The organism is Streptomyces recifensis, from assembly GCF_002154615.1.
Classification (GTDB): domain Bacteria; phylum Actinomycetota; class Actinomycetes; order Streptomycetales; family Streptomycetaceae; genus Streptomyces; species Streptomyces griseoluteus.
The window spans coordinates 1-45,434 of the sequence record NZ_MUNH01000020.1 but is presented as its reverse complement, the minus strand read 5'-3'; the positions used below and the strand labels follow the sequence as shown (position 1 = coordinate 45,434).

Genomic DNA, 45,434 nt, shown 5'->3' with positions numbered 1-45,434 from the left:
GCCGCCATGGCGGCCTGCAGACAGGCTGGTCTGACCGCACATGTGGCGGTCTCACATGAGTGGGACGCACATGTAGTGATCGGCATACGGTGAGGTGCGCCCGGAGGACTACGAGAAGTCGCGGGCCCGCGCGATGAGCACGGCCACGTCGTCGTGGTTGTCGGGCTCGTACAGCGTCTCCAGGAGCTCCTGGCAGACCTCTTCCAGCGGGCGCTCCGGGGCACCCTCCAGCAGCTCCAGCAGACGTTCCAGACGCTCGTCCAGCGAGTGACTGCGGGTCTCCACCAGACCGTCGGTGTACAGCACCAGCTCGTCGCCCGGCTCGAAGTCGACGGTCACGGTGGCGAACTCCACACCGCCCACTCCCAGCGGCACCCCTGTGGGCAGGTCCAGCAGCTCCGGCGCGCGGCCCGGCCGTATCCGCACCGGCGGCAGATGCCCGGCATTGGCGATCAGACACCGGTGCTGCCGGGGGTCGTGTACGGCGTACACACAGGTGGCGATGGAGTGCTCGGTCGCCGCGGTGGCCTTGTCCAGCTGCTCCAGCAGCAGTGACGGATCGAGGTCCAGGGACGCGAGCGTGGTGGTGGCGGTGCGCAGCAGGCCCATGGTGGCGGCGGCGCTGATGCCGCTGCCCATCACGTCGCCGACCACCAGCGCCGTCTTGTCGCCGTCCAGCGGTATGACGTCGAACCAGTCACCGCCGACCTCGCTGGTGGACCCCGCCGGCTGGTAGTGGGACGCCACCTCGAGGCCCGCCGTCACCGGCGGATGGCTCGGCAGCAGGCTGCGCTGGAGGGTCAGCGCGGTGCTGCGGGCGTTCTGGTACCAGCGGGCGTTGTCGATCTGCACGGCCGCCCGCGCCGCCAGCTCCCGCGCCAGCAGCACGTCGTCCTCGTCGAAGGGCTCAGGGTTGCGGGTCCGCTTCAGGTCCAGCGCGCCCAGGATCTCGCCGCGCGCGATCAGCGGCACCGCCAGGTACGAGTGCAGCCCCGCCCGGCTCAGCATGACGGCGGCCTCGGGGGAGCGGGCGATGCGCGGCAGGTCCTCGTCCTTCACCCGTGGCACGAGCACCGCCTCACCGGTGCGTACGCACTCGGTGACCAGCCGGTCGGGGCCGTACAAGGCGATGCCGCCGGGCCGGTCGGCCGCTCGGGTGGCGTCGCCGCTGTCGTCCGGGCGGACCGCGAGCGCGCGGATCACGGCGGCTTCGGCCGGCCCGAGGGTGGTGCCTCTGCCCTCCACCACCGCGTCCAGCAGGTCGACGGCGGCCACGTCGGCCAGCGCCGGCACGGCGACCTCGGCCAGCTCGCAGGCGGTGCGCTCCAGCTCCAGCGTCGTACCGATCCGGGCGGAGGCGTCCGCGATCAGGGCGAGCCGGCGCCGCGCGTTCTCCGCCTCCACCGCCGCCCGGTGCTGCTCGGTGATGTCGGTCAGGGACAGCGCGATTCCCAGCACATTGCCGAGCGAGTCGTCCAGGCGGTATAGGGACAGGGACCACGTGTGCTCGGCGTCCAGGTCGGCCGGGGTACGGCCCACCACGGTCCGGTCGATCACCGGGTCCCCGCTCGTCAGCACGTCCCGCAGCGCCTCCTCCACCACGTCGGGGTCCAGCAGCGGGAGCACCTCGCGCAGCATGCGGCCCTCGTGCGCCTCGGCCGGGACCCCGCTGAGCCGCTCCAGGGCGGGGTTCACCGAGACGAACCGCAGCCCGGTGTCCAGGACGGCCAGCCCGAGGGGGGACTGGTGCACCATCCGTTCGGACAGCGCCACGTCGTGCTCCAGGCGCCGTAGCGTCGACTGGTCGGCGGCCAGGCCCAGCGCGTACACGTCGCCGCGGTCGTCCAGCAGACGCATGTTGCGGAACTCGACCAGCCGGGTGGTGCCGTCCTTGCGGCGGACGGGGAAGCCGCCCGCCCAGCTCTGCCCGGTGCGCATCACGTCCTCGAACAGCTCACTGACCAGCCCGATGTGCCGTTCGTGCACCATCAGCCGGGCCGCGTACCGGCCGAGCGCCTCGTCGGCGGTGTAGCCGAACAACTCCTCGGCCTGCGGGCTCCACAGCACGATGCGACCCCTGCCGTCCAGCACCACGGAGGCCACGTTCAGCATGTCGAGCAGCCCGCCGGGCCGCACCGGGCCGCGCTCGGGCTCGCCGTTACCGGCCGCCTGAGTCTCGGCTGCACTCACGCCACGCACCGCCTTCGCCCGTCCGCATGGCACGCCGTCCCCCGTGCCGACTCCCCTTGTTGTACCGCGCTCACACCCGGCGTGCCGAGGGCTGTGGGCCCGCATACGTCCGCATCCACCATCCCTCACTTCCGCCTCGCGCGTACTCCCGTGCCCCTCCGGCCCCGTGGCGGGTGGGGCCGGCGGCACCCGCTGATGCGGCAGAGTTCACCGTCATCTTCCCTTCTTGGTCTGTACATGCCTACAGGGCCGGGCCAGACTGTCCGCCGACCGAGTGTCCCCACCCCCCTCACCGAGGAGTCGGCCCATGCCCGCGCCTGCCCGAAAGCGCCGCCACGCCTTATCCGCCGGACTGGTCACCCTGGCCACCGCCGCCGCCGTCTGCCTGGGCGCCGCAGCCCCCGCCTCGGCGGCGGACAGCTGGACCGAGACCGGTTCCGACCGCGCCGACCCGCTGACCGAGAGCCAGGGCCTGACCTCCGTGGAGGTCCCGGCGAACAGCCCCAACCGCTACACCGGCATCGGCACCATCCCGGTGGGCGTGTCCAGCCGGGGCTGGAACCATGTCGGTGACCCCGACGCCTCGTACGACGGCTACTACATCGAGCCCTACCAGCGGGACTCGGGCAACTCCAAGATGTACCGGGTGCAGGCGCCCGGCGGTGCCTGGTCGGAGTACGTGCACACGCTCGCCCCCGGCGAGGCCATGAACAACTCCTGGTCCGCCATCTCGCCCGACGGGCAGTGGATGCTCTCCGGCGAGTGGGGCACCATGAACCGCCTGCTTGTCTTCCCCACCCCCGGCATCAACCCCGCCACCTCGCCCTCGGCCGACCTGAAGCTGGCCTCCGAGGTCACCCTGGACCACCCGGTGCGCGACGTGCAGGGCTGCGACTTCTCCGGGCCCACGACGCTGCTCTGCTCCTCCGACGACCCGGAGGGCACGTTGTTCGGCATGACCAAGCCGCTCCTCCAGATCGACCTCTCGGCGGCTCCCAACGGCACCTCCAGCGTGTCCGGCCATGTCACCGCCCTGCGCCAGCTGCCGCTGCGCAGCTCCTGCTCGGGCAGCTTCGAGGCCGAGGGCATCGACTACGACCGGCGCAGCGGCATCCTGCGCGTGATCGTCGTCTCGCCGGGGTTCTGCGTGATCACGGACAGCAAGACGTACAAGTTCACCCGGAGCTGATCTAGCGTGACCGTTCCTTTCCGGGGGATGACCTGCGCCGGCCGGGGTACCCGAGCCGTGCGCACGGCCCAGGAAAGGAGCGGACATGACGAACACGGAGGCATCGCACCCGGAAACCGTCTCGGTGGAGATCAGCGGGTGTTCGCCGGACGACGCGCGCGTGGTCTTCGATGTGCTGAGCGCCTGCTTCGCGTCGGACCGTGACGCGGGCGAGACCCCGCAGGCACAGGACGAGGCACGCCCGACGGTGTGGCTCGGCACGTACGACATCGCGGACTCCCATACCGGGAACTGCCCGCCGGCCAAGCTCAGCTCGTCCGTCCAGGCGGATGTGCAGGGCGGGTACTGGGCGGTGAACCGGTTCCGGGAGGCGCTGGGCGAGATGTTCACGGTCGAGGAGACCGCCGCGGCCTCCGGCGACCAGGAGCGGGAACTCCACCTGCTGCTGGGCAGCCGCTGACCGACCCCCTCGTGCGAGGTGCCCCGGCCGACCCCCGTCGGCCGGGGCACTCTGCCGTGTGCCCTCCGTCCCACCCTTATGCAACTAGTTGCAAAAAGGTGAGCGGTTGCTCTACAACAAGAGGCGACCGCATCCCCACGGAGGGCCCGATGAGCCGTTACCCGCACCTGTTGTCCCCGCTCGACCTGGGATTCACCACCCTGCCCAACCGCGTCCTCATGGGCTCCATGCACGTGGGCCTGGAGGAGGCCGAGCACGGCTTCGAGCGGATGGCGGCCTTCTACGCGGCCCGCGCACGCGGCGGAGTGGGCCTCATCGTCACCGGCGGCATAGCCCCCAACGAGGAGGGGCGCCCCTGGGCGGGCGGCGCCAAGCTCACCACCGACGCCGAGGCGGAGGAACACCGCGTCGTCACCGACGCCGTCCACCGGGAGGGCGGCCGCATCGCCCTCCAGATCCTGCACTTCGGCCGCTACGCCTACCACGCGGACCTGGTCGCCCCGAGTCCGCTCCAGGCCCCGATCAGCCCCCACGTCCCCCGTGAGCTGACCGACGCCGACATCGAGCGGACCATCGAGGACTACGCCCGGACCGCCCGCCTGGCCCGGCGGGCCGGGTACGACGGCGTCGAGATCATGGGCTCCGAGGGCTATCTCATCAACGAGTTCATCGCCGCGGGCACCAACCACCGCACCGACCGCTGGGGCGGCTCGTACGAGAACCGGATGCGCTTCCCGGTCGAGATCGTGCGCCGGGTCCGCGAGGCCGTCGGTGAGGACTTCATCATCATCTACCGCCTGTCGATGCTGGACCTGGTCCCCGGCGGCTCCTCCCTGCCCGAGGTCGTCACCCTCGCCAAGGCCGTCGAGGCGGCCGGCGCCACCATCATCAACACCGGCATCGGCTGGCACGAGGCCCGTATCCCCACCATCGCCACCTCCGTGCCGCGCGGCGCCTACACCTGGGTCACCAAGAAGCTCATGGGTGAGGTGTCCGTACCGCTGGTCACCACCAACCGCATCAACACCCCGGAACTCGCCGAGGAGTTGCTCGCGGACGGCCGCGCCGACATGGTGTCGGTGGCCCGCCCGATGCTCGCCGACCCGGACTTCGTGGCCAAGGCCGCCGAGGGCCGGCCCGAGGCCATCAACACCTGCATCGGCTGCAACCAGGCGTGCCTGGACCACACCTTCGGCGGCAAGATCACCTCGTGCCTGGTCAACCCCCGCGCCTGTCACGAGACCGAGCTGGTGCTCACCCCGACCCGGCTGCGCAAGCGCGTCGCCGTCGTCGGCGCCGGACCGGCGGGTCTCGCGTGCGCGGTCTCCGCCGCCGAACGCGGCCACCAGGTCACCCTGTTCGACGCCGCGAGCGAGATCGGCGGCCAGCTCAACGTGGCCCGCAAGGTCCCCGGCAAGCAGGAGTTCGACGAAACCCTCCGTTACTTCCGCCACCAGCTCGACACCCACGGCGTCGACGTGCGCCTCGGCAGCTGGATCACCCCCGGCGATCTCGACGCGTACGACGAGGTCGTGGTCGCCACCGGTGTCACCCCGCGCACACCCGACATCCCGGGCATCGACCACCCACGCGTCGTCGGCTACCTCGACGTGCTGCGCGACGGCGCCCCCGTCGGCGACCGGGTCGCCGTGCTCGGCGCGGGCGGCATCGGCTTCGACGTGGCCGAGTTCCTCACCGACGCCGGCGACAAGGCGCACGAGGACCCCGAGACGTACTTCCGCACCTGGGGCGTCGACATGGACTACGCGGCCCCCGGCGGCCTCGCCGCGCCCAGCCGCCCCGCGTCCCCGCGCACCGTCCACCTGCTCCAGCGCAAGGCCACCAAGGTCGGCGCCGGACTCGGCAAGACCACCGGCTGGATCCACCGCACCGAGCTGAAGCACCGGGGCGTCACCATGGTCCCCGGCGTCCGCTACGACCGGATCGACGACGCCGGACTGCACATCACGGTCGGCGAGGAGAGCCACGTCCTGGAGGTCGACACCGTCGTCGTGTGCACCGGCCAGGAGCCGCGCCGCGACCTCTACGAGGAGCTGATCGCGGCCGGGGTCAGCGCCCATCTGATCGGCGGCGCCGACGTGGCGGCCGAACTCGACGCCAAGCGGGCCATCAAGCAGGGCACCGAGCTGGCGGCGGCGCTGTAGGGGGTGTCCCTAGGATGAGCCCATGTCACTCCCGCACGCCATCCTCACCGCCCTGCTGGAGAAGCCGTCCTCGGGTCTGGAACTGACCCGGCGGTTCGACAAGTCGATCGCCTACTTCTGGCCGTCGACCCACCAGCAGATCTACCGCGAGCTGGGGAAGCTGGAGGCCGAGGGGTTCATCCGCGCGCTGCCGTCCGCGCAGCCGGCCCGTGGGCAGAAGAAGAGTTACGAGGTGCTGCCCGCGGGCCGTGAGGAGCTGGCCCGCTGGACCGCCGCGCCCCAGGACCCCAAGCCGCTGCGGGACGCGATGCTGCTCCGCATGCGGGCCGCGGCCGTGGTCGGCACGACGGGCCTGGCGGCCGACATGCGGCGCCATCTGGAGCTGCACGAAGGTCAGCTGGCCGTCTATCAGGAGATCGAGAAGCGCGACTTCCCGCCCGGCCGGGACACCCCGCAGGACCGGCTCCGCCATCTGGTCCTGCGGGCCGGGATCGACCTGGAGACCTTCTGGGCCCAGTGGCTGGCCGAGGCGCTGAAGAACATCCCGGACTTCGAGCCGGACGGTCCGGAGAGCTGATCCCTCAGTGACGCCGGTACGCCTGGGGGCGGCGGCGCAGGAACCAGGCACCCGCGATGACCGCCGACCCCACCAGCGCCGAGCCCACCCCGAGGGTGAGCGTGCCGTGGTCACGGGTGGCTCCGCCGAGGCCACCGGCCACACCCCGCGAGGGTGCGGACGTGGCCGCGCGGGTCGGCGCCGGTGTGGTGGACGCCGACACGCTGACCACCTGGCTGCCCGCCGAGACGCCGTTGGAGCACTGCACCGTGACCGTGTAGGTCCCCGGTGCCACCGCCGACCAGGCGGCCGACTGACTGGTCGTCGTCCCCGACAGCGCCACCTGCCGTCCCTGGGCGAAGCTCGTCTGCTGGGCGCCCAGCAGCGAGGCCGTGCCCCAGCTGCCGTTGTTCAGGGCGCAGGCGCTGGTCACCACCGACACATTGGTGCCCGACGTGCTGACGGAGATTCCGGCCGCCGCGGCGGCCGGTCCGGCGAGCGCCATCGGCAGCGCGACGGCGGCCAGGGGAGCGGCGGAACGGGGGAGAAGTCGTATGCAGGGCATGGGTTCGCCTCCGGCGGCACGGCGGCGGTACGTCCCGTGCGCCGCCGGGGTCGGGAACATCCGTGCCACCCCAGAAGCAGCCAACGCGCCCGGGCGGGGCTCCGCATGCGCTGGGCGTCCGCCCAGGTGACGCGCTCCGCCGTCCGGGCGGTCAGCGGCCCGTGGTGACGGTCCGTTCCACGGAGAAGCCGCCCCAGGTGCCGTCCGGCAGCCGGGCCCGCAGCCGCACCCGGTGCACCCGACCGGCCTGCCGCCCCGCGTAGAGGCTGTGGTGCGCCCGGCCGGACGGCGGGGTGCCGCCCCACACCAGCGAGCTGTCCGTGTCCCCGTCCAGCCGGATCTGGTACTCGGTGATCACCCCGTCCACCGTCGGCGGGTCCCAGGCGAGATCCAGGTAGTACGACCCGGCTGTGTGGCGCGACACCACATCGAACCCGGTCGGGGAGGTGCCCCGGCGGTCGTCGGTGCCCGGTGTGGTGAGCCGGACCGGGGTGCTCGCGGGGGAGAGGTTGCCCGCCGCGTCCTGGGCCCGGACGGTGAACACGTAGCGGGTTCCGGGGCGCAGCCCGGTGACCACGGTCGCGGTCTGGGCCCCGCCCACGGCGTGGATCTTCACCCCGGCCTGCTGGATCGCGTACGACCGCACCCCCCGCTCGTCGCGTGCGGCCGCCCAGGACAACTGGACCGCCCGCCCGTCCACCACCTTGCCGGTGAGCCGCCCGGGGCGGCTCGGCGCCATATGGTCCTCGGCCACATAGGCAGGCGTCCGGGCCCGTACCTCGCGGCTGGGTGGTCCGAGGCGGCCGTCCGCGCTCCGGGCCCGCACGGTGAAGACGTACAGGGTGGACGGCTTGAGCCTGGTGACATCCACCATGTGCTGCGCGGCCGGGACTTCGCCGACTTTTGTGGGGCCGCGATAGACCTCGTAGGCATGGACGTCGGAGCCGGCCGCGTTCCACATCACATGGACGCTGGTGGCACTCCCCGCGTCTGCGGTGACGCCGGTCGGGGCGCCGGGAACCGGGCCCTCGCCGGACTCGCCGTCGGCCGTACCGCAGGCTGCGGCCAGCAGGAGAGCCGCGCAGAGCGGCGCCCAGCGGCCGGGGCGGAGGGGAACTCGTCGCACGGCGCTGCCTCCCGGAGGCCCGCATCACGGCAAAGGTCCGGACCAATATGGCGCTTACGGGGCCGTCCCGGCAAGGGGGCCGCGGTGGTGACGGTGGCCGGGCGTTACGTATGCTGTGGCTTCCCTGAGGCGTGAACTTCCCCTTTGCGGAGACGAGTTCATGCCCGTGGCGCGGACACGCTGTCGTCGCCGAAACCGCGCCGACGCGGGCGGCCGGGGGGCCGGACGTCGCCGATCCGCCCCCCGGACTCCCGTGAACTGCTCCGTCCGGCCGCAGAACGTGCCCTGTCCGGCCGCACGAAGCCGGCCTAACGGGTCTCTCGCCACCCGCCTGGGCGGTGGGTGACCGGAATGTCCCCCTGCGAGAGGTTCCCCCGCGTACGTGTTCCGTCGTTGGTGCCGGTCCCGGCCGGTGCCGCCCTGCTCGCCCCGACGTCGCCGCCCGCCGCTGCCGTGCCCCACGGGAGCCGGCACGACGCACCGAGTTGGCCGGGCGCGCACGGGCTGACGGCATGCGGGCCGGCCCCCGGTGGCGGGGACCGGCCCGGCGCTCACACCTTGCGGTAGGCGTACGCCTCGCTCGCGGCGGCCACCACCGCGTCCAGGTCGGCACCCGTCGCGGCCGTCACCACGGCGGCCACCGCGCCCTCCACGAACGGGGCGTCCACCAGGCGGGTGTCCGCCGGGAGTTCGTCGCCCTCCGCGAGCAGCGCCTTCACCGTGAGCACCGCGCTGCCCAGGTCGGTGAGAACCGCGACGCCAGCACCCTGGTCCACGGCGGCGGCCGCCGCGGATATCAGCTCCGCGCTGGTGCCGAAGCCGCCGCCCTCGGTGCCGCCCGCCGCGGCGACCGGTACCGCCGTGGCACCGCCCGCCAGGGACTTCGCCAGCCCGGCCACCGACTCGGCGACCTCGGCGCTGTGCGACACCAGCACGATCCCGACATGCCGCTCGTCACTCATCAGAGCCTCCTTCCGCCGCGGTCACGAGCGCGGCGATCAGCAGAGCGGACGAGGTGGCGCCGGGGTCCTGGTGGCCGATGCTGCGCTCCCCGAGATAGCTCGCCCGGCCCTTACGCGCCTGCATCGGGGTCGTCTCCACCGCACCGGACTCGGCGGCGCGGCGCGCCGTGTCGAACCCCTCGCCGAGCGCGTCCACGGCCGGGATCAGCGCGTCCAGCATCGTCTTGTCGCCCGGCGCCGCCCCGCCGAGCGCCTTCACCCCGTCCACTCCGGCCCGCAGCGCCTCCGCCAGCTGCGCCTCACTGACCTCGGGCGCGTCCCCGAGCACCTTCCCGGCCCGGCGCAGCAGCGTGCCGTACAGCGGGCCGGAGGCGCCGCCGACCGTGGAGATGAGCTGGCGCCCGGCGAGCGAGAGCACGGCACCCGGCGTGTCCGGCGCCTCCTTCTCCAGGGTGGCCAGCACGGCCGCGAAACCGCGCTGGAGATTGCTGCCGTGGTCCGCGTCGCCGATGGCCGAGTCGAGCGCGGTGAGCCGCTGCGCCTCCCGGTCGACGGACGCGGCGGTCGCCGTTATCCAACGGCGGAAGAAGTCGGCGTCGAGCACTGGATCTCCTTGGCTGGTAGGGATGTTGACCACTGACTCCGCCGTATCACATCCCCCAGCGCAGTGCCGGGGTCCGGACCGGCGCGTCCCACAGCCGCAGGAGCTCCTCGTCGACCTGGCACAGGGTGACGGAGGCGCCCGCCATGTCGAGGGAGGTGACGTAGTTGCCGACGAGCGTGCGGGCGACGGCCACGCCCCGCTCCGCGAGCACCCGCTGCACCTCGGCGTTGAAGCCGAACAGTTCCAGCAGTGGGGTGGCGCCCATGCCGTTGACCAGGACCAGCACCGGGCCGCGCGGGGTCATGTCGTCCAGGATGGCGTTCACCGTGAAGTCGGCGATCTCGCCGGAGGTCATCATCGGGCGTCGCTCGCGGCCCGGCTCACCGTGGATGCCGATGCCCAACTCCAGCTCGCCGGGCGGCAGATCGAAGGTGGGGGAGCCCTTGGCCGGGGTGGTGACGGCGCTCAGGGCCACCCCGAAGCTGCGCGAGCTGTCGTTGACCTGGCGGCCGATGGCCTCCACCCGCTCCAACGGCTGCCCCTCGGCCGCCGCCGCACCCGCGATCTTCTCCACGAACAGGGTCGCCCCGGTGCCGCGCCGGCCGGCGGTGTAGAGGCTGTCGGTGACCGCGACGTCGTCGTTGACCAGGACCCTGCCCACCTGGATGCCCTCGTCCTCGGCCAGCTCGGCGGCCATGTCGAAGTTGAGCACGTCGCCGGTGTAGTTCTTCACGACGAACAGCACCCCGGCCCCGCTGTCGACGGCCGCCGCGGCCCGCGCCATCTGGTCCGGCACCGGTGAGGTGAACACCTCGCCCGGACAGGCCGCCGCCAGCATCCCGGGCCCGACGAACCCGCCGTGCAGCGGCTCATGCCCCGATCCGCCCCCCGACACCAGCCCCACCTGCCCGGCCACCGGCGCGTCCCGCCGGACGATCACCCGGTTCTCCACATCCACGTTCAGATCCGGATACGCGGCCGCCATCCCCCGCAGCGCATCGGCCACCACGGTCTCGGGGACGTTGATCAGCATCTTCATCGGTGTCTCCTGGTGAGAGCTAGCAGACGGGCCTTTGAGCGGTGTTCGCGCTGGTCAGGATGGTTTGGGTGGCTTTTGATCTTGGCGGTCCCTGGCTGCCGGAGGCGGGCTCAGGCGGTCTGATGCCGGCTTTCGTGGCGGAGTGTCAGGTGTCGATGGGTGATCGGGGACGTCGAGACTGAAGTACTACTGTCGGAAGTATCGACCTTGCGGCTGCGAAGGTCACGTGGAGTGCGACAGGTGCTTGTACGCGCTCCGCGCGCCTCCGTCGCGCGCTGGGCGTGGTCAGCTCCAGCATTGCGGGGTGTCTGCTGCCCGCTCGACCCGTAGGGGCCCTGATGGGTGCGGGTCGCGCAGTGAGTGCGGCGATGCAGCAGAATCGCCGCGCGCCCAACGAAAGTCCGGATCATCCATTGGGGTGATTTTGACGGTGAGACGCAGGCAGACGGGCGCTTTGATGAAGAAACCCGGCATGGCTCGCTGTGCCATGAAACGCCGGGAGAACACGGATACGGCCCATCGCGATCCGCAGGCGACGATCTCGATGGCTTTGGCAGTGAGCAGAGGCAGATCGCGGAGTTCGGCTTCGCTGATGGGGATCACCGTGTCCTAGGGGAGCTGGTAGTCCTTACCGATCCCGGCCTGGCTGGAGGGGCCGGGTGATCAGGCCCGGGACGTGGCGGGACGTTGTATGGCGATCATGGCGGCGTCGTCGTTCAGGTGTCCACCGACGTAGTGCAGCAGGTCGCGGCGGAGGCGGCCGAGGAAGGCGTCGGGGTCGTCCTGGCTCCAGCCTGTGATGCGCTCGGCGAGTGGGTAGAAGGTACCGGTGGAGTCGCGGGCCTCGGTCACGCCGTCCGTGTACAGCAGCAGAAGGTCTCCCGGCTCGAACGGGAAGCTGTCGACGCCGTAGCGCGGACGCGACAGTTCGCCGAGGCCCAAGGGGGGTGCGGGACGGCTGGCGTCCATGGTCATCGGCCGACCGTCACGCGAGACGATCGGCGGCGGGTGTCCGCAGGAGATCATCTGGACCCGGCCGCCATGGTCGGGGATGTCCAGGATGGTGGCGGTGATGAAGGTTTCTCCGTAGCGGCTCGTCTCGCCCGGCTCCATCAGGTCCCAGCAGACGCTCCGGTCGAGATAGGCCACGAGTTCTCCCAGGCTGGCCTGGCGGTGGGCCGCACCACGGAACGCTCCGAGCAGCAGGGCTGCGTCATTGACCGCGGTCAGCCCCTTCCCTCGCACGTCGCCGACCATCAGCCGCGTACCGGAGGTAGTACGGACCGCCGCGAACAGATCCCCGCCGATCCGGGCCTCGGCCTCCGCGGCGAGATAGAGGGAGGCGGCCCGCAGCGGTCCGAGCCGCCGGGGCAGCGAAGGCAGGACCACTCGCTGGGCGGTCTCGGACACGTACCGCACCTGTTCCAGCTCTTTCGCCCGGCGTTCCCGCACCACGCAGAAGAGGACGAGGCAGATTCCCACCAGGATCAGGGCCATGATCTGTACCTGGTGGTTGGACGAGAGCAACGTATCGGAATCGCGCAGCAGCCCGATGACCGTCTGCGCGATCACCGCCAGTGCCGCCACCAGTCCCACCGTCCAGGGACCGCCGAACGACGCGGTGATCGCCGGGGCTGCGACGAGCAGCGGCCCCAGATGGATGTTGGGCGGCGCGAGAACGTCGATCACGGACACCGCGACGATCCACGCGACCGGAATGGCGACCAGCGCCCGGCTCGCACGCTCCGGCCGGCGAAGCCCTTCAGTCCGCTGCGCCATGACTCCTATGTACACCGCCCCTGCTCGGCTCGCACCGGCGGAGAGGGGCAGTGCGGTCGCCTGCCGCCGAGTCTGCACGGCAAGGAACTCCGACCACTCAAACTCGGATGGCATGCTTCCGATGACCGTCAGGCTTCGATGACAATGATCAACGTGCGATGGCACATGGCCCAAGCGGCCCGCCACGGGACGACCGCCGCTGCCCCACCACGCGCGCATCACCACCAAGTAGTCCGAGACGGTGGTGCGAGCGCTGGACCAGGCAGCCCAGACGGCCGGGCACGCCCAGCGTCCCGGCGGCCGCCGCGACCAGGACACCCGGGAGGGGACGGGCAAGCGCGGCGAGCGCTGTGACACACAGGACGGACGTGACGTCGACGACCGCCTCGCCAGGCCGAGGTGGACCAGAACCTCGTCGAGGTCGTCGCGGCGCCGGGAGAACACGCCGGGCTGCTGCGTGTACCGCACGGGAGTCATCGCCTCGAATGAACCTGACGGCGGCCGAACTCCTCGAGCTCGACATTGCTCCAGCGGCGGGCACGGCGGCCATGCTCGCGTCCGCGGCTCAGGCCCTGGGCGCCTCGCACTCGCCGACCAGGTGCTGAGCGCCTTCCGTACGGACACCGCCGGCCCCTTGGCGCCCTGGATCTGTCGAGCAACCGCGCGGCGCCGCGCGGTGAGTGGCGGCGACCCGCTGCGGTCTTTCCGTCCTGCGGTGGTGGCCCGATCGGTGCCGCCGGTGGTCACCGCGACCAGGGTGACGACGGACTCCGGCAGGGCGGTGCCGAAGGCGGCCAGGACTGTCCCGACCGTGTGATGACGGTGGGGCCGGGCGACGCATCGCGGTCGGACGCCGAGGGAGGGCCCCGCCCGACCCCGCCGCATTGCCGACGACCTGTCAGAACACCACAGCCGCGCCCTGCACACCAAGTTTTTTGCCTATTAGGAAAGTTTAATCACGAACTAGTCACTTTAGGTACCTGCGAGGCAACCACACAGGTCCTTCACCGGTCACCCACGCGCAAACACAGCAGAAACCCGTGAGGAGCACCATGAGCGAGCAGTACCCGCCCCAGCCCCAGCAGCCCGGCTACGGCGAGCCCCAGCAGCCCGGCAGCAACGGCCTGGCCACCACCGCACTCGTCCTCGGCATCATCGCCGTCGTAGTCAGCTTCATCCCTGTCCTCAACGTCGTCGTCTGGCCCCTCGCGATCCTTGGCATCGTCTTCGGCGCCATCGGCCTCTCCAAGGCGGGCAAGGTCCGCAAGGGCAAGGGCGCCGGCATCACCGGCCTCGTCGCGTCGGCCGTAGCGATCATCATGTTCTTCGCCATGAACGCCCTGTTCTTCTCCGCCGTCGACAAGGCCAGTAAGGAGCTGGACAAGTCGTACGACTCCACCGCCGTCGGCGACGGCAAGTCCAAGACCGGCGGCGCCAAGGAGTCCGAGGTCATGAAGGACTTCAAGGTCACCAAGTGCGACGTGGTCACCGGCGACCTCGGCATCAAGGAGATGGCCATCCACGTCGACTACGCCAACCACGGCGACCGCCGATACTCGTACTTCGTCGAGGGCGAGGTCCTGGCCGACGGCAAGAAGGTCAACGACTTCATGTCAACCGCCGAGAACCTCGCTCCGGGCCAGAAGTTCACTGACAAGAACGCTGGTGCGCTGGTGAACGCGGACGAGATCAAGGACGCCAAGAAGGTCGAGTGCAAGACCATCAAAGCGTCCCGAACCGACTTCTGATCGCTGACGTCACACGACGCCGACCACCATCCGCAGGCCTCGCCGCGCACGCCGCAGCGGCGGGGCTCGCCGCATCACGCAGACCATGGAGTCGCAGCGCGCACGGGCGCCGGCCGGACTGAAGCGGGGCGGAGACATGAGCGCAGGCCCGGCCGTCGGCCGGGCCGCGCGCCGGGAGCGGAGCGAGTCTCAATGACGGATTCGAGCCGCTTGCGTGGCAGGGGGGGATAGACACGCAGACAGAAACAGATCAGGCAGAGCTGAACCAGCAGCCCCGCGAACTTCTCCTCGACGAACCCACCGACCATCTCGACATCCAGGATCAGCTCACCTCCTGGAGCTGATCGCCGGCCTGCCGGTCACCACGGTGATCGCTCTGCACGATCTCAACCTCGCCGCGATGTACTGCGACCGACTCCTCGTCCTGCGCGACGGCCGCGCGGTAACGCAGGGGACCCCGGCCGAGGTTCTCAGCCCCGCCCTCATCGAGCAGGTCTACGGCGTCCGCGCCGAGGTGACCCACGACCCCGGCCACCCCGTCATCCGCTTCCTGCGCCCGGTCCTCCGCCGCAGCTCGCGCCGCAGGCGCCCGCCCGGTCTGGCTCGGCCGCGTCAACGACCTCGACGCCACCGAGGACATCGCCCTGGCGCTCGGGACCGGCGCCGTGCACCCGGGCACCGGGCTCGTCGCGAGTCACGAGGCGCCGGCGCACCGGAACACGAAGAACCAGATCCTGGTCGGACCTGCCGTCCACCGCGCCGTCACGGGGTGCTGAGCTCCGCCCACCAGGTGGCGCTGCCGTCCGGGCCACCGCGGGTGCCGTGGCCGGTCGACAGGGCCCGCACGATCGTCAGCCCCCGGCCGTGCTCGTCGGGCGCAGTCGAGTGGTCGGTGGGTTGGCGCGCAATGGGTCCGCCGTCGGTCACCTCGATGCCTAGGGTGCCGCCGGTCTCGGTACGACGCCGGACGAGTCTCAGAAAAGCCGGCGGGAGTGCGTGCAGGACTGCGTTGCTGATCAGTTCGGAGACCACCAGCAGGGTGTCGTCCGCGACCTCCTGGGGGAGGGCCCAGTCGGCCAGGGTGACGCGCGCGTGGCGGCGTATTCCGGCCAGCAGGCGCGGGCAGCCGGGCAGCGGAAGGATCTGCTCGTCTTCTTCGCCGCTCTGCGGGACCGGCGCCGGGTGAACCGTGAGAGAGGAGGGGATCATGATGCTCGAGGAGTGTCGAGGAAAGTCGGTCGAGTGACTGACTTCCCTCCAATGTACGGGTACGGTTGCCTGTCGTAAAGACCGATGGAATGATTTCGGTCAGACGACTGAGAAAGGAGGACCATGCCTTACGTCGAAGCGTCGGTCCGCCATCGGCAGCTCGTGGCCGCGGCCCGCACCGTGCTGGCCCGGGACGGAGTGGGCCGGACCTCGCTGCGGGCGGTCGCGAACGAGGCGGGTGTCCCTCTGGGGACGATGCAGTACGTCTTCCCCTCCAAGGAACTGCTTCTGCGCGCCGTGATCGAGGACGTGATCGAGGAGACCGCAGAGGTGTTCCGGGCCGCCGCCGATCTCGACGGCGGCCTGGAGCACGCCATCCGGCGCGGTGTCGAGGAGTTCTGGGTCCGGCTTGTCGAAGGCCACACCGAGCTGCAGGTCATGCAGTACGAGCTGACCACCCACGCCCTGCGCACCGCCGGCCTGGAGAGCCTCGCCCGCTGGCAGTACGAGCGGTACACCGCCGCCGTCGCCGACTGGTGCCAGCAGGCCGCCCAGAGGGCAGGGGAGACCTGCGCGGTTCCCTTCGCCCAGCTCGCCCGGCTCGTCGTGTCGAACCTCGACGGGCTGATCATGCAGTACGTGTGTGACCCGCATCCGGCCCGCTCGCGGCAGGATCTCGAAGCCGTCACGGAGATGCTCGTCGGACTCTCCGGGGTGCGCCGCGACGCCGACGTCGTCGCGGGCTGACCGGACGGGTCACCCGCACGGATCCACGGCGATGTGCCACATCGGCCCCCTTGGGTGGAGGCTGCCGCGTCGCTTCAGTCAACCGACCGACTTGGTGGGATCCTGTGATCGCACTCCTCGTCCTGCTGTCCCTGCTGTTCCTGTGGGCCACGGTCTCGGACCGGCTGGCCCGGTGGAGCGTGACAGCGCCCATCGCGTTCGCGGTGGCAGGCATTCTGCTGACCGGTGGCGACCGTCCGGTCCTCACGCTCGACATGGAGACGCACACCTTCCAGCGGGGTGTCGAACTCGTGCTGGCGGTCATGCTGTTCACCGACGCCACCGAGGCGCGGGACTACGAGCGGCTGGAGGGCTCAGTCGGCGAAGTCCGGCTGCTGACCCTGGCGCTTCCCGTCTCTCTCGCACTTGCCACCCTGGCCGGCGCCCTGCTGTTCCCCGGTACCGACTGGTGGCTGCTGGCCGTGGCCGCCCTGGTGGTCATGCCCATGGACCTCGCGCCGATCATGATGTTCCTGCGGGACGAGCGGGTGCCGCTGCGGGTACGGGCCGCCCTCAACATCGAGGGTGGATTCAACGACGGCCTGATCTCGCCGCTGTTCGTCTTCTGCGTGGCCAACCTCGTCACCGCACAAGGCCATTCCTTCGCTGACCTGGTTCTGGATGCCTTCAAGGGCGCCGGCTACGCGGTGATCGCGGGTACGGTCGTGGCTCTCCCCGCCATCTGGCTGGTACGCCGGGCCTTCTCGGCGGGCTGGGCAAAAGCGGCCGATCTGCGCCTGGCCGGCCTGGCCCTCCCTTTCGTCGCCTACGCGGCCTCCGTGCTCATCGGCGGCAACGGTTTCGTCGCGGCGTTCGTCACCGGTCTGTGGTACGCGCGCACCGCGCACACCCTCGGCAAGCACCACCTCGACCTGGTGCACGACGCCACCTACTTGATGTCCCTCGCCGTGTGGTTCACCTTCGGCAAGCTCATCGCCGAGGTGTTCGAGAACGGCATCGACCTCGCGACCATCGGCTACGCCCTTGTCGCCCTCACCGTCGCCCGGATGGTGCCCGTGGTGGCGTCGCTCAAGGGCACCCCCTTCACCTGGCCCGAGCGCTGGGCCATCGGCTGGCTCGGCTCCCGGGGCGTCACCTCGATCGTCTTCGCGGTGCTCGCGTACACCCAGTTGCCCAGTTCCGACGCCGCGTTCGTGATCAAGGTGATGGGCGTGACCGTATTGATGAGCATCTTCCTGCACGGCATCACGGTCGAGCCGGTCGCCCGCTGGTTCGAGCGCCGTCCTCAGTCCGTGGCGGCGGTCGAGACGGAGCATCCATAGGCCAGGCAGCCCGGAAGCGGCGGTACCAGCGGCCGTCGGCTCCGGCGCACTCCCGGTGACACGTCAGCCGAGCGCGTCGATGCCGGGCGCGAAGGTGATGAGCAGGGGCAGGAGCGGAGCGCATGCCGCCGTGGCGGCGGCGAGGGCGCGCGTGCCGGTCCGCCGATCCCCGGGTGGTGGGCTCGGCGTGATGCGTGTCCCAATCCGCCTGGCAGACGCGGCGAAGAGAAGGCGATGTCGAATCGTATTCTACTTTGGATGCGGATCAACCGCCGTCGTCAAGGACTGGGAGGCATCGCTTGCGTTCGGACCAGAACCGGCTCCACGGCAGGTGGGGGCGTCGAGCTGCCGTGTTCGGGCTGTGGTACCTGCGGGTGGTCGCCGCGGTCGACGTGCTCGGAGCGGTGTGGGTGTCCTTCGGGGACGACATCCGGCGGCACGACACGGCAGACCTCTTCACGCCGTACCTGATCACGCCCGGCTACGCCTCCGGGGCCTTCGCGATCTTCCTGGCGGTGACCCTGCGCCGGCGCAAGCGGGCGGCCTGGATTCTGAACCTCGCGCTGTCGGGGCTCCTCGCGGCCGTCTTCGTGGCGGCACTGGCGCTCGCCCCGGAATTCCGGGACCACCCGCAGAACTGGATCTCGCTGGGGCTGACCGCGTTGTTCTCGGGTGCCCTGCTGGCCGGGCGCCGCGAGTTCTACGCCAAGGGCGACCGGTCGAATCCCCGGCGCGCGGCCCTGACCGCGGCCGGTGGCCTCCTGGTCACCTCGGTCCTGGCCGCGCTCCTGGTCACGATCGCCGACGAGGCACCCGCGCGGTCCTCGACCTTCGCCGACCGCTGGAGCTACGGCCTGCTGCGGGCGGTCTCCATGGATCCGGCGCAGGACGAGTTTCCCGGCATCTCCACCCCCGCCTGGGCCGACGCGCTGATCAACCTGGCGAGCGCCGCGGTGTTCGTGGCCGTGCTGTGGGCGGCGTTCCGCTCGGTGCGCGCCACGGACCCGATCACCGCCGCCGACGAGGAACGCCTGCGTGAACTGCTCGCCCGGCACGGGAACGCCGACTCCCTCGGCTACTTCGCGCTGCGCCGGGACAAGAGCGTGGTCTTCTCGCCCAGCGGAAAGGCCGCGGTGACCTATCGGGTGGTCGGCGGGGTGTCGCTGGCCTCGGCCGATCCGCTGGGCGACCCCGAGGCGTGGCCGGGCGCGATCGAGCGCTGGCTGACCGAGGCCCGCGCACACGGCTGGACGCCCGCGGTCATGGGGGCCGGCGAGCGGGGCGGCACCGTGTACGCGCGGCACGGCCTGGACGCGCTGGAACTGGGAGACGAGGCGATCGTCGAGACCGCCGACTTCACCCTGGAAGGCCGTGCCATGCGCGGCGTCCGGCAGGCGTACCACCGGATCCGCCGGGTCGGCTACACCGTGCGGATACGGCGCCACGCCGAGATTCCCGCCGAGGAGATGGCCGAACTGGTGCGGCTGGCCGACGACTGGCGCGACGGCGACACCGAGCGGGGCTTCTCCATGGCGCTCGGTCGGCTCGGCGATCTCGCCGACGGCGACTGCCTGATGCTCGAATGCACCGACGTCGACGGCCGGTTGCGGGCGCTGCTCAGCTTCGTCCCCTGGGGCGGGAAAGGGCTGTCGCTGGACCTGATGCGGCGGGACCGGGAGGCCGACAACGGACTGATCGAGTTCATGGTGCTGGACCTGATCCAGCGCGCGGACGAGGCCCGGATCACCCAACTGTCGCTCAACTTCGCCATGTTCCGGTCCGTCTTCGAGCGCGGCGCCCGGCTCGGCGCGGGCCCGGTCCTGCGGCTGTGGCGCTCCCTGCTCGCCTTCTTCTCCCGCTGGTGGCAGATCGAGTCGCTCTACCGCGCCAACGCGAAGTACCGGCCCATCTGGGAGCCGCGCTACATGCTGTTCGAGAAGAGCACCGACGTGGTGCGCATCGGGCTGGCCGCCGCCCGTGCCGAGGGCTTTCTGGAAGCGCCGGGACTGCCGAAGTGGTTGCACCGCAAGCAGTTGGAGCGCCGGCGCTGATGCCGGCCCCCTCACCACCGGACGCTCCGGTGCCGGGGAACCGCGGACATCGCCCACGACGGTGACCGGGCCATGCCACACGGGTGCCGGTACCCCTATGCTCAGGCCGCGCGGGCGCCGTGATCAAGGTGCGCGCGTTGCCCGTGCATGAACCGGCAGCCCTTTTCGGGCTTCACATGAAGGTGTGCTGTGCCTAGATTTCTACGGCTTCGTTTCGCTCATCTGATATCCGCTCTCGTGATGTCAGTGGTATCGGTTGTGGCCTTCGGGGTGCCGAGTCAGGCCACGACTCCGTTGGCCAACAACGCCGTCTTCAACAACCCCAACGACGCGACGGACAAGTACGCGCTTGAGAACTACTTGATCGGTCTGATCAACGGGGCCCCGGCAGGGTCCACGATCCGGATCGCCATCTACGCGTTCAATTCGCAGGCGTACTACGACGCTCTGGTCGATGCCTACCGGCGCGGCGTGAACGTCAAGATCGTCGCGGACGACTACATGCCGACGTCGAACGTCCAGAAGACGACCGCCGACCTGGCCGCGGTTCTGGGGTCCGACCCGGCTGCGCTCTCGTACGTTCTGCTGTGTCACGGCGGCTGCATAGAGCACGACACGGCCGGCGACATCATCAACCACGACAAGTTCTATCTGTTCACGAGCACGTCGGGCAGCTCCGACGTGCTGGTGCAGTCGTCGGCGAACATGATCTCCGCGACCTCGGGTGTGAACGGTGGCATCAACGCCTGGAACAACGCGCTGACCGTGGTCGACCAGCCGGACATCTACCAGGCCTACGTCGACCGTTTCACGGCGATGAAGGCGGCTCAGATGTCGGGGAAGGCCTCGAGTGTCGACTACACGACGGCGACCGGTACCAACGCCGTCACCGGCACCAGCGCGAAGGCGTACTTCTTCCCGCAGCAGGACCCCACCGAGGATGTCGTCCTCGGCATTCTGGGCAACATCGACTGCTCCACCGGGGGCAGTGTGCATCTGGCCATGTACGACCTCAAGGACGTGGCTGTCGCCCAGAAGCTGAAGAGCCTGGACGACGCGGGTTGCACCGTGCACGTGGTCTACACCGATCAGGGCACGTCCGACGACAACGCGCTCAACGCCCTGAGCACCTGCGGCCCGCACAGCGGTGTGGCCGTGTACCGGTTCGCCAAGACGGCTCCGCCGGCCGCGATGCTGCACTCGAAGTACCTTCTGGTGGACGCCGGTTACCTGGGCACGGCGTCGCAGATCGTCTGGACGGGGAGTGTCAACTACACCACCCAGTCTTTGCACGCCAATGACGAGGCGCTGCTGAAGTACAGCGGTACGCCGGCGGTCTTCGACGCGTACCAGTCGAACTACACCACGCTGGAGACGCTCGGTTCGTTCAGCCGGGCCGGGACCTGCTGATCGCCTGACCCGTCGGACTGTCGCCTGTCCCTCGTCAGGGCCGGCCGAGTTCCTCGCTCGGCCGGTCAGTGACCGAGCCGCCCCGGCCCACGAGCGAGAACCGCGGCATGGTCGCGGTCGGGACCGTACGAGCCGGCCCCGGGCGGGCGCGGTTGCGCGTTCAGTCGCCATGTGCGGCGGATGGCCTCCGGAGCGGCGCGTTCCCGCGGGGGAGCGCGGGTGGAAGGCTTGGGGCATGGCTTTGCGAGTGTGGCGGGTGTTCCGGAGTTCCTGGCGGCCGGGTCACGCGCCCCCGCTGGTGGTGATCCCCCTGGGGTTGATCGTCGCGGTCTGCGTGGTGGACGTGCTGGCTCCGCCATACGTTCACCTCGGGCCTCTGCTGGTGGCGGCACCGGCGATCACGGTGGCGTTCGCGGGCGCGCGCGTGACGGCGCTGATGGGGACGCTCGCCGTGGCGGCGCAGGTGGTGATCGGTGTGCTGAGAGAGAATTTGTCCTCCGGCAACATCCAGGCTCAGATCACCGCTCTGGTCGTGGTCTCGGCCGTCTGTGTCGGCATCTGCGTGGTGCGGGACCGGAGGGAGCGCCAGCTGCACCAGGTGCGGTCCGTCGCGGAGGCAGCGCAGAGTGTGCTGCTGCGGCCCTTGCCTGCCCGCACCGGTCCGCTGCGGATTTCCGGGCTGTACATCCCCGCCGAGGAAGAAGCCGATCTGGGCGGAGATCTGTACGCGGCGGCGCGGACCGACCATCGCAGCACCCGGCTCCTCATCGGTGACGTGCGCGGCAGCGGCCTGGCCGCGATCAGCAACGCCGCCCTGTTGCTCGGCGCCTTCCGCGCGGCCGCCCACCGGCAGGCCACCCTGCCCCGCCTCGCCGTGCACCTGGACGCCGCGTTCCGCTGGGACGCCAGTCAGTGGCGGCCACCCTCGGAGGAGGACGCCGACGAGGACTTCGCCACCGCGATCCTGCTGGACATCCCCGACGACGAGCCGGTGGTCCACCTCATCAACTGCGGCCACCCCCCGCCGCTGCTCCTGCGCGGCTCTCACGCCACCCCCCTTGCGTCGGAGGCGAGCCATCTGCCGATCGGGCTCGGCGGTGCCTTCGGCATGGCTGCCTATGAGGTGCAGACGTTCCCCTTCGATGTCGGCGACCGGCTTCTCCTCTATACGGACGGCGTCATCGAAGCGCGCGACAGCGGCGGACTCTTCTACCCGTTCAACGAACGGGCGCCCGTATGGGCCGAGGACGACCCCGACGAACTCCTGCGTGCCCTCCACGACGACCTGCTGGCCCACGTCCACGGACACCTCGACGACGATGCGGCCGCGGTCGTCATCCGCCGCATGGCCCTCTGATCCCCGCACGGCGGCGCACCTGCGAACGGTTCGGCGCCGCCTCCGCGCTCGCCGCCCCGCATTGCCACCCGGACGGCTACCGACCGCCGTCGTGGAGCCGGCCTCCGCTCAAGCGGGTTCACTCACCCGCACTGACACATGCCGGCTGCGCTGTATTTTCACGCCGGGCGACGCTCCCGGCTTCGGTGAGGACGGGGAGGCGGCGCCGAACGACGTGGGTTCGGTGCACCAGGACCGCCTGGGTGCGAACAGCGCTTGCGCTCCCGTGAGATCGAGCAACCTGTCGACCGCAGGGCTGACGGCCTCGATGATCACGGCCTTGCCCTGACGCACGGCCCGGTGCCGGAGTTCCAGAAGCACGTTGAGGCCGGCGCAGTCACAGAAGCTGACCCCGCTCAGGTCCAGCTCGAGACGGTGGGGCGAGGCGGTCAGGGCGTCGACCAGGCGGGCTCGGATCCGGTCGCCCGAGACGAGGTCGAGTTCACCTCGCACGGTCACCCGGTTCCGGTTGCCGCTCGACGCGAACGACGCAGTCGCCTGACCGGGCGGCAGCGATCTCGCGGCACCATCTCTCTCGGAGCAGGAAAGGTACGCCGCGAAGGGGGACCCAACCTGGTCCGAGGGCTGTTGCATGGCTTACTCCAAGTGCGTCGGTGCGACCGCCCCAACGTTGCCCCATGGAAACAACATGCGTCAAGTGATGCACGAAAGCGCGTACGTGTTTTTGGAACCGTGCATAGGTGCTCGGTAGAATCGGGCCATGGATGGGGTACCTGAGTCACACAGCGGGTGGACGTTCCTGACGAACCACGCTCGCGTCCTTGCGGCCATCGCGGACAACCAGAGCGCACGGGTTCGCGACATCGCTCTCCGCTGCCGCCTCACCGAGCGCGCCGTGCAGAAAATCATCGCTGACCTGGAGCAGGCCGGCTACCTCTCACACACGCGCCAGGGCCGTGGCAACATCTACGAGATCGACCCCGCCAAGGTCCTGCGCCACCCGACCGAAGCCGGTCAGGGCCTGACGGTGGCCTCGCTCCTCTCCCTGCTCAACCTGCAGGACCAGTCTCATCGGCAACCGATGCGCAGCGAGCCCGTATGACGCAGGCCGGCGCGCGCCGCAGATCGTGATCACGCTGGGGTCGAGGTGGACGAGGTTCTGCCGTGGCTGAGGGAGCAGGTCCAGTCGTTCGCCCTCCCCGGAGCCCCGCCCCGGGCCGCAGGTCAGCCGTGGTCCTTCCGGCCTGCCTTGTCCTGGACGCCGCCGGGGGCACCGGCCGGCTTCCGCGCGCCGCCGGGACCGGCGTGGGCGGGAGCATCCTTGGGCGCCTTCCTGACGTGGCCCGGCGCGCGGTGCCGGGGGCTGTCGCCGCCCTTCTTCGCAGCGGGTGACGTCCGGCGCGCGGCGGCAGGGGCCGCGGCTTCGGTCACGGCTGTCTCGGCGGCCGTAGCCGCGTCGCCGGTCGTGGCCGCGGTGGTCGTGGAGCGTGACGGCGCGGACGCCGAACCAGACTCGGGCCGCCGCGTGTTCGGGTCCGCGGCGGTCCTCGGCGCCTTGGCGGAGTCGGAGGGCGGCTGGGCCAGTTCGGAGGTGGGGGAGCCGGAGCCGACGCGTTCGTCGCTGTGCGCGCCGGTGCCCAGGGTCACGGCGAGGGTGGCTCCCAGAGCCGCCGAAAGCGCGGTCAGGGCGGTGCCGACCGCGACGCGGCGCCCGTGTCCCGTCCTGCCGGTCTGCCGTGCCCGGGCCCGGCTGTGCGTCTCGTCGTCCGCCCGCGCGGAGAGGGTGACGGGGGCCACCGAGGACAGCGCGGCGTCCGGTACGGCGCACAGAGCGGACAGCGCCGAGGCGCAGCTCGGGGCGTCGGGGCGCGTCGCCTCGTCCAGGGCCGTCATGGCGTGCAGGAGACGGACCAGACCGGGCGGTAGCGAGTCCGGGACGACGGGCGCCCGGTGCACGCGTGCCACAGCAGCTTCCAGCGGGGTCCCCGCGTACTCCAGCTCCCCTTTCAGGCATTCCAGCAGGACCAGGCCGAGGGCGTAGATGTCGGCGGCCGGCCGGACCTCCCTGCCCATCACCTGCTCCGGGGCGAGATAGGCAGCGGTTCCTATGAGGACGTCGGAAGCGGTGTGACGAGTGGCGTTCACCAGCCGGGCGATGCCGAAGTCCGCCAGGTGAGGAGCGCCGGAGGCGTCCAGCAGGACGTTCGACGGCTTGATGTCGCGGTGCACGATGCCGGCGTCGTGCACATGGGTGAGCGCCCGCGCGAGGGCGGCGCCCAGCTCGGCTACGCGCCGGGGGGACAGCGGCCCGCTCGCGAGGCACTCGCGCAACGTCCGCCCTGTGACCAGCTCCATGACGAGGTAGGCGCGATCCTGGTGCCGGCCGGCGTCGTAGACGGTCACCAGACCGGGGTGCTGAAGCCGCGCCAGAAGGACGGCCTCCTCGGCGAACCGCCGTTCCAGCTCCGGGTCGGCTCCCGCCCGGAAGAACTTGACGGCGACCCGCCGTCCGAGGCGGACGTCGACGCCCTCGTAGACGTCGGCGGCGCCTCCCCGGCCGATACCGGCGCCCAGCCGGTAACGGCCGCCCACGATCTCGGCGGACACCCTCTGCGTCGGCGGGAAGTCTGTTCGGGGGCCGTTCATTCGTCTCTCCGTTACTGTCACCGCGAGCAAAGCCGACAATCGACGCTGTGTGGCGCGGGTACCCGCTCCTGCGGCAGGCACCCCGGCCACTTCGGTGGACCGACGGCCGCGCCCTCGTGGTGACGTCGCACCCCTCGGACGTCCGGACGGAACGGAGTCCGCGGGGTCGGGTGACTGGTAACCCGTGATCGGGGAACCGGAAGAGATGCCCTGCCCCACAAGGGGAGGGCCGGGTCTGCCGACGCCCGGCTCCCTCACCGGAAGAAGGACCACGATGGCGCACGAAGACGACGGCGGGCAGGCCGTGCCGAACACCCCGGGCATGCGCTCCGACGGCGACGGCGTCACACGCCGCCGCCCCCTGCGCGAGCGGCACGTCGAGGAGACGGTCGAGATCGCGGTGCCGGTCCGCACGGCCTACAACCAGTGGACGCAGTTCAAGACGTTCCCGCGCTTCTCGACCGTGGTGCGCGACGTCGAGCAGGTCAGGCCCACCGTCACCGAGTGGACCATCGGCTACGGCCCCCTGCGTCACCGTTTCGCGGTCGAGATCGTGGAACAGGACCCGGACGCCTACCTGGCCTGGCGTGGCCTGGAGCAGCACCCCAGTCACGAGGGCGAGGTCGAGTTCCGGCCGACCAACTCCGGTGGCACCGCGATCACGGTCCGGATGCACCTCCGGCCGCAGGGGGCCGCGAAGGTCCTCACCCGCTCGTCCGGGGTCGTGTCGCTGGCCGCGCGACTGGTGCGCGCAGAACTGGTGAGCTTCAAGCACTTCATCGAAGGACTGGGTCAGGAGGGCGGTGCCTGGCGCGGCACCATCCGCAACGGCCGGGTCCAGCACGACTCCCCGGAACCGCCCAGGAGCCGTGTCGCCCAGTGGCCCGTCGGCTGACCGCGTACCGCACACGGCAAGAGAAAGGCCAAGCGATGCAGAACCCGCCCGGTGAGGAGCCGGAGACCTCCCTCTCCGTGACACCGCCCAAGAAGTGGGCGGCCGGGGTTCCCGCCGTCGTGCACGCGCTGGAGTACTCCCTGGAGCAGACCTCCCCGGGCAGGACGGGGGTCGACCTGCTCACCATGAACCAGGTGGGCGGGATCGACTGCCCCGGCTGCGCGTGGGCGGACCCCGCTCCGGGCCGGCGTCATCGCAACGAGTACTGCGAGAACGGCGCCAAGCACATCAACGACGACGCCACGACGCGCCGGGTCACCGCCGAATTCTTCCGCGAGCACAGCGTGTCCGATCTGGCCGCCCGCTCCGACATGTGGCTCAACCAGCAGGGCCGGCTCACCGAGCCGATGATCAAACGGCCCGGGTCGGACCACTACGAGCCCATCGGCTGGAACGACGCCCTGGGCGTCCTGGCGCGGGAACTGAAGGGGCTGGACTCGCCCGACGAGGCCGTCTTCTACACCTCCGGCCGGGCCAGCAACGAGGCCGCCTTCGTCTTCCAGCTCTTCGCCCGCGCCTTCGGCACCAACAACCTGCCCGACTGCAGCAACATGTGCCACGAGTCCAGCGGCTTCGCCCTGAACGAGACGCTGGGCGTCGGCAAGGGCACCGTGAGTCTCGACGACCTCCACCACGCGGACCTGATCTTCCTGGTGGGGCAGAATCCGGGCAGCAATCACCCGCGGCAGTTGTCGGCCCTGGAGGAGGCCAAGCGCAACGGCGGCCGCATCGTGGCGGTGAACCCGTTGCCGGAAGCGGGGCTGCGACGCTTCAAGAACCCGCAGAAGCCGCGTGGGGTGGTGGGGCGGGGCACCCAGATCGCCGACCGCTTCCTGCACATCAAGCCGGGCGGGGACCTCGCCCTCTTCCAGGCGCTGAACCGGCTGTTGCTGGAGGCGGAGGACGCGCGTCCCGGCACCGTCCTGGACCACGACTTCATCGACGCCCACACCTCCGGTTTCGAGGAGTTCGCCCGGCACGCCCGCACCGTCGACTGGGACGACGTGCACGCGGCGACGGGACTGACCCGCGAGGAGATCGAGAAGGTCCGCGACGACGTCCTGCGCAGCGAACGCGTCGTCGTGTGCTGGGCGATGGGCATCACCCAGCACAAGCACGGCGTATCCACCATCCGGGAGATCGTCAACTTCCTGATGCTGCGCGGCAATCTGGGGCGCGCCGGCACGGGCGCCTGCCCGGTGCGCGGCCACAGCAACGTCCAGGGCGACCGCACCATGGGCATCTGGGAGCAGATGCCGGACACCTTCCTGGACGCCCTTCAGAAGGAGTTCGGCTTCGATCCGCCGCGCCCGCACGGCTTGGACTCGGTGAACTCGATCAAGGCGATGCTGGAGGGCCGCGTCAAGGTCTTCCTCGCCCTGGCCGGGAACTTCGTGCGCGCGGCGCCCGACAGCGAGGTCACCGAGGAGGCGATGCGTTCGTGCCGGCTGACCGCCCACATCTCCACCAAGCTGAACCGCTCGCACACCGTCTGCGGCGACACCGCCCTGATCCTGCCGACGCTGGGGCGCACCGAGCGTGATGTCCAGGCCGACGGAGAGCAGTTCGTCACCGTCGAGAACTCCATGAGCCAGGTGCACACCACCCAGGGACGACTCGAACCGGCTTCGCGCGTGCTGCTGAGCGAGGTCGCCATCCTGTGCCGGCTCGCCCGGCTGAGCCTCGACGGCGAGGGGGACATCCCCTGGGCCAAGTTCGAGGGCGACTACCACACCATCCGCGACAGCATCTCCCGGATCGTGCCGGGCTTCCACGACTTCAACGCCCGGGTGACCCGTCCGGGAGGCTTCCAGCTACCCAACCCGGTCAACGAGGGCGTGTTCCGGACCGAGACCGGCAAGGCCCGGTTCACCTGCAACGAGCCGGTGGTGCCCCGGGCCCCCGAGGGTCACCTGCTGCTGCAGACCCTGCGCTCGCACGACCAGTGGAACACCGTCCCGTACACCAACAACGACCGCTACCGCGGCATCCACGGCAGCCGCCACGTGGTCCTCGTCAACCCGGCCGACCTCTCCGAACTCGGCCTCGCGCAGGGCGATCGGGTGGACCTGGTGAGCGTCTGGGAGGACGGCACCGAGCGCCGGGCCGAGAACTTCGAGGTCGTGTCCTACCCGGCGGCCAAGGGGTCGGCCGCCGCCTACTACCCGGAGACGAACGTCCTGGTGCCGCTCGACAGCGTCGCCGACGTGAGCAACCAGCCCACGTCGAAGGGCATCGTCGTCCGCCTCGAACCCACGGGCGACCGGTCCCGGCCGACGCCCGTCTGACCGCAACCGAGGACGGCCGTCCGCCGCAGTGGACCGTCGGGGAACCCCGCCTGCCCGACGGTCCCCTGCGGCGCCCGCTGCCTTCTGCTGGTCATTCCGGTGTCGTCGCGGGGATCTGGATGCCGATGAGGCAGGTGTCGTCGTCCGTGTCCGACTTGCTGTAGGTGAGCAGCCGGTCGAGGCGCTGCCCGAGGGCGCCTGCGGGGGTCTCGGCGGTGCGCAGCAGATGGGTCAGGGAGTCCTCCACGGCCGTGTCGCGGCGCTCGACGAGGCCGTCGGTGTACATGAGCAGCGTGTCACCGGGCTGTAGCTGAGTCTGTTCTTCCTGGTAGTTGGCGTCTGCCAGGGCGCCGAGCAACAGGCCCCCGGTCAGGGGCAGGGTGTCCGCCTGGTCGCCGCGGACGAGGACCGGGGGAAGGTGGCCGGCCCGGGCCCAGCGCATGACGCGGCTGGCCGGGTCGTACAGCGCGCACACCGCGGTCGCGGTGACGTGGTCGGTGAGGTGGTGGACGACGTTGTTGAGCCAGGACATCAGCTGGGCGGGGCCCGCGCCGGTCATGGCCAGGCCGCGCAGTGCGTTGCGCAGGACGACCATGCCGGTGGCGGCTTTGATGCCGTGCCCGGCGACGTCGCCCACGCTCAGCAGGACCTGGCCGGTGGGCAGGACGAGGGCGTCGTACCAGTCGCCGCCGACCATCGCTTCGGATTCGGCGGGCCGGTAGCGCACGGCGACCTCGAGGCCGGACACCTCGAGCGGGCCGTGGGCCGGGGGCATGATGGCGTGCTGCAACTGCAGGGCGAGGCGGTTGCGTTCGGCGGATTCCTGCTCGGTGTGGGCGAGCTGGTCGCGGGTGGCGGCCAGGGCCACTTCCGTCCAGTGCTGGGAGGAGATGTCCTGGTAGGCGCCTCGAAGGGCGGCAAGCCGGCCGTCGGAGGAGGTGACGGGTTCGGCCACGACCCGGATGTGCCGGGTGACGCCGTCGGACCGCTGCAGCCGGAACGCGACGCTGGCGGAGCGGCCGTGGTGCACGACGGCGCGCAGGAAGCGGCCGATGGCGACGGCGTCGTCCGGGTGGGCGTGGGCGGCCAGCTCGTGCAGGGACAGCGGTCCGGCGGCGGGCGACCGCCCGTAGAGGGCGAACAGCTCACCGTTCCAGGTGATGTCACCGGTGAGCAGGTCTTCCTCGAAGCCGCCGATCCGGCCGAGGCGTTGTGCGTGCTGCAGGATGCTCGCCAAGCGGGCGGTCTCGTCCTCGATGCGCCAGATCATCAGCAGGCTGTCGCCGTGACGGCTGACGCTGATGTCGGCGACCGTGCTCAGCGGCACCTGGTCGATGAGGGTGGGCAGCGTCATGCGCCGGGCCCGGAAGGGTTCCCCGGTGGCGTAGACCCTCTCCAGCTGTCCGAAGAGGTCGCTCGATCCGACGGTCAGGGGGTAGATCTGCAGCAGCAGCGCGCCGGCGAGGGCGCTGCGCGGCCGGCCGGCGGGGTCCTGGAACTGGCTGTTGGTGTGATGGATGCGGAAGTCGGCGAGCCGGCCCCCGGCGTCCAGATGGGGGGTCAGGACCAGAGCTGGATCGTGCAGCCCGTCGGCCAGGTGAATGAGTTCGGTGGCGGCCTCGTCGGGTGCGGAGGCGCCCGGCGGGTGGCCGTCGCCGACGGGGCGGGTCTCGAGGGTGTGGGCGCACAGGTCGGCCAGCGCCTCGAGTTGACGGCGGATGGCGGGGGGCTGCTCGGTGAGCGGCTGGGGCCAGCAGATCTCCAGCACTCCGCTGATGCGGCCGCCGGTGCCCGCGCACAGGGCGACACGCCCGCCGTCCGGGAAGTCGAGGTAGCCGATCGAGGGCACGTGCCCGCTGATGGAGGCGATGTGCACCAGGCCGCGGTCGGTCAGGGCGCGCCGGGCCACGGTGGCGACGCCGGGCGGCACATGGCGCCAGCGTTCGGCTTCGCCGTCGCTGAACCCGGCGTGGCCGCGCAGGGTGAGCGAGCCGTCCGGGCTCGCGCTCCACACGGCGACGGCCGCGGCGCCCAGCGGGGTCAGAGCGTGCTGCAGCAGCGACTCGGCGACGGCCTGGGTGTCGCCGGCGGCCAGGGCGCCGCTCTCCGCGGCCCGCAGCCGCACCGCCAGGGACGCGCGGTCGTCTTCGCCGGTGCCGTTGCCGCTGAGCTGGAGGAACTCCAGCGCGATCTGGGCCACCTGGTCGCGGGCGGCCTGGTTGATGATGTCGGCGGCCAGTTCGAGGTCGGACACGCCGGACTGTTCGGCGAGCTCCGCGAGTTGCCGTGCGGCCTGCACGGGCCCGCAGTGCAGCCGCTCGATCAGGATGCCCTTGGCCAGTTCGATCAGTGCGCGGCCATCCGCGGCGGCCCGAGCGGCCTGCACCTCCTCGTTCAGCCGTGCCACGGTCGCGGCCAGGCGGCCCACCACGACCTGGCCGGCTGCCTGCGCGGCCGGCTCCACCTCCCCGCCCGCCGACTCCGTCCGCTGCGGCTGGGCCGGGACCGGCACCGCGCCCTGCGACGGGGCCGCGGTGCCGGGCACGCGCTCATGCGGACGGGGCCCCTGCCGTGCGCCGTCGGCGAACGCGGCTTCCCCGGCGTCCTCGGCATACTCGGATGCGCTCATCGTGCCGACGACTCCTCGCAGGACCAGGCCCGTCGCGCCGGACGGCCAACGCGGCGACGGCCGACGGGCACGGACGCGCGGCAGGAGACGGGAAAGACCGGCATGGTGCTCACTGCTCCTTGAGCCAGCGCCGGATGCACGCCACGAGATCGTTGGCGTCCACGGGCTTGGTGACGTAATCGCTGGCGCCGGAGGCGAGGCTCTTGTCCCGGTCTCCCGGCATGGCCTTCGCGGTCACCGCGATGACCGGCAGGTCCACGTACTCGGGCATCTGCCGGATCTGGGAGGTCGCGGCGTAGCCGTCCATCTCCGGCATCATCACATCCATCAGGATCAGATCGATCTCGGGATGCGCCTTCAGGCACTCGATCCCCTTGCGGCCGTCCTCGGCGTGCAGGACACGCATACCGTGCAGTTCCAGGATCCCGGTGATGGCGTAGAGGTTGCGCGCGTCGTCGTCGACGACCAGCACGGTGCAGCCCTGCAAGTGCTCGTCGACGGTGTCGAGCCTGGGCTGCCGGCTCTCCTCGCCGCGTACCAGCGCCACCACGTCTCCCGGCTGCTCGGCCGACAGATGCAGCGCGATGCGCTCGCGCAGTTCGTCCAGGCTGCCCAGGACTTCCAGCGGACGCCCGGCCGCCCGGGCCCGAAGAGCCTGCTCCCGGTCCGCGCCGAGCTGACGGCTGCTGTGCGCCAGCACGGGCACGTGCCGCAGTGCCTCGTCACCGTCCATCGCGTCCAGGAAGGCCCCTGCCTGGCCCTCCGCCATGTCCAGCTCCAGCACGACGCAGTGGAAGGGTTCGGCCGCCAGTGCGGCGGCGGCTTCCTGGGCTCCGACCGTCGTGATCACCTCGACGTTGCCATGGCGATCGGACGCTCCAGGGCTTCCCTCGAGTCCGACCGCGCTCTCGGCGACCAGCGACAGCAGGCCGCGCTGGCGCTCTTCGATCACCAGCAGCCGACGCGGCTGCGCCTGCCCCGGAGCCTGTTCCGCGGGGGCGGACAGCTCCCGGTTCCCCGACAGCGCACCGGTCAGCTCCCCGGGGGCCGGCATGCCCTGCTCGTCGGCCGTGGCCTGGTCGAGCAAGTCGGCGCGTGCGGCCGGCAGGTACAGCGTGAAGGTGCTGCCCCGGCCGAGCGTGCTCCGGGCGGTGAGAGCGCCGCCCAGGAGATGGGCGATCTCGCGGCTGATGGACAGTCCCAGCCCGGTGCCCCCGTACTTGCGGCTGGTGGTCCCGTCCGCCTGCTGGAACGCGCCGAAGATCGTCTCCAGGTGCTGGGCGGCGATGCCGATCCCGGTGTCCTTGACCCGGAAGGCCACCACCGGTCCGTCCCGGTGCACACCGGCGGGTACCTCGTCCTCGCCGGCCGGCTCTATGCACAGCTCGATGCCCCCGCGCTCGGTGAACTTGATCGCGTTGGAGATCAGGTTGCGCAGCACCTGCCGCAGCCGGGCGTCGTCGGTGACCAGATCCGAGGGCACCCGGGAGGCGGAGGCGATGGCGAAGGACAGGCCCTTCTGTGTGGTCATCGGGCGGAACGTCGCCTCGATGTAGTCCAGCAGCCCGCGCAGCGGGACCTGCTCGAGGTTGATGTCCATCTTTCCGGCCTCGACCTTGGACAGGTCCAGGATGTCGTTGATCAGCTGAAGCAGGTCGGAGCCGGCCGAGTGGATGATGCCCGCGTACTCCACCTGCTTCGGCGTCAGGTTGCGCGAGGGGTTCTGGGCCAGCAGCTGGGCCAGGATGAGCAGGCTGTTGAGCGGGGTGCGCAGCTCGTGGCTCATGTTGGCCAGGAACTCCGACTTGTACTTCGACGCCAGGGACAACTGCTGGGCGCGGTCCTCCAGCTCCTGGCGGGCCTGCTCGATCTGGAGATTCTTGCCTTCGATGTCGCGGTTCTGCGAGGCCAGAAGCTGGGCCTTGTCCTCCAGCTCCGCGTTGGAGCGCTGCAGTTCCTCCTGCTGCACCTGCAGTTCCTCGGAGCGGGCCTGCAGTTCTCCGGTCAGCCGCTGGGATTCCTCGAGCAGTTCATCGGTGCGGGCGTTGGCGAGGATGGTGTTGACGTTCACACCGAGCGCTTCCGCGAGCCGTTCGAGGAAGTCGCGGTGGATGGAGGTGAAGGGGGTGAAGGACGCCAGTTCGATCACGCCGAGCACCTGGTCCTCCACCGCGATGGGCAGCACGATCAGGCCGCCCGGAGTGGCCTTGCCCAGTCCGCTGGAGATGCCGATGTACTCGCCGGGCACCCCTTCGGCGGTGATGACGCGGCGGCTGCGGGCCGCCTGGCCCACCAGCGACTCACCCAGCGTGAACCGGTCGTGGCCGTCGATGCCGGCGGGCCGGCCGTAGGAGCCCACGAGCCTGAGTTCCGTACCGCCCGGGGCGTCCTCGGCCAGGTAGAACGCGCCGTACTGCGCCGACACCAGCGGGGTGAGGTCCTCCATGACCAGCTCGGCCACCACCGACAGGTCGCGGTGGCCCTGCATCAGGCCGGAGATGTGCGCGAGGCTGGACTTGAGCCAGTCCTGCTCCTGGTTGGCCTGGGTCGTCTCCCTGAGGGACCCGACCATGGCGTTGATGTTGTCCTTGAGTTCGGCGACCTCGCCGGAGGCTTCCACGGTGATCGAGCGGGTCAGGTCGCCCTCGGCGACCGCGCTGGCCACCTCCGCGATCGCCCGCACCTGGCTGGTCAGGTTCCCGGCGAGTTCGTTGACGTTCTCCGTCAGCCGCTTCCACGTGCCCGAGACGCCCTCGACCTCCGCCTGACCGCCGAGGCGGCCCTCGCTGCCCACTTCACGGGCCACCCGGGTGACCTCGGCGGCGAACGAGGAGAGCTGATCCACCATCGTGTTGATGGTGGTCTTCAGTTCCAGGATCTCCCCGCGCGCGTCGACGTCGATCTTCTTGGACAGGTCGCCGTTGGCGACCGCGGTCGTCACCTGGGCGATGTTGCGGACCTGGCCGGTGAGGTTGTTCGCCATCGAGTTGACGTTGTCGGTCAGGTTCTTCCAGGTCCCTGCGACGTGCGGCACCCTCGCCTGGCCGCCGAGGCGGCCCTCGGTGCCGACCTCACGGGCCACCCGGGTGACCTCGTCGGCGAACGCGGAGAGCGTGTCGACCATGGTGTTGATGACGTCGGCGAGGGCTGCGACCTCGCCCTTGGCCTCGACGGTGATCTTCTGGGACAGGTCGCCCTTGGCCACCGCGGTGGCGACCTGGGCGATGGAGCGGACCTGCCCGGTCAGGTTGGAGGCCATGACGTTGACGTTGTCGGTCAGGTCCTTCCAGGTACCCGACACGCCACGTACGGTCGCCTGCCCGCCGAGGTTTCCTTCCGTGCCCACTTCGCGGGCCACGCGGGTGACCTCGTCGGCGAACGCCGACAGCTGGTCGACCATCGTGTTGATGGTCTCCTTCAGCTGCAGAATCTCACCCCGGGCATCCACCCGGATCTTCTGCGACAGATCTCCCTGGGCGACCGCGGTGGTGACGTCGGCGATGGAGCGGACCTGCGCGGTCAGGTTGTCGGCCATGACGTTGACGGACTCGGTGAGGTCCTTCCACGTACCCGAGACGCCCTTGACGTCCGCCTGGCCGCCGAGGCGGCCCTCGGTGCCGACCTCGCGGGCCACGCGGGTGACCTCGTCGGCGAACGCCGACAGCTGGTCCACCATCGTGTTGATGGTGTCCTTCAGCTGCAGAATCTCGCCCTTGGCCTCGACGGTGATCTTCTGCGACAGGTCGCCCTTGGCCACGGCGGTGGCCACCTGGGCGATGGAGCGGACCTGGTTGGTGAGGTTGCCGGCCATGAAGTTGACCGAGTCGGTCAGATCCCGCCAGGTTCCCGAGACGCCCTTGACGTCCGCCTGGCCGCCGAGGCGGCCCTCGGTGCCGACCTCGCGGGCCACGCGGGTGACCTCGTCGGCGAACGCCGACAGTTGATCGACCATCGTGTTGATGGTGTCCTTCAGCTGCAGAATCTCACCCCGGGCATCCACGGTGATCTTCTGCGAGAGGTCGCCCTTGGCGACGGCGGTGGTCACCTGCGCGATGTTGCGGACCTGGTCGGTGAGGTTCCCGGCCATGAAGTTCACCGAGTCGGTCAGATCCCGCCACACGCCGCCCACGCCCGGCACCTGAGCCTGCCCGCCCAGCCGGCCCTCGCTGCCCACTTCGCGGGCCACGCGGGTGACCTCGTCGGCGAACGAGGAGAGCTGGTCGACCATCGTGTTGACGGTCTCCTTCAGCTCCAGGATCTCCCCGCGCGCATCGACGTCGATCTTCTGCGACAGATCTCCCTGGGCGACCGCGGTGGCCACCTGTGCGATGTCCCGCACCTGGGTCGCGAGGTTGCCCGCCATCGCGTTGACGGAGTCGGTCAGGTCCGCCCAGGTGCCCGAGACTCCCGGAACCTCGGCCTGGCCGCCCAGGGTGCCCTCGGTGCCCACCTCGCGGGCCACCCGGGTGACCTCCGAGGTGAACAGGGACAGCTGGTCGACCATGCCGTTGAACACGGTGGCTATCTCGCCCATGAGACCGTCGGCCTCATCGGGCAGCCGGGTGCCGAAGTCACCGTCGCGCACCGCCGTCAGCCCCGCCAGCAACTGGCGCAGCTCCGGCTCCGCCACCTTCCCGCCAGCCCGCGCCGACCTGGAGCGGGGCACGGGGCGCGACGCCTCAACCGACGCCTCAGGCATGATCCATCCTCATTCCACCTGGCAGCAGGACGCCGGAGCGACCCGTCAGACGACCGGCCCCGCGGTCTCTTCACCACCGGGCCCCACATCCCCGAGAACCATTTACATGGGGAAAGTATTTAGTACGGCATTCAGCGCCCGCGCGGCAAGTGGACGCAGCCCCTGCAGCGACCGTGCCCTGTACACCTAAGGGGCAAGCCGTTCTTGATCCTGGGCAAAGCGGGCATAAGCTGTCCGGTCTCCCTCAGGGAGTGATCAGGCACACAAGTGGCCATCGGCGACAGCGCACTTGTCGTCCCGCTCCAAGGCGCAGCGCCAAGGCCCCGGTCGGGGGTGGCGGTGAGCAGTGCTACGGGCCGGAAGCAGGTCATCCTGGCCGCGGAGGGGGTGTGGTTGACTGGCTGGGCCAAGGGGCTGTGCGGGCGCATCACCGACGGTTCCGTCCGACCGAATGAGTCCCGCGCACCGGGGGCACGGGCGCGGGGAGCGGCGGACGACGGTTGCCGGTCAATTCCGTCCGCCGGCTCGCAGTCTCTGATTTCGGAGTTGCACCACATGGACGAGAAGGCAGGCCGGCCGCACACCTCGCACGGCGTCCATACGCTGCGTACGGCTCTGGAACGCCTCGAAGCACGATGGGAGCGGCAGCAGCGCTCGGCGCCCCTCGTCTCCTCCTCACAACTGCGCCTCCTGTACGCGCTCGAAACCGCGGCGGGAAGCAACCTGCGTGAGCTGTGCGCGGCGCTCGGCTCCGCGGCTCCCGCGGTCAGTCGCCTGTGTGCCCGGCTTGAGGCGATGGGCCTGGTCAGGCGGGCCTACAGCGCCAGGAGCCGCAGGGAGATCGAGTTGCATCTGACCGCCCGCGCCACGGCCTGTCTCCGGGAGCTGCGGGAGGAAAGAGAGCATTTCCTGGCCACCGTGCTCGACTCGATGCCAGACGGCGATCGCGCCGCGCTGCTCAAAGGAATGGACGGCCTGCGCCGGGCACTGGACCCTCCCGGACCGGGGCTCACGGAGAATTCCGTGAGCCGCTCGGCGTGAGCGGATTGTTCGGCTGAAGTTCCGCTGTCGCCGTACGGGTGGGGATGGCCAAGAGCGGGTCATGTTCGGCCATATCGCTTGTCGTTGGATGTGTCGCGGGCACACTGGTGCACAGGGGAGGGAGAACCCTCAGGCCGGAAACGGTTCAGGGTTCAGTGCTGCCCGCGCAGCGGAACGTGCGCGAGGCCGAGCAGGGGGAAGCACGTGACGCAACCGTGGTCCGGGCAACGGGACCTGAGGGCTCCGTTCGCCGCGAAGGGCGGGCGGTCGCCGGTGGTGGTGATCGGGGCCGGCCCCTACGGGCTGTCGGTGGCCGCGCATCTGCGTGCCCAGGGGGTGGCGGTGCGGGTGTTCGGGGAGGTGATGGGGAGTTGGCGGCACGCGATGGCCACCGGGATGTTCCTGAAGTCGACTCCGGACGCCACCGATCTGTCGGCGCCGGCGGCGGGCGCAAGGCTGGCGGACTACTGCCGTGCGCGGGGCCAGGACGAGCTGACCGAGCTGACGCCGATCCCGTGCACCACCTTCGTGGCCTACGGGCAGTGGTTCGCCGACCGCTACGTCGGTGAGGTGGAGCAGTCGCGGATCACCTCGGTGCAGCGCGGCCCCGCGGGCTTCGTCGTGCAGGTCGAGGGCGGGGAGGAGTTCGCCGCTCAGGCGGTGGTGGTGGCCACCGGGCTGTCGGGATTGGCCTACGTACCGGAGCAGTTCAGGGCGCTGACACCGAGCGGCCCGCATCCGGACGGTCTGGTGTCGCACACCAGCCAGCACCAGGACCTGACCCGGTACGCCGGGCAGCGGGTGGCGGTGATCGGTGGTGGCCAGTCGGCACTGGAAAGTGCCGCGCTGCTGCACGAAGCCCGCGCGATTCCCACCGTCCTGGTCCGCGAGAGCCGGGTGCTGTGGGGCGAACTGCCCGAGCTGAACAGGCCGTTGTCCCGCCGAGTGGTGCGGCCGTCGGCGGCGCTGGGAACGGGCTGGAGTCTGCTGGCGGTCAGCCGGGCGCCGGGAGCGGTGCGCCGGCTCCCGGCGGCCGCCCGTATGTATCTGTTCCGTCGAGCGCTCGGCCCCTCCGGCGGCTGGTGGCTCCGTGAGCGGGTCGAGGGCATCGTGCCGGTGCGTACCGGTTGCTCGGTCGACGGGGCGGAGGCCGACCGGAGCGGCGGCGCCCTGCTGCGACTCTCCGGTCCGGGACCGGGTGCGCTGAGCGTGGATCATGTGCTGGCCGCCACCGGCTACCGGCTCGATCTGGAGAAGCTTCCCTTCCTCGCCGCCTCCTTGCGGCGAGAGGTGCGGCGGGCCGGAGGCAGCGCGGCCCCGCACCTGTCCGCCGCCTTCGAGTCCAGCGTGCCCGGTCTGTACTTCACCGGCTCGCTGACCGCGCCGTGTTTCGGCCCGGTGATGCGCTTCGTGGCCGGCACCGCCTTTGCCGCCACCCGCATCAGCCGGCATCTCACCCGCGGCGCCCCGCGTCCTTGAGCGCGGCGTTCCCGGGGCCACGCGCCTCAGGCGGAGGGCGCTCCGCGCAGCGCCCGGCGGACGGCGTACACGACAGCGCCCGCGACCACGACCGAGGCGCCCGCGATCACTGAACCGGCGGGCAGGGCGAAGGCGAGCACGAGGCACCCCAGCAGCCCGGTGGCGGGAACGACCCGTGCCGGGCGCCCCTCCTGCCGGGAGAGGGTGAGCGCGGAGGCGTTGGCGACGGCGTAGTAGACCAGCACGCCGAACGAGGAGAAGCCGATCGCGCCGCGCACGTCCGTGAACGCGACCAGGAGGACGACGACCGTCCCCACCAGCAACTCGGCCCGGTGCGGCACCTTGAACCGCGGGTGCACGGCGGACAGCCGGCGCGGCAGGTGACCGTCGCGGGCCATCGCCAGCGTGGTCCGCGACACCCCCAGGATCAGCGCCAGCAGTGAGCCGAGCGCCGCCACGGCGGCTCCCAGCCGTACCACCGGCACCAGCCAGTCGGCTCCTGCCTCCCGTGCGACGTCCGACAGCGGTGCCGCGGTCGTCCCCAGCCGGCCGGGACCGAGGACCAGCAGCCCGCTGACCGCCACCAGGGCGTAGACGACGAGCGTGATCGCCAGAGCTACCGGGATCGCGCGCGGGATGGTGCGCGCCGGGTCCCGCACCTCATCGCCCAGCGTGGCGATCCGGGCGTACCCCGCGAACGCGAAGAAGAGCAGACCGCCGGCCTGCAGCACCCCGTCCCACGACGCGTCGGCCCCGACATCCAGACGGGTGGCGTCCACCGCCCCCGACACGAACGACGTGACCACGATCGCCGTGAGCACCGCCAGCACGACCGCGACGATGACCCGGGTCAGCCACGCGGTCTTCTGCACCCCCGCGTAGTTCACCGCCGTCAGCGTCACCACCGCCGCGATCGCCACCGTATGCGCCTGTCCCGGCCACACGTACGCGCCGACAGTGAGCGCCATCGCCGCGCACGAGGCCGTCTTGCCGACGACGAAGCACCAGCCGGCCAGGTACCCCCAGAACTCACCGAGGCGCTCCCGTCCGTAGACGTAGGTGCCGCCCGACACCGGATACCGGGCCGCGAGGCGGGCCGACGACGTGGCGTTGCAGTAGGCGACCACCGCCGCGAGCGCCAGTCCGGCCAGCAGCGCCGAACCAGCGGCCCGCGCCGCGGGAGCCAGCGCCGCGAACACCCCGGCGCCGATCATCGACCCCAGGCCGACAACCACCGCGTCCCGCACATCCAGGCTCCGGACCAGCTCACCCGGCGCCGCAGTCGGTCGTGATCTCGCCCTCACGGCCATGCCTCTCCCTACGATTACGAGCCCCGACATCGAAGCACGAGGGCAAGGGGGGACACAGCACGAGAAGGACACCGCCTCGTGAACAGATGGCTGAGCGCATCTGTCGCCGGCTCGCAGACGTGCACTCCCGGATCCCGGGCCGCAGGCTGGAGGAATGACCAGCACTCGCGTGATCGTCGGCCCCCCGGACCCCGAGACCGGCCGCAAGGTGCAGATCGGCGATCGGGTCGTCGGGCACGCGTTCGCCGTACGGGACGTGGCCGCCTTCCTGCAGGAGGCGGGGCTCTACGACTGGGACGACCTGGACGTGGTCCGCTCGGAGCTGATCGAGTGGCGCGGGGGCGGACCGGAGGACTGGTAGCCGGTAGGGCGTCCGCTGGAGATCGGCGAAGGCGAGCTGTTCGTTCAGCCGTCCCAGACCCACTCGGCCACCTCGGGCATGTCGGCCCCGTGCGCCCGGATCCACGCCGCGTGGCGGGTGCGCTCGTCGGCCATCGCCTGGCGCACGGCGGCGGCACGGACCGCGAGACCCGGTACCCGGTCGATGGCGTCCATGACGAGCCGGTAACGGTCGAGGTCGTTCCGGACGACCATGTCGAACGGCGTGGTCGTGGTGCCCGACTCCTTGTAGCCCCGCACATGCAGGTTGGCGTGGCCGGTGCGCCGGTAGGCGAGACGGTGCACGAGCCACGGGTAGCCGTGGTAGGCGAAGATCACCGGCTTGTCCGTCGTGAACAGACCGTCGTACTCGAAGTCCGTCATGCCGTGCGGGTGCTCCTCGTGGGGGAGGAGCCTGGTCATGTCGACCACGTTCACCACCCGCACCCGCAGCTCGGGCAGATGGCGGCGCAACAGCTGGGCGGCGGCCAGCACTTCGAGGGTGGGCACGTCACCGGCGCAGGCCAGCACCACGTCCGGCTCGCCCCCGTTCTCGGAGCCGGCCCATTCCCAGATGCCCGCGCCGCGGGCGCAGTGGACGCGCGCCTCGTCCATGCTCAGCCAGTCGAAGCAGGGCTGCTTGCCCGCCACGACCACGTTCACGTAGTCCCGGCTGCGCAGCACGTGATCGGTCACCGCCAACAGGGTGTTGGCGTCCGGCGGGAGGTAGACGCGGACCACGGCGGGGCTCTTGTTGAGGACGTGGTCGACGAAACCGGGGTCCTGGTGGGAGAAGCCGTTGTGGTCCTGACGCCAGACGTGTGACGTCAGCAGATAGTTGAGGGAAGGGACGGGCGCGCGCCACGGCAGATCGCGGGCGGTCTTCAGCCACTTGATGTGCTGGCCGACCATCGAGTCGACGATGTGCACGAAGGCTTCGTAGCAGGAGAACAGGCCGTGCCGGCCGGTGAGCACATAGCCCTCCAGCCAGCCCTGGCAGAGGTGTTCGGAGAGCACCTCCATCACCCGGCCGTGCCGCTCCAGATGCTCGTCGACCGGCAGGACCGCCGCCTGCCAGGCCTTGCCGGTGACGTCGTAGACGGCCTCGAGCCGGTTGGACGCGGTCTCGTCCGGGCCCACCAGCCGGAAGTCCCGGCGGGTGCGGGTGTCCTTCATGACCTGCCGCAGCAGGGTGCCGACGACACGGGTCGGCTCGTGCAGGGTGGCGCCCGGCTTGTCGACGGGTACGGCGATCGCGTCCAGGTCGGGCAGGGGCAGCTCGCGGGTCAGCAGACCGCCGTTCGCGTGCGGAGTGGCGCCCAGGCGCCTCTCGTCCGCCGGTACGCAGGACAGGACCTCCGGCGCGGGACGACCGTCGGCACCGAACAACTCCTCGGGCCGGTACGAGCGCATCCAGCGCTCCAACTGGGCCAGGTGCTCGGGGTTGTCGCGTACACCGGCGAGCGGCACCTGATGGGACCGCCAGGTGCCCTCGACCGGAAGACCGTCGACCTCGGCCGGACCGGTCCAGCCCTTGGGGGTGCGCAGCACGATCACCGGCCAGTGCGGGCGCTCGGTGACGCCCTCACCGCGCGCGGACGCCTGGACGAGGGAGATGCGGTCCAGCGCATCGTCCATGGCCGCCGCCACGGCGCGGTGCACTTCGGCCGGATCGTCGCCGCTCACGTGAAGGGGCTCGTACCCGTACCCGCGCAGCAGCGCGTCGAGCTCCGGCTCGGGCAGGCGGGACAGCACGGTCGGATTGGCGATCTTGTACCCGTTGAGGTGCAGGACCGGCAGGACCGCGCCGTCGTGCACCGGGTCGAGGAACTTGTCGGAATGCCAGGACGCGGCGAGCGGGCCCGTCTCCGCCTCGCCGTCCCCGATGACGCAGGCCACCACGAGCCCCGGGTTGTCGAAGGCGGCGCCGTAGGCGTGGGCCAGGGAGTAGCCGAGCTCGCCGCCCTCGTGGATCGAGCCGGGCGTCTCCGGCGCCACATGGCTGGGTACGCCACCGGGGAAGGAGAACTGCCGGAACAGCCGCGCCATGCCCTCCGCGTCCCGCGGCACGTCCGGGTACGTCTCGCTGTAGCTGCCGTCCAGCCAGGAGCCGGCCAGGACGGCCGGCCCTCCGTGCCCCGGCCCCCAGACGCACAGCGCGTGCAGACCGCGGTTCCTGATCACTCGGTTCAGGTGCGTGTACACCAGGTTGAGTCCCGGAGACGTGCCCCAGTGGCCGAGCAGCCGCGGCTTGATGTGCTCCGGCCGCAGCGGCTCGGTGAGCAGGGCGTTGTCCATCAGATAGATCTGGCCCACGGCCAGGTAGTTGGCGGCGCGCCAGTGCGCGTCCAGACTGCGCAGCTCCTCGTCGGTGAGAGCGGTCGCGGCGGTGTGGTCGTCCTTCGGCATCGCATCTCCGGATTCGTCATCCATGGACGGACAGTGTGCCGGGAAGGTCGGGAAAGTTCCGGTATGACGGCCACTGCCGGCGGCGAACGGCCCTTCTGTCGCGTCGTTCGGCACGGTGGTCACCCGCGTGCGACGGCGCGGACGGCCGGTCCTCTCCATCGGCTCTGATCCCAGCGTGCGCGCCGCCCGGGTCCTCCACCACGGGACACTCGGCCCCGAGCCGGGACCTTCGGCCCGCACACGTCCGGCGCGGCGCCCGTGGGGGAGCGGGGCTCCGCCTTCGTCAGAGCGCCCGCAGCGAGGTGAGCGTGGCTTCCAGGTCGGCCGCCCGCGGCCGGTTGTGCGGCAGCTTGCCCAGCATGACCGCCATGCCGCAGGTGTCGGTGAGCGCGGAGAAGACCAGCCCACCCGCGACACCGGCCGGCAGCAACTGGAACGCGGGGTGGACCAGCAGTCCGAGGGCCAGCCCCAGCAGGACGAGCAGGCCCGCGCTGAGGCGCACTTGCCGCTCCATGCTCCATCCGCCCCGGTTCCGGTGAGCCGGAGGCCGGTGCAGTTCGTGTCCGGCGGCGGCCCACGCGCTCGTACCGCCCCGGAGGCCGGCCGCCGGAATGCCGTGACCGTTCAGGAGCCTGCTCGCGCTCTCCGAGCGGGCGCCGGAGGCGCACACGACGAGTACGCCGCCCCGGGCGGAGGCGTGCCGGAGCTCCGGCAGAGCGTTGCCGAGCCGGTCCAGCGGGATGTTGAGGGCAGTGGGCAGATGGCCGCCGGCGTACTCGCCGGGGGAGCGCACGTCGATGACCGTGAACTCGGTCAGGTGGGCACGGACATGGTCGACGCCGTGCGTGACGGGGGTGGGGTGGCTGGACATGGCAGGTGTGTTCCTTTGCTGGTCGTCCACGGCCCGGGCCGGGCCGTAGAGTACCCCTAGGGGTATTTTCCGAGGAGTGACAGTGGAGCTGGATCTTGAGGGTGCGACCCTGCGGGCCGTGCTGAACCGGCTGCGGCGGGCGCAGGGGCAGATCACCGGCGTGATCCGGATGATCGAGGAAGGCCGCGACTGCGAGGAGGTCGTCACGCAGCTGGCCGCCGCGTCCAGGGCGCTCGACCGGGCCGGGTTCGCGATCATCGCCACCGGCCTTCAGCAGTGTGTCGCCGACATCGAGTCCGGCCGCAAGAGCGGTGAGGACACCGAGGCGATGCGTGCGCGGCTGGAGAAGTTGTTCCTGTCGCTGGCGTGATGGCCGCCCCCGAGCGGCTCGGCGGGGGTGCGCCGTCTGTCAGACCACGGCGTCGCCCAGCATGAACGCGGCGACCGCGAGCAGGACCAGAGCGAAAACCCGCTGCAGGGACGGCCCGGACAGGCGGGCCGAGAGGCGCTTGCCGTCCCACGCGCCCAGGATCGCGGCCCCGGCGAACGGTCCTACGACGCCCCAGTCCAGGCGATCGACGGTCCCGGCGCGCAGCGACAGAGCGCCCAGCGAGTTGACGGTGATCACCAGCAGACTGGTGCCCACCGCAGCCCGCATCCGCATCCCGACGACGCCGACCAGTGCGGGGACCGCGAGGAAACCGCCGCCGACACCGAGGAGACCGGTGACGGCGCCCAGGCCGGCGCCCGTGCCCGCCGCCCGGCCACGTCGTGGCTGCCCCGCCCGGGGCGCGGACGCGCGGGGACGGAGCATGCGTATCGACGCGGCCGCCGCCACCCCGGCGAACGCCACCGTGAGGACGGCCGGTGGCAGACGTCCGGCGAGTGCGCCGGCCAGCATCGCCGGCCCGACACCCACCGCGGCGAACAGCAGCCCCGTACGCCACTGGACGTGCCCCTCGCGGGCGTGCGCCGACAGTGCCGTGGCCGAGGTGACGGTGACGATGACGAGGCTCGCGGTGGTGGCCGCGACGGGGGTGAAGCCGAGCAGGTAGATCAGGGCGGGCACGGTCAGGACGCTGCCGCCGCCACCGAGTGCGCCGAGCGTGAGCCCTATGACGCCGCCCGCGACGAGGGCCAGGACCAGGTTGATCACGCGACGGTTCCGTTCCGGCCCTCGGAGGCGGCGACCGGAAGTCCCGCGGCCGCCCGTTCCCGTAGGCCGTCCCTGACGTCGACGGCCTCCGCGCCCGGGGTCACGGCGCTCGGAGCGCTTCCCGCCTGCCCTTCGTGGTTCTCGCGCGCGCCGTCCCGGCTCTTCACCGGTCCTTCCCGTTCTGTCCGGGGGGCCGGGTGCGGTGTCGGGCGCCCGCCGCACTCAGCAGGCGCGCACATCGAGCCCCGCCCTCTCCGCCGCGGCGAAGGCGTCGTCGACGGCGACGACATCGCGGCCCGCGGCGTCCAGCAGGGAGGCGGCGATGGCGGCCCGCATGCCACCGGCGCAGTGCACCCAGACCTGGCCCGGCGGGATGTCCCGAAGGCGGTCGCGCAGGGTGTGCAGCGGGAAGTGGACCGATCCCGCGACGAAGCCGGCGCACCGTTCGGAGGCCCGGCGCACGTCCAGCACCACGGTGCCTTCCCCGGCGTGTTCCGCCAGGTCGGCGAAGGTGGCCCGGGGGAACGAGGCCAGGGGCTGACCCTCACGGACCCACTGGTCCGGGCGTCCCGTGGCACCGGCGGACGGGCGGTCGACACCCACGCGGACCAGCTCACGCTGCGCCGCGGCCAACTGCCCGGCCGTCGCGGCGAGCAGGGTCACCGGCCTGCCCCACGGAAGCAGCCACGCCAGGTAGGTGGCGAGCTGTCCCTCGGCCTCGAAGTTGAGCGAGCCGGCCACGTGGCCCTCGGCGAACGCCAGCCGGCTGCGCAGGTCCACCACCCACTCACCCGCCGCCAGCCGGGCGGCGATCTCGTCCGCGTCCGCCACGGCAGGCGGAGTCAGATCGACCGGTGCGGGCCCGGCCGCGTTCGCGGGCCCCATGTACGCGTAGTAGGCGGGGACGTCGTCCAGTCCCGCCAGCAGGCCGGCCACGAAGGCGTCGACGTCCAGGGTGAGTGCCTCGTTGGCCGCCTTCTCCCTGCCGATCGTCGTCCCCTGCTCACCCGTCTCCTGGGAGGACGAGCAGAAGCTGCCGAACCCGTGCGTGGGCAGCACTGTGGTGGCGTCCGGCAGCTCGGCGGCCAGCCGGC

At 71.1% G+C, this 45,434-nt stretch carries 35 protein-coding genes and 2 pseudogenes; 19 read left to right on the top strand and 18 right to left on the bottom strand.

The window, feature by feature from the left end:
• Positions 1 to 108: 108 nt before the first annotated feature.
• The gene (locus CCN33_RS01425) at positions 109 to 2,112 is read right to left on the bottom strand and encodes a SpoIIE family protein phosphatase (protein WP_086690225.1); all 2,004 of its coding nucleotides are present in this window, start codon (positions 2,110 to 2,112) and stop codon (positions 109 to 111) included.
• Positions 2,113 to 2,497: 385 nt separating this feature from the next.
• On the opposite strand from CCN33_RS01425, the gene CCN33_RS01420 reads away from it, so the two are divergent.
• From CCN33_RS01420 to CCN33_RS01405, 4 genes are all read left to right on the top strand, one after another.
• A complete protein-coding gene (locus CCN33_RS01420) occupies positions 2,498 to 3,379 on the top strand; it encodes a hypothetical protein (RefSeq protein WP_107483883.1) in 882 nt (293 codons plus the stop codon).
• Between the two features lie 85 nt (positions 3,380 to 3,464).
• Positions 3,465 to 3,839, top strand: coding sequence for a hypothetical protein (locus CCN33_RS01415; RefSeq protein ID WP_086690217.1), 375 nt, complete (start codon positions 3,465 to 3,467; stop codon positions 3,837 to 3,839).
• Positions 3,840 to 3,988: 149 nt separating this feature from the next.
• Entirely contained in the window at positions 3,989 to 6,004 is a 2,016-nt protein-coding gene (locus tag CCN33_RS33460) for an FAD-dependent oxidoreductase (protein ID WP_086690215.1), read from the top strand.
• Positions 6,005 to 6,026: 22 nt separating this feature from the next.
• A complete protein-coding gene (locus CCN33_RS01405; RefSeq protein ID WP_086690213.1) occupies positions 6,027 to 6,581 on the top strand; it encodes a PadR family transcriptional regulator in 555 nt (184 codons plus the stop codon).
• Between the two features lie 4 nt (positions 6,582 to 6,585).
• Here CCN33_RS01405 and CCN33_RS01400 read toward each other — a convergent pair whose 3' ends face one another.
• The 7 genes from CCN33_RS01400 to CCN33_RS01375 all read right to left on the bottom strand — a co-directional run bounded on the left by CCN33_RS01400 (position 6,586) and on the right by CCN33_RS01375 (position 12,635).
• The gene (locus CCN33_RS01400) at positions 6,586 to 7,125 is read right to left on the bottom strand and encodes a hypothetical protein (RefSeq protein ID WP_086690221.1); all 540 of its coding nucleotides are present in this window, start codon (positions 7,123 to 7,125) and stop codon (positions 6,586 to 6,588) included.
• Positions 7,126 to 7,276: 151 nt separating this feature from the next.
• Positions 7,277 to 8,251 (bottom strand): fibronectin type III domain-containing protein, encoded by a 975-nt coding sequence (locus CCN33_RS01395; protein WP_086690211.1) that lies wholly within the window; start codon positions 8,249 to 8,251, stop codon positions 7,277 to 7,279.
• Positions 8,252 to 8,802: 551 nt separating this feature from the next.
• Positions 8,803 to 9,213 carry a PTS-dependent dihydroxyacetone kinase phosphotransferase subunit DhaM gene (locus CCN33_RS01390; protein ID WP_086690209.1) on the bottom strand — a complete coding sequence of 137 codons (411 nt, stop codon included), beginning with the start codon at positions 9,211 to 9,213 and terminating at the stop codon, positions 8,803 to 8,805.
• Positions 9,206 to 9,817 (bottom strand): dihydroxyacetone kinase subunit DhaL, encoded by a 612-nt coding sequence (gene dhaL, locus CCN33_RS01385; RefSeq protein WP_086690207.1) that lies wholly within the window; start codon positions 9,815 to 9,817, stop codon positions 9,206 to 9,208. The genes CCN33_RS01390 and dhaL overlap by 8 nt, the downstream gene beginning before the upstream one ends.
• 46 nt (positions 9,818 to 9,863) lie before the next feature.
• Complete coding sequence (gene dhaK, locus CCN33_RS01380) at positions 9,864 to 10,856, bottom strand: dihydroxyacetone kinase subunit DhaK (protein ID WP_086690205.1); 993 nt, start codon at positions 10,854 to 10,856, stop codon at positions 9,864 to 9,866.
• 285 nt (positions 10,857 to 11,141) lie between these two features.
• Positions 11,142 to 11,459: a hypothetical protein gene (locus CCN33_RS31780; RefSeq protein ID WP_167387739.1), complete on the bottom strand. Its 318-nt coding sequence runs from the start codon at positions 11,457 to 11,459 to the stop codon at positions 11,142 to 11,144.
• Positions 11,460 to 11,519: 60 nt separating this feature from the next.
• Positions 11,520 to 12,635: a PP2C family protein-serine/threonine phosphatase gene (locus tag CCN33_RS01375; RefSeq protein ID WP_086690203.1), complete on the bottom strand. Its 1,116-nt coding sequence runs from the start codon at positions 12,633 to 12,635 to the stop codon at positions 11,520 to 11,522.
• A 1,052-nt stretch (positions 12,636 to 13,687) separates the two neighbouring features.
• On the opposite strand from CCN33_RS01375, the gene CCN33_RS01370 reads away from it, so the two are divergent.
• From CCN33_RS01370 to CCN33_RS33690, 3 genes and pseudogenes are all read left to right on the top strand, one after another.
• On the top strand, positions 13,688 to 14,383 hold the full coding sequence (locus CCN33_RS01370) for a DUF4190 domain-containing protein (protein WP_086690201.1): 696 nt from the start codon (positions 13,688 to 13,690) through the stop codon (positions 14,381 to 14,383).
• Positions 14,384 to 14,643: 260 nt separating this feature from the next.
• A pseudogene (locus CCN33_RS32630) lies at positions 14,644 to 14,939 on the top strand (ATP-binding cassette domain-containing protein); the annotation flags it as partial.
• 7 nt (positions 14,940 to 14,946) lie between these two features.
• Positions 14,947 to 15,159 (top strand): annotated as a pseudogene (locus CCN33_RS33690) (hypothetical protein); the annotation flags it as partial.
• Here the strand turns inward: CCN33_RS33690 and CCN33_RS01360 are convergent.
• Positions 15,146 to 15,592 carry an ATP-binding protein gene (locus tag CCN33_RS01360; protein WP_086690199.1) on the bottom strand — a complete coding sequence of 149 codons (447 nt, stop codon included), beginning with the start codon at positions 15,590 to 15,592 and terminating at the stop codon, positions 15,146 to 15,148. The pseudogene CCN33_RS33690 and the gene CCN33_RS01360 sit on opposite strands and share 14 nt — an antisense overlap.
• Positions 15,593 to 15,715: 123 nt before the next feature.
• Here CCN33_RS01360 and CCN33_RS01355 point away from each other — a divergent pair, with 123 nt between their 5' ends.
• From CCN33_RS01355 to CCN33_RS01335, 5 genes are all read left to right on the top strand, one after another.
• Complete coding sequence (locus CCN33_RS01355; protein ID WP_086690197.1) at positions 15,716 to 16,339, top strand: TetR/AcrR family transcriptional regulator; 624 nt, start codon at positions 15,716 to 15,718, stop codon at positions 16,337 to 16,339.
• A gap of 104 nt (positions 16,340 to 16,443) precedes the next feature.
• A complete protein-coding gene (locus CCN33_RS01350) occupies positions 16,444 to 17,661 on the top strand; it encodes a cation:proton antiporter domain-containing protein (protein ID WP_086690195.1) in 1,218 nt (405 codons plus the stop codon).
• Positions 17,662 to 17,960: 299 nt separating this feature from the next.
• A complete protein-coding gene (locus CCN33_RS01345) occupies positions 17,961 to 19,712 on the top strand; it encodes a phosphatidylglycerol lysyltransferase domain-containing protein (protein WP_086690192.1) in 1,752 nt (583 codons plus the stop codon).
• Positions 19,713 to 19,952: 240 nt separating this feature from the next.
• Positions 19,953 to 21,122, top strand: coding sequence for a phospholipase D-like domain-containing protein (locus CCN33_RS01340; RefSeq protein WP_086690190.1), 1,170 nt, complete (start codon positions 19,953 to 19,955; stop codon positions 21,120 to 21,122).
• A 235-nt stretch (positions 21,123 to 21,357) separates the two neighbouring features.
• On the top strand, positions 21,358 to 22,479 hold the full coding sequence (locus CCN33_RS01335; protein ID WP_086690188.1) for a PP2C family protein-serine/threonine phosphatase: 1,122 nt from the start codon (positions 21,358 to 21,360) through the stop codon (positions 22,477 to 22,479).
• 108 nt (positions 22,480 to 22,587) lie between these two features.
• On the opposite strand, the gene CCN33_RS01330 is transcribed toward CCN33_RS01335, so the two are convergent.
• Positions 22,588 to 23,112, bottom strand: a complete 525-nt coding sequence (locus CCN33_RS01330; RefSeq protein WP_086690186.1) for an STAS domain-containing protein — start codon at positions 23,110 to 23,112, stop codon at positions 22,588 to 22,590.
• Between the two features lie 127 nt (positions 23,113 to 23,239).
• Between CCN33_RS01330 and CCN33_RS01325 the strand changes: the two genes are divergently transcribed.
• Positions 23,240 to 23,581: a helix-turn-helix transcriptional regulator gene (locus CCN33_RS01325; protein WP_086690184.1), complete on the top strand. Its 342-nt coding sequence runs from the start codon at positions 23,240 to 23,242 to the stop codon at positions 23,579 to 23,581.
• Between the two features lie 122 nt (positions 23,582 to 23,703).
• On the opposite strand, the gene CCN33_RS01315 is transcribed toward CCN33_RS01325, so the two are convergent.
• Complete coding sequence (locus CCN33_RS01315) at positions 23,704 to 25,125, bottom strand: serine/threonine-protein kinase (RefSeq protein WP_244173536.1); 1,422 nt, start codon at positions 25,123 to 25,125, stop codon at positions 23,704 to 23,706.
• Between the two features lie 274 nt (positions 25,126 to 25,399).
• Between CCN33_RS01315 and CCN33_RS01310 the strand changes: the two genes are divergently transcribed.
• Both CCN33_RS01310 and CCN33_RS01305 read left to right on the top strand, forming a co-directional pair.
• Positions 25,400 to 26,020 (top strand): SRPBCC family protein, encoded by a 621-nt coding sequence (locus CCN33_RS01310; protein WP_086690180.1) that lies wholly within the window; start codon positions 25,400 to 25,402, stop codon positions 26,018 to 26,020.
• A 35-nt stretch (positions 26,021 to 26,055) separates the two neighbouring features.
• Complete coding sequence (locus tag CCN33_RS01305; RefSeq protein WP_086690178.1) at positions 26,056 to 28,368, top strand: FdhF/YdeP family oxidoreductase; 2,313 nt, start codon at positions 26,056 to 26,058, stop codon at positions 28,366 to 28,368.
• A 91-nt stretch (positions 28,369 to 28,459) separates the two neighbouring features.
• Here the strand turns inward: CCN33_RS01305 and CCN33_RS01300 are convergent, their stop codons facing one another.
• Both CCN33_RS01300 and CCN33_RS01295 read right to left on the bottom strand, forming a co-directional pair.
• Positions 28,460 to 30,997: a SpoIIE family protein phosphatase gene (locus CCN33_RS01300; protein WP_086690176.1), complete on the bottom strand. Its 2,538-nt coding sequence runs from the start codon at positions 30,995 to 30,997 to the stop codon at positions 28,460 to 28,462.
• A 109-nt stretch (positions 30,998 to 31,106) separates the two neighbouring features.
• Complete coding sequence (locus CCN33_RS01295) at positions 31,107 to 35,696, bottom strand: HAMP domain-containing protein (RefSeq protein WP_086690174.1); 4,590 nt, start codon at positions 35,694 to 35,696, stop codon at positions 31,107 to 31,109.
• Positions 35,697 to 36,251: 555 nt separating this feature from the next.
• On the opposite strand from CCN33_RS01295, the gene CCN33_RS31435 reads away from it, so the two are divergent.
• Together CCN33_RS31435 and CCN33_RS01285 are read left to right on the top strand one after the other, a co-directional pair.
• Positions 36,252 to 36,737 (top strand): MarR family winged helix-turn-helix transcriptional regulator, encoded by a 486-nt coding sequence (locus tag CCN33_RS31435; protein ID WP_140394446.1) that lies wholly within the window; start codon positions 36,252 to 36,254, stop codon positions 36,735 to 36,737.
• Positions 36,738 to 36,941: 204 nt separating this feature from the next.
• Positions 36,942 to 38,216: an FAD-dependent oxidoreductase gene (locus tag CCN33_RS01285; protein ID WP_244173535.1), complete on the top strand. Its 1,275-nt coding sequence runs from the start codon at positions 36,942 to 36,944 to the stop codon at positions 38,214 to 38,216.
• A gap of 26 nt (positions 38,217 to 38,242) precedes the next feature.
• Here CCN33_RS01285 and CCN33_RS01280 read toward each other — a convergent pair whose 3' ends face one another.
• A complete protein-coding gene (locus CCN33_RS01280) occupies positions 38,243 to 39,526 on the bottom strand; it encodes an APC family permease (RefSeq protein WP_086690170.1) in 1,284 nt (427 codons plus the stop codon).
• 154 nt (positions 39,527 to 39,680) lie between these two features.
• Between CCN33_RS01280 and CCN33_RS01275 the strand changes: the two genes are divergently transcribed.
• The gene (locus tag CCN33_RS01275) at positions 39,681 to 39,887 is read left to right on the top strand and encodes a hypothetical protein (protein ID WP_086690168.1); all 207 of its coding nucleotides are present in this window, start codon (positions 39,681 to 39,683) and stop codon (positions 39,885 to 39,887) included.
• Positions 39,888 to 39,931: 44 nt separating this feature from the next.
• Here CCN33_RS01275 and CCN33_RS01270 read toward each other — a convergent pair whose 3' ends face one another.
• Both CCN33_RS01270 and CCN33_RS01265 read right to left on the bottom strand, forming a co-directional pair.
• Entirely contained in the window at positions 39,932 to 42,337 is a 2,406-nt protein-coding gene (locus CCN33_RS01270) for a phosphoketolase family protein (protein WP_425275817.1), read from the bottom strand.
• Between the two features lie 259 nt (positions 42,338 to 42,596).
• A complete protein-coding gene (locus CCN33_RS01265) occupies positions 42,597 to 43,184 on the bottom strand; it encodes a rhodanese-like domain-containing protein (protein WP_086690164.1) in 588 nt (195 codons plus the stop codon).
• A gap of 82 nt (positions 43,185 to 43,266) precedes the next feature.
• Here CCN33_RS01265 and CCN33_RS01260 point away from each other — a divergent pair, with 82 nt between their 5' ends.
• Positions 43,267 to 43,554, top strand: coding sequence for a metal-sensitive transcriptional regulator (locus tag CCN33_RS01260; RefSeq protein WP_086690162.1), 288 nt, complete (start codon positions 43,267 to 43,269; stop codon positions 43,552 to 43,554).
• 39 nt (positions 43,555 to 43,593) lie between these two features.
• On the opposite strand, the gene CCN33_RS01255 is transcribed toward CCN33_RS01260, so the two are convergent.
• Together CCN33_RS01255 and CCN33_RS01250 are read right to left on the bottom strand one after the other, a co-directional pair.
• Entirely contained in the window at positions 43,594 to 44,340 is a 747-nt protein-coding gene (locus tag CCN33_RS01255) for a sulfite exporter TauE/SafE family protein (protein ID WP_086690160.1), read from the bottom strand.
• A gap of 222 nt (positions 44,341 to 44,562) precedes the next feature.
• Positions 44,563 to 45,434 (bottom strand): rhodanese-like domain-containing protein (locus CCN33_RS01250; protein ID WP_279628131.1); only part of this gene is annotated, 872 nt, incomplete at its 5' end.

Bases quoted from the DNA above. Each gene is read 5' to 3' on its own strand.
- CCN33_RS01415 (WP_086690217.1), top strand. From the start codon at position 3,465: ATGACGAACACGGAGGCATCGCACCCGGAAACCGTCTCGGTGGAGATC.
- CCN33_RS01315 (WP_244173536.1), bottom strand. From the start codon at position 25,125: ATGAACGGCCCCCGAACAGACTTCCCGCCGACGCAGAGGGTGTCCGCC.
- CCN33_RS01355 (WP_086690197.1), top strand. From the start codon at position 15,716: ATGCCTTACGTCGAAGCGTCGGTCCGCCATCGGCAGCTCGTGGCCGCG.
- CCN33_RS01270 (WP_425275817.1), bottom strand. From the start codon at position 42,337: ATGGATGACGAATCCGGAGATGCGATGCCGAAGGACGACCACACCGCC.
- CCN33_RS01335 (WP_086690188.1), top strand. From the start codon at position 21,358: ATGGCTTTGCGAGTGTGGCGGGTGTTCCGGAGTTCCTGGCGGCCGGGT.
- CCN33_RS01300 (WP_086690176.1), bottom strand. From the start codon at position 30,997: ATGAGCGCATCCGAGTATGCCGAGGACGCCGGGGAAGCCGCGTTCGCC.
- CCN33_RS01280 (WP_086690170.1), bottom strand. From the start codon at position 39,526: ATGGCCGTGAGGGCGAGATCACGACCGACTGCGGCGCCGGGTGAGCTG.
- CCN33_RS01275 (WP_086690168.1), top strand. From the start codon at position 39,681: ATGACCAGCACTCGCGTGATCGTCGGCCCCCCGGACCCCGAGACCGGC.
- CCN33_RS31435 (WP_140394446.1), top strand. From the start codon at position 36,252: ATGGACGAGAAGGCAGGCCGGCCGCACACCTCGCACGGCGTCCATACG.
- CCN33_RS01405 (WP_086690213.1), top strand. From the start codon at position 6,027: ATGTCACTCCCGCACGCCATCCTCACCGCCCTGCTGGAGAAGCCGTCC.
- dhaK (WP_086690205.1), bottom strand. From the start codon at position 10,856: ATGAAGATGCTGATCAACGTCCCCGAGACCGTGGTGGCCGATGCGCTG.
- CCN33_RS33460 (WP_086690215.1), top strand. From the start codon at position 3,989: ATGAGCCGTTACCCGCACCTGTTGTCCCCGCTCGACCTGGGATTCACC.
- CCN33_RS01425 (WP_086690225.1), bottom strand. From the start codon at position 2,112: ATGCTGAACGTGGCCTCCGTGGTGCTGGACGGCAGGGGTCGCATCGTG.
- CCN33_RS01330 (WP_086690186.1), bottom strand. From the start codon at position 23,112: ATGCAACAGCCCTCGGACCAGGTTGGGTCCCCCTTCGCGGCGTACCTT.
- CCN33_RS01265 (WP_086690164.1), bottom strand. From the start codon at position 43,184: ATGTCCAGCCACCCCACCCCCGTCACGCACGGCGTCGACCATGTCCGT.
- CCN33_RS01420 (WP_107483883.1), top strand. From the start codon at position 2,498: ATGCCCGCGCCTGCCCGAAAGCGCCGCCACGCCTTATCCGCCGGACTG.
- CCN33_RS01390 (WP_086690209.1), bottom strand. From the start codon at position 9,213: ATGAGTGACGAGCGGCATGTCGGGATCGTGCTGGTGTCGCACAGCGCC.
- CCN33_RS01400 (WP_086690221.1), bottom strand. From the start codon at position 7,125: ATGCCCTGCATACGACTTCTCCCCCGTTCCGCCGCTCCCCTGGCCGCC.
- CCN33_RS01295 (WP_086690174.1), bottom strand. From the start codon at position 35,696: ATGCCTGAGGCGTCGGTTGAGGCGTCGCGCCCCGTGCCCCGCTCCAGG.
- CCN33_RS01375 (WP_086690203.1), bottom strand. From the start codon at position 12,635: ATGGCGCAGCGGACTGAAGGGCTTCGCCGGCCGGAGCGTGCGAGCCGG.
- CCN33_RS01310 (WP_086690180.1), top strand. From the start codon at position 25,400: ATGGCGCACGAAGACGACGGCGGGCAGGCCGTGCCGAACACCCCGGGC.
- CCN33_RS01325 (WP_086690184.1), top strand. From the start codon at position 23,240: ATGGATGGGGTACCTGAGTCACACAGCGGGTGGACGTTCCTGACGAAC.
- CCN33_RS01305 (WP_086690178.1), top strand. From the start codon at position 26,056: ATGCAGAACCCGCCCGGTGAGGAGCCGGAGACCTCCCTCTCCGTGACA.
- CCN33_RS01370 (WP_086690201.1), top strand. From the start codon at position 13,688: ATGAGCGAGCAGTACCCGCCCCAGCCCCAGCAGCCCGGCTACGGCGAG.
- CCN33_RS01340 (WP_086690190.1), top strand. From the start codon at position 19,953: ATGTCAGTGGTATCGGTTGTGGCCTTCGGGGTGCCGAGTCAGGCCACG.
- CCN33_RS01360 (WP_086690199.1), bottom strand. From the start codon at position 15,592: ATGATCCCCTCCTCTCTCACGGTTCACCCGGCGCCGGTCCCGCAGAGC.